Here is a 56644-nt window from a genome sequence, read left to right as displayed (position 1 = left end):
TGGCGCGCGCACTAAGCTACTCGGATCGTCCGCCCTGGACGCCTCCTCAGGGCCGTCGATCAGCGTCCCAGCAAAGGCCTGCGCCAGTGACGCAACGCTCATGGCCAGCGCACGATCAATGCGCTCGACAATCGCCGGTGTGGCGCGCACATAGACCCCGACATTTTGCGTGTCTACATGATCCAACAACTCCGCGATCACCAGTTCGCCGTAGCCTTCCTCAGCTGCCCGTGTGCCGATGGTCGATCGGAATCGCTTTGCGCCGATATGAATGGGATAGCCGGTGCGTTGCGATTTGGCTTTCAGTTGGCCCAAGGTGGCGACGACCCTGTAACCAAGTTGAGCCGACGTCGGATGGTATTCGTACCCAGGAATCGACTCTTCCAGCCATTCTGCTGGGAACAGCGGCGCGTCGCTCACATCCACCAGCAAGTCGGCAAACCGCGCCTTGACCTGGGTGACTTGTTTCATCACGAGCAGCCCTAGATCGGGGCTCAGCACGCGGTTCTTGAACTCATCTCTAGGGTCACTCGAACCAGTTTTGCCTCTGGGCATCCTCAAAACGTAAGTCAGCGTGCCGTCGCCCGCAGGCACTGGGGTGATGTCACACACTTTCAATGCCGCGTACTGTTTGGGCCGCTGACCCAATGCCATCAACAGCCAACACAGCACATAGTCATCCAGGCTGACAGCACACCGCCCATACGCATCGTTCAAGGCGGCTTGGATTGCTTCAAGTTCTAGTGCGGTAAGCGGCCCGGTACCGGGATCCATCGTGGCAATTGCTACACCTTTGGGGTTGCCTTTCAGCCGTAGCTGGCTCAGGAGCGCAACGGCCTCTTTTGTGACCCCGCCTTGCCCCAGTAGCACCCATTGCCGCAAGAACCCTGACAACTCCCCCAAGTACCATTCCCGTTCTGCGCCAACCGCTCCTTTGTAGTTGAGAAGATCAAGGTCGGTGATTTCGGATACCAAGCCCTTAGACACCCGATGCTTGAACTGGAACAGGGCACTGCTGAGGTAGAACATATTGCGCACATGGGAAATCGATAGATTTTCCGCGTACCAAAGCAACACCGCCTTGAATGCCGTCTTGAACGTTGGTGTCAGTTGGATTTGTTTGTCGAAGCGAAGCCGGATCCGTTCCGTCCCTTCTCGTATCTCCCAGAAGTCTCGTCGTGGGTAGAACACCCAGCCACCACGCGCCATAGCGGTCTCTGGAAGAGACTCAACGTATGATGGATCGCCCGCAGGAGCAGTGCTACTGCGCGTCGTCATGGCGTGGTTTCCCCATCTTCTCCTGCAGTTGCAGCGACGCTTCTCGCCCGTCTCGTTCGGTCTCACGGTAGGTGTAGCTCTCAGCCGAACCAGACGTCTCTGACCAGCCCATGACATGGGACCGCGCCTTCTTCTCCCGCTCCGAATTTAAGTGCCGTTCATCTGCAATCTTCGAGAAGTTGTAGTTGTAGGTGTGCCGGAACAAATGCGGAAAGATCTTGGGGAGATCAGGGCACTGGTTGCTCAGCCTGCTAAAGACCCCGTTCAATCCCCGCAAGGAGAGGGGCGCTCCACCATTGGCCACAAACAAGAACGCATGCTGCCGCGCTCGCGGGCAGCGACGTCGCTCCTCCAGAATGTATTGGCGCGTGCGTCGTGCCAGATCGTCGCTGAGCGGCAGCAAGCGAGCCAGGGTTTTGGCGTTCGGCTCGTGTGGCCGCGGGTCGTCAAGGTCATCCGCGCGCCGGGCAATCACCACTTGGTTCGTGCGGAAATCGATATCGGTGACACGTATGCCAAGGAGCTCGCCACGCCGTATGCCGAGCCCCATGAACCACCGAACGATCAGGTCGTTGCGCGCCCTGACGTGGCGGCCCTTCCATGGGTTCTCTTGCGAGTGCCTAGCGATCACCTGCCAAAGACGCTCTTGCGCCGCTTCGTCGAGAGCTTTACGCCGGTGAGCGCTGTTGCGTTTCTTGCCGCGTTTCTTATCGGTTGGGATCCGAGTGAGGAGTCCTTGGACGGTGAGATCCTTCGCCAGGCGCAGCGGCGCACACATCGGATGACTGGCGCCCAGGTGTCGAATACGCCGATCCGCCAGCCATCCAATGTATCGAGCAATGTAGCGTAGACGTGTGGCCGCATGGTGGCCGATGACGTGTGGAATCGCCTTGCTCGCCTTCGAGCTAGCCCGATAACGCTCAAGGGAGGAGGTCTTCATCCTGACCGGCTGGGACGGGCGTGCCTCCACTGGGCGCTCCACCTCCGTCATCGGAAGACGGCATAACCGAGCCAACGCGTCGATGTCACCCAACTCCAACAACCGCCCGTCCCGCATGTTCGCTAGGAGATCGATCTGGTGTTTGTCGCAAAACAGATGAAAGAGCATCAGCGCGCGCAGCACCTGCTCGATGGTGGCACTGGCCCGATTGCACATCCGGAATTCGGCCAGCGTAAAGACCGTCGGATCAAACAGTGGGGAGCCGGTCTGGCGGTCCACCAGCATCGGCAAGCGCTCGCCGGATGCAAAGAGAGGCTGCTTGATTGTGTAGCGCACCGTCATCGCTCCACTCCGCAGAAAAAGACCCCGCTCAATAGCAGGTGTGCGGCCCGAACACAGGCGGTCGGTCCACTGACCTGACGCCGCATGCCAGCGGCACGGCCCGCGCAGATGTGCTTGATAACCAACTCGTGGACCGATTGCTGCACGTCAACGCTAGGGCACTGAAAATTGGTCTGCCCCACAAGGGAGCACTTCAGCCAACTCCAATGCCTATGGGAAGGCACATCCAGCAACCCCGCCAAAGCACCACCGCCCTACGGGATTGTTTACACAATAGAAACTGCCCGGTTTACTGCAAGACCAACCCACCTCAAAAAAACGTAAACAACAAAAAAGCCTGCAACCCAAAGGGCTGCAGGCTCATTGTTTACACCGCTCTAAAAGTACCCGTCAGAACGGAATATCGTCGTCCATATCCTCAAACCCATTCGACGGTGCGGCTTGACGGCGTGCGCCGCCTTGATTGCCACCCTGGCTGCCACCGCCTTCACCGCCGCGGGAGTAACCACCGCCACCGCCCTGACCTTGGGCGCGGCCGCCGCCGTAACCACCTGCGCCGCCGCCTTCGCCGCCGCGCGAGTAGCCACCGCCGCCACCTTGGCCACCACCACCGCCCTCACCGCCGCGGCCGCCGAGCATCTGCATTTGGTCTGCGACGATTTCGGTGCTGTATTGCTTCTGGCCGTCCTTCTCCCATTGACGGGTCTTTAGCTTGCCCTCGATGTAGACCGACGAACCCTTCTTCAGGTATTCGCCGGCGATTTCAGCCAGGCGGCCGAAGAAGGCGATGCGGTGCCACTCGGTGGCTTCACGCATTTCGCCGCTGGCCTTGTCTTTGTAGCGGTCGGTGGTTGCCACGCGGATGTTCGTGACTGCGTCGCCGCTGGGCATGTAACGCGTTTCAGGATCGGCGCCGAGATTGCCGACGATGATGACTTTGTTGACGGACGCCATGATGAGTTTCCGAAGGTAATTGAAGTGATGCCGCCGCGAGGGGACTGACTAGGCCGGCTAGAAGTTTAGTGACGACGCAGCGCCGGCATCTGCATGGGGCTGGCAATTATAAGCCACGCAAGTGCGAGTCCCGCGCAAGTGAAAAAGACTGCGCTCTGTCCCGCGTGCAGCAGAATCCAGCCGCCGCCGGCACCGCCCGCAAACAGCCCCAGCGCCTGCGTGGTGTTGTACACGCCCATGGCCGCGCCCTTGCGCACGCCGGGCGCGTATTTCGACACCAGCGATGGCTGCGAGGCCTCCAGCACGTTGAAGCCCAGGAAGTACACCAGCAGCGCGATCGCCAGCGCAGCCAGGGTCGGATGCACCTCGCCCAGCGCCAGTTGGGCCACCATCACCAGGGCCACGGCCGACAGTAGTACCGCCTTCATCTTGCCGCGCTTCTCTGCCGCAATGATGGCCGGCACCATCAGCACGAACGACACGCCCATCACCGGCAGGTAGATCTTCCAGTGCGAATCAACGGGCAGACCGGCGGCTTCCAGCATGTGCGGCAGCACGACGAACAGCGCCGTCTGCGTGGCATGCAGCGCAAACACGCCAAAGTTCAGACGCAGCAGTTCGGGGTTGCGCAGCACTTCGCGGAACGGGGCTTTCACGTGTTCGGGCGGGCGCGGCGCATTGGGCACCACCCACAGCACCACGCCGATGGCGACCACAGCCAATACGCCAATCGCGAGGAACATGCCCGGCATGCCCACCCAGCGAAAGATGACCGGCGCGCTGACGATGGCCACGGCAAACGACACGCCAATGCTGCCGCCAATCATGGCCATGGCCTTGGTGCGATGTTCTTCACGCGTGAGGTCTGCCACGAACGCGATGACGGCGGAGGAGATCGCCCCGGCGCCCTGGATGGCGCGTCCGACGGCGATGCCCGCCACGCTGTGCGAGAACGCCGCCACGAGGCTGCCCACCGCAAAGATCACCAGCCCCGCCACGATGACGGGCTTGCGCCCGAAGCGGTCCGATAGCCAACCGTAGGGGATATAGAGCACTGCCTGGGTCAGGCCGTACACGCCGATGGCGAAGGCGACCAGTTGGGTGTTGTTACCGTCGGGCAGCGTTTTCGCGAACACCGCGAAGACCGGCATGATCATGAACAAACCCAACATGCGCAGCGCGAAGATGCCGGCCAGTGAAGCAGCCGCACGCAGCTCAAGGCCGGTCATGCGGCCGGAAGCGGAAGTCATCGGTGGGGAGTCGAAAACAGGGTGCGAAAACCGCCGCAACCATGCGGCGGAAAGGACACTTGAACAGCCTGGCGGGTTGCCCCATGTGAGCGCAGCTACCCGCAAAACCGAAGTTCGGTATATTAGCAGGCTTACCCTTTTTCACCCCCCTCCGCCCATTGCCGCACCCAGCTTGGCAGGCGGCTCGCGAGGCGAAAGCCGCACATGGACGAAATCAAGATTCGTGGGGCCCGTACCCACAACCTGAAGAACATCAACCTCGATCTGCCGCGCAATCAGCTGGTCGTGATCACCGGGCTCTCGGGGTCGGGCAAGTCGTCGCTCGCGTTCGACACGCTGTACGCGGAGGGGCAGCGGCGCTATGTGGAATCGCTGTCGGCGTATGCCCGGCAGTTCCTGCAGCTGATGGAAAAACCAGACGTCGACCTGATCGAAGGTCTATCGCCGGCCATCTCCATCGAACAGAAGGCAACGAGTCACAACCCGCGCTCGACGGTGGGCACTGTCACCGAGATCCACGACTACCTGCGTCTGTTGTACGCCCGCGCCGGCACGCCGTATTGCCCGGACCACGGCCAGCCGCTGGAAGCGCAAAGCGTGTCGCAAATGGTCGATGCCGTGCTGGCGCTGCCGGCCGACACCAAGCTGATGATCCTGGCGCCCGTGGTGGCCAACCGCAAGGGCGAGCATGTCGACCTGTTTGAAGCGATGCAGGCGCAGGGTTTCGTGCGCTTTCGCATCCGCTCGGGGGGCGGCACGGCGCACGAGGCGGAAGCCAAGGTCTACGAAGTCGACAACCTGCCCACGCTGAAGAAGAACGACAAGCACTCGATCGAGGTGGTGGTCGACCGCGTGAAGGTCAATCCGGAACTCAAGCAGCGTCTGGCCGAATCGTTCGAAACCGCGTTGCGCCTGGCCGACGGCCGCGCCATCGCGCTGGAAATGGACACGGGCAAGGAGCACGGTTTCAGCTCCAAGTTCGCCTGCCCGATCTGCTCGTATTCGCTGCAGGAGCTGGAGCCGCGGCTGTTCTCGTTCAACAACCCGATGGGCGCCTGCCCGCACTGCGACGGCCTGGGCCAGATCACCTTCTTCGATCCGAAGCGCGTGGTGGCTTTCCCCAACCTGTCGCTGGCGTCTGGCGCCATCAAGGGGTGGGACCGCCGCAACCAGTTCTACTTCCAGATGCTGCAAAGCCTGGCGGCGTTCTACGACGTCGACATCGATGTCGCGTTTGAAGAGCTGTCGGCCGAAATCCAACAGATCGTGCTGCACGGCTCGGGCAAGCAGCAGATCCCGTTCACGTACATCAACGAAAAAGGTCGAACCACCGTGCGCGAGCACGCGTTCGAGGGGATCATCCCCAATCTGGAACGGCGCTACAAAGAGACCGACTCCATCGCCGTGCGCGAAGAGCTGGCCAAGTACCAGAACAACCAGCAGTGCCCCGAATGCCACGGCACCCGCCTGCGCCGCGAGGCCCGTTTCGTCAAGATTGGCGAGGCCGATCAGGCGCGCGGCATCTACGAGATCAACGGCTGGCCGCTGCGCGACGCGCTCACGTATTTCCTGACGCTGAACATGCACGGCGCCAAGCGCGAGATCGCCGACAAGATCGTCAAGGAGATCAGCGCGCGCCTGAACTTCCTGAACAACGTCGGGCTGGATTACCTCTCGCTGGAGCGCAGCGCCGATACGCTGTCGGGCGGCGAGGCGCAGCGCATTCGACTCGCCTCGCAGATCGGCTCGGGGCTGACCGGGGTGATGTACGTGCTGGACGAGCCATCGATCGGCCTGCACCAGCGCGACAACGATCGCCTGATCGGCACGCTCAAGCACCTGCGCGACCTCGGCAACTCGGTGCTGGTGGTCGAGCACGATGAAGACATGATCCGCGCGTCGGATTACGTGGTCGACATCGGCCCCGGCGCTGGCGTGCACGGTGGCCAAATCATCGCGGAAGGCACGCCGCAGCAGATCGAGCAATCGCCCGCATCGCTCACGGGCGATTACCTCTCGGGCAAGCGCCGGATTGAAGTGCCGAAGCAGCGCACTGCGCCGGATGACGAACGCTGGCTGCGCATCATCAATGCCACGGGCAACAACCTCAAGAACGTGTCGGCGGAGATCCCCATCGGGCTGCTGACCTGCATCACGGGCGTGTCGGGTTCGGGCAAGTCGACGCTGATCAACGACACGCTGTATCACGCAGTGGCGCGCCATCTGTATGGCTCCACGCCGGAGCCCACGCCGCACGATCGCATCGATGGGCTCGAGCATTTCGACAAGGTCATCAACGTCGACCAGTCGCCAATCGGCCGCACACCGCGCTCCAACCCGGCCACGTACACGGGCCTCTTCACGCCCATCCGCGAGTTGTTTGCGGGCGTGCCGTCGGCCAAGGAGCGCGGGTACGACCCGGGCCGCTTCTCGTTCAACGTCAAGGGCGGCCGTTGCGAGGCCTGCCAGGGCGATGGCGTGCTCAAGGTCGAGATGCACTTCCTGCCCGACGTGTACGTCCCCTGCGACGTGTGCCACGGCAAGCGCTACAACCGCGAAACGCTCGAGGTGCTCTATAAGGGCAAGAACATCACCGAAGTGCTGGAGATGACGGTCGAGCAGGCACACGAGTTCTTCGCGCCCGTGCCGGTGGTGCGCCGCAAGCTGCAGACGCTGCTCGACGTGGGCCTCGGCTACATCCGCCTGGGGCAATCGGCGACGACGCTCTCGGGCGGCGAGGCGCAGCGCGTGAAGCTGTCGTTGGAGCTATCGAAGCGCGACACCGGCCGCACGCTCTACATCCTGGATGAACCGACCACCGGTCTGCACTTCCACGACATCGAGCTGCTGCTCAAGGTCATCTACAAGCTGCGCGACCACGGCAACACGATCGTCATCATCGAGCACAACCTCGACGTGATCAAAACGGCGGACTGGTTGATCGACCTCGGGCCGGAAGGCGGCGCCGGCGGCGGTCAGATCATCGCCAAGGGCACGCCGGAGGATGTGGCGAAGAGCAAGGCGAGCTTTACGGGCAAGTACCTGGCGCCGCTGCTTAAGCGCAAATAGGTCGTTCTGCTGAGCAGGGCGCACCGGTCATTCGATGCGCCCAACAACCCTGACTCCGTGGCTGCGCCCGCGCATGTTGTTGCCAGGGCGACAGCTATCCGAATCACTGAGCTAAGCGTTGGTAACGGCCGTTACTCTGACGGAACGATGCCATCTGGCGCCGGTGGTCCGCCGATGCGACGACGCGCGCACGGCGGATACGTCATCGTTCCATTTGCGTGCCTTACGTAGGCTGGGTAAGCCAAGTGCTGGTCGGGCAAGCGCGTTACACAAAGCCACCCGATGTAATTTGGGCTCCACCCTCGTTTGAAGTTTCCTCCGCGCTGAAGCACAAACGTATAGGTTTCCCCCTCCTCCACCTGCCTGAGCCCGCCTCCTTGGCTGTATCCGCTGACAGGTCTGTTGAAAACCACGCACTCCCCAGGACGCAGCAACATTGGCTTTCCCTCAGGCGCGAGTTCGAGCGCCCATTGACGCTTCTTCTCGCCGGTCCGCGGCAAACTCTCCACGACGTAAGCCTCCTGCAGCTCGATAGTCTCTGCATCTGTCAGAGGTAGACACGCGGCGGGGGCACCATCGACTTCCCGGATATCCACAGCATTGGGGAGGGATGAGGTTGCCGACGCACCGTCGAAACCCAACAAAGCCGTCAGCAAACCAGCAACAAGAATGAGCGATTTCATGGAGCCCCCTCCTTAGCCAGGAAGATGACTCTTGTCGAGTGGACTCTCGACAAATGGCTCCATCACATTGCGAAGAAGATCTGCATCTCCCCCTGGATTGAAAGCCATCTCTGAATTTCCGAAAACGCAAATCATGTAGTAGTCCGACATGATATTTCCCTGCTGCTCCATGTTGAAGTCAGCCAGCCGACTGTCTGGCTTCAAACGGTAGACGTACGCCGATGGCCCGCGGCTCGTCACCGTTAGTCCTTTCCATTTGACCGGGTATCCCATTTGATACTGCCAGACGTGCGCCCTTTCATGAATGAATAGCGCGCGCCATGCCGGGTCTATCGATGAAGAGGAAAAATTGTGCTGGTAAAGGTTCTTGGGGTAATACATCTCCCCATTGGGCGTGACCGCCGTATTTTTGTCCTGCATGCCCATGAACAGCCACCAGCCCCCGTGGTGGACCCAAACCTTGCTGTAATCAATCCCTCGCCCGAATACAGAACGGGCCATATTGATTTCACCCGTGGTCAGCGCCCGCTTCTCTCCTTCGGGGATGACGACATCGACGACGGATTCACCGACGCACGTGTCGTTGGTGGTAGCAATCATCTTGGTTTCAGATTTGACGTAGCAGCGCTCCACGGCTATGTGGCTAACCGACGTGTTGCAACACATACAGGCGTGTACAGAAGACGGTGGCGACAGCGTGATGGCCATGACGGTGGTGGGCTGCAACGTACCGAAACGCTCCGTACACCCCTCCCCGTCCGTCGTCCCCGAGAGTTTCGTGCCATCGCCCAGCGAAATGACATAGGGGAGGTAGCACGCGGGTTCTCCGCCTTGGCCAACAAGGCGCAGTTGCTCATCAAACGGGAACGCTTGCCCGCCACCATTCGGATAGCAGATCAAGCAAGTGTGGTCAGCGCACGCCAAGATGGGGCCTCCGTATGGGTCCACGCAACATGATTGCAATGGGAAGCCGCATATTGGGAAGCAAATCGACGACCGACTCAATCAGCCATTTCCGAATTCGCGTGTGAGGAGGATGGCCAGGAAGCGAGAGGCCACGTTACAGCTTGCGCGCAACCAGCCGGTGACCATACGCGCCATACCGTTGGTTCTTGCGGACGTGCCAAGCGCCGGGGACGAGATTTAGGCTTCCGCCGCCGAGGCAGCGCTCTCTTCCGGGTCCTTCATCCGGCTGCGATTCAACGCCCCCGCCTCATCCAGCACCGGATACGCCGCCGCGCAGAACAACGAATTCAGCCGCTTGAAATCGCTGATGATGTCCAGATGCAGCGAGCTGGTTTCGATGCTCTCGGCGGTCTGCGCGGACACACGCGTGAGGTGGCTGCGCGAATACCGTTTCTCCAGATCGCGGAAGTGCGCCTTTTCCAGCATCAGCTTCTGCGCGCTGCGCAGGTCGCCCGTCAAGAAAACCGACAGTGCGAGCTTGAGGTTGATGACGAGCCGCGCATGCATGTCTTCCAGCTCCTGCATGCCGGCCTCGGAAAACGCCAGCTTGTGCGCGATCTTCTTCTCGCGCACGTCCTGCAGCAGACGGTCAAGAATGTCGCCGGCATGCTCCAGGTTGATCGTGAGCGAAATGATGTCGGCCCAGCGCTTGCCTTCGCGCGCGTCCAGCGCCTCGTGGCTGAGCTGCGTGAGGTAGAGCTTGATGGCGGTGTACAGCGCATCGACCTCGTCGTCGATGGCGCGGGTGGACTGCAGCAGGCGCACGTCGTTGGTCTTGAGCACGCGCAGAGTGTTGTCGAGCATGTGTTCGACGCGATCGCCGATGCGCAGTACCTCGCGCGACGCATTGCCCAGCGCAAGGGTGGGCGTGGCAAGCGCGGACGGATCGAGATAGCGCGGCGCGACCAGATCATCGATATGCGCACCACCCGGCAGGATGCGCGCGCACAGCTTCGCCATCGATTCGGTCAACCCGATCAGCAGCGCCGCCAGCGCCACGTTGAACAGCACATGGAACGCCACCACCACGTGCTGCAGCGCCACGCCCGCGTGCGGCGCCAGTTCGGCCAGCTTACCCAGGAACGGCAGCACCAGTGCCGCGCCCAACATGCGCGAGAGCAGGTTGCCCAAGGTCGCTCGGCGTGCGGCCTGACTCGATGACGGCGTGGTCGCCAGCGCGGCGACGGCACTGCCGATGTTCGCGCCCAGCACAATCGCAAACGCCACCTTGACGGAGACGGCAGCGGATGTCGCCAGCGTCGCGCAAAACAGCACCACGGCCAGGCTCGAGTAGCACAGCAGCGTGAGCACCGCGCCGATCAGCATGTTCAGTCCGGTGTCCGACGAGATGGACCCAAGCAGCACGCGCAGCGCATTCGCCTCGACCATCGGGCTGGAGGCCACCGAGATCAACTCCAGCGCCATCATGATCAGCCCCAGGCCGATCAGCACGCGCCCGAAATGCCCGACCGGGCTGCCCTTGCGCGACAGGTGCAGGATCACGCCAAAGAAGATCAACAGCGGCGACAGCCACGACAAGTCCAGGGCAAACACCTGTGCCATCAGCGCCGTGCCCACATTGGCGCCCAGCAGAATCGCCAGCGCCGCCGACACGCTCATCAGCCCCTGTGCGACAAACGCCCCAACGATGGTGGCCGTGGCGTTACTGCTCTGCACCAGGCACGTCACGCCGATGCCGGCCAGCAGCGCGGAAAACCGGTTCGACACGCTGCGCGACAGCAGGCGGCGCAGGTCCGCGCCATACAAGCGCAGCATGCCGACCTTGACGGTCTGGGTGCCCCACACCAGCAGGGCCACACCGGAGAGGAGTTTGAGCAGCGTAATCATCGATTCTTGTGGCGCCTATTGCTTATTACTTAGTCAACGCCACGCGCAAACCCAACCCAATGAAGATGCAACCGCTCACGCGATCCAGCCACAGCGATGCGCGCGGCGTGCGGCGCATCCAGCCACCCAGCGCCGCCGCGCACCAGCCATACAAGCTGAACACCACAACGGTCTGCGCCATGAAGATGCCGCCCAGCAGCAGCATCTGCAACGCTGCATGGCCGGCCTGCGCATCCACGAATTGCGGCAGGAACACCACGAAGAACAGCGTCACCTTCGGGTTGAGCAGATTGGCGAAAACGCTCTGGCGGAACACCTGCCCCAGGTCTGGCGCCGCCTGAGCATCCGCCTGCTTCAGGCCCACGCCGCCCTTGCTGCGCAGCGCCTGGATACCAAGCCAGATCAGATAGGCCGCGCCCAGCCAGCGGATCGCCTGGAACGCCAGGGGCGACGACTGCAACACCGCCGCCAGCCCCAACGCCGCAAACGTCGTGTGGAACAGGCAGCCCGATGCAAATCCCGCTGCCGCTGCCAGGCCAGCTTTGCGGCCCTGGCTCGCGCCACGCGCAATCACCTGCAGGTTGTCCGGCCCAGGCATCACCGTAATGGCGATGGAGGCGAGCAGAAACAGCAACACATGGGGCATCGACGGCCTCCTGGCAGCGAAGAAAAGAAAAGAATGCGGAAGAAACGATGCTACCGCGCCCGGCAACACGCCGTCATACTTTTGTCACATGAGCGTATGCGGCGGCATCGCTTTAGGGCGTCAGTGTCCGTCGAAACGGCACACCGTAAAGAGCGGCAAGCCGCCTTCGATCAGCAGTTCCGAGCCGCCCAGTTCGGGCAGATCGACAATCGCCGCGCCCTCCACCACCGTCGCGCCCAGACGTTCGAGCAGGCGCTTGCCGGCCATCATCGTGCCGCCGGTGGCGATCAGGTCGTCGATCAGCAGAACGCGGTCGCCAGGCTTGCACGCATCGGCGTGGATCTCCACTGTCGCGCTGCCGTACTCGAGCATGTACTCCTCGGCCACCGTGTTGAACGGCAGCTTGCCCTTCTTGCGGATCGGCACGAAGCCCAGGTTCAGCTCATACGCCACGATCGAGCCGAGGATGAAGCCGCGCGCATCGATGCCCGCCACCAAGTTCAGCCCCTGCCCCATGTAGCGATGAATGAACACGTCCACCAGCACGCGCAGGCTCTTCGGGTCCTGCAGCAGCGGTGTGATGTCGCGAAACATCACACCGGCCTGCGGCCAGTCCGGCACCGTGCGGATACGGTCACGCAGATAGCGCGACACATCGCCGAGTTCGGTCGAGGCGGGAACGGACGACGGCGTCAGCAACGCAGCCTGATTGTGCGGGACTTGGCTCATGGCAAGAACGAAAAAACGGGGAAAACGTGGTCTGCGGTAATGGGCTACCACCCGGGCCGATGGGCACCGCACCACAATGGGCCGGTTGTTACCTCGGATTGCAACCATACAGGAGACACGGCGATGGCTAAGAAAATTCTGATGCTGGTAGGCGACTACGTGGAAGACTACGAAGTCATGGTCCCCTTCCAGGCGCTGCAGATGGTCGGCCACACGGTGCACGCCGTCTGCCCTGACAAGAAAGCCGGCGACTCGGTTGCCACGGCTGTCCACGATTTCGAGGGCGCGCAGACGTACTCCGAAAAGCCGGGCCACCGGTTCACCGTCAATGCGAGCTTTGCCGACATTGACCCTGCCGCCTATGACGCACTTGTCGTGCCCGGCGGCCGCGCGCCCGAATACCTGCGCCTGAATGCCCGCGTGCTCGACGTCGTGCGGCACTTCGCCAGCGCGGACAAGCCCATCGCGGCCATCTGCCATGGCGCGCAGTTGCTGTCGGCAGCGGGCGTGTTGGAGGGCAAGGCATGCTCGGCGTATCCGGCATGTGGCCCAGAAGTCACGGCGGCGGGCGGCACCTTCAAGGACACCCCCGTCGACCAGGCCCATACCGACGGCAAGCTCGTGACCGCGCCAGCGTGGCCGGCACATCCGGCGTGGCTCGCACAGTTTCTTGAAGTCCTGGGCACGCGGGTCCTACACTGATCCGGCTGCCCGCCGGTCGCCGTCCGGGGGCGCTTTCAGGAGAGCCCGGCCATGTGCGAAATCTTCATCCGCGCCAACCCTCACTCGTACGACAGCCTCGCGCGTTCGCTACGCCTGCACGGCGTGGCGACCAGCGTGCGGCTGGAGTGCCTGTTCTGGGAGGTGCTGGAGGAAATCGGCCAGCGCGACGGCCTGACGGTCAACCAGCTCATCAGCAAGCTCTATGACGAGCAGCTCGAGCGGCGCGGCGAGGTGGCGAACTTCGCCTCGTTCCTGCGCGTCTGCTGCCTGCGCTACCTGATGCTGCAGCAGGATGGCCGGATTCCGGCCGATACCCGCGTGTCGATCCGCTCCCTTGATGCCGCCACCGTGCTGGATGGCCTACCGCCCAGCATGGCCGACGCCCCGCCACCGCGCCGCTCCCGCGGGCCGCTGCTCGAAACGCTCGTCAAATAAGCGCTGACATCAACGCGGTGACAGCCGCTCCTCCGCCATCTGCAAGCTTTCGGGCGTACCGCGCAGCACGACGATATCGCCCTGCTCCAGCACCGTGTCCGGCTCGGGGTCGATGGCGCGAATGCCTTGCCGGCGGATCGCGGTGACTGAGGTCTTGAACGTTTCCAGCCCCATGGTGCCCAGCTTGCGGCCGATGGCCGGCGAGCCCTCCGACAGCGGAACCGAGTGCAGACGCACAGCCTCGCGCTCGAGCATGTCTTCTTCGTCGTCCTGGCCGTGGAAGTAGCCGCGCAGCAGGCTGTAGCGCGCGTCGCGCATTTCCTGTGCGCGGCGCACCACGCGGCGCAGCGGCACGCCCAGCAGCACCAGCGCATGCGACGCCAGCATCAGGCTCCCCTCAATGATTTCCGGGACGACCTCGGTGGCGCCCGCCTGCTGCAGCCGGTCCAGGTCTGCATCGTCAATCGTGCGCACGATCACGGGCAGCGTCGGCTCCAGCGCCTGCACGTGGTGCAGCACCTTCAGCGCAGACGCTGTATCGGCATACGTAATGGCGACCGCCGCCGCACGGTGGATACCCGCCGCCACCAGCGACTCGCGCCGCGCCGCATCGCCGTAGACCACGTGTTCACCCGCGGCTGCGGCATCGCGCACGCGGTCGGGGTCCAGGTCCAGCGCCATATAGCCGATGCCCTCCTGCTCCACCATGTGTGCCAGGTTCTGGCCGCTGCGCCCATAGCCGCAGATGATGACGTGGCGCTCGGTGGCGATGCTCTGCGCGGCGATCTTCGTCATCGCCAGCGATTGCATCAGCCAGTCCGTGCGCGACAGCCGCATGGCGATCACGTCGCTGTATTGAATCAGGAACGGCGCCAGCAGCATCGACAGCAGCATCGCCGCCAGAATCGCCTGGCCGAGCAGCGGGTCGATCAGGTGGAGCCCGTCGATCTGGTTGAGCAGCACGAAGCCGAATTCGCCGGCCTGCGCCAGCCCCAACGCAGTACGGATGGCCGCACCGCCGCCCGAGCCAAACGCGCGCGCCAGCAATGCAATCAGCACAAACTTGAACAGCACCGGCCCTGCCACCAGCGCCAGCACCAAGGCCCAGTGATCGACCACCACGCGGGGGTCCAGCAGCATGCCCACCGTCACGAAGAAGAGCCCCAGCAGCACGTCGCGGAACGGCTTGATGTCTTCTTCCACCTGCAGCTTGTAGGGCGTTTCCGACACCAGCATGCCGGCCAGGAACGCGCCCAGCGCCATCGACAGGCCCAGGCGTTCCGTGAGTGCCGCCATGCCCAGCGTCACCAGCAGCAGGTTCAGCATGAACAGCTCTTGCGAGCGCCGCGCCGCCACCAGGTGGAACCAGCGCGACAACAGCTTCTGCCCCAGGAACAGGATCAACACTAGCGCGATGGTGATCTTCAGCGCTGCGACCGACAGCGCCAGCATTAAGTCGCTCGGGTTCTTGCCCAGGGATGGCACCACGATCAGCAGCAGCACCACCGCCAGATCCTGGAACAGCAGCACGCTGATGATGTTGCGGCCGTGCTCGGTTTCCAGCTGCAGGCGCTCGGCCAGCATCTTCGAGACGATGGCCGTGGACGACATGGCCAGCGCACCGCCCAGCGCCAGCCCCGCCTGCCAAGACAGCGGATACCAGTGCGACAGCAGCAGCGACACTGGAATCGTCAGCAGCATGGTCAGCACCACCTGCGACGCGCCCAACCCCAACACCAGCCGCCGCATCGAACGCAGCTTGGAGAGGTTGAACTCCAGCCCGATCGAGAACATCAGGAACACCACCCCAAACTCGGCCAGATAGCGCGTCTGGGCGGAATCGGACTCCAACCCCGTCGCTTTCGGCCCGATCAGCACGCCCACCACCAGGTAGGCCAGCATCGGCGGCAGTTGCAGCATGCGGAACAGCACCACGCCGATCACGGCGGCGGCCAACAATACGAGGGCGAGTTCCAGCGGCGAATGCATGCGGCGCGAAAAACCAATCGAAAGGGGTTGGACAGGAGGGACAGCACCCGCGCATCAGGACGGTGCGTGCACAAACAAGCACGCAGGCGCTGCAAGACCGATGCCAGGATATAAACGAAGAACGCGATACGCGGGACGCCGCAGAGCAAAAAATGACGGCGTGGCGGCGGGAAGGAAAGGGGTTGGAAAGCCGAATGCCGCGGCGCAGCAAAACGGAGCGCCCGCACGCTCCGCAACTCCCCCGCAAGGCCAGCGCCCACGCATGCCAAACCTTGCCAAACAACGCGGTAGGCGGCCGGGGCCCTGTGTCAATCGTTGTTATACTTCGCCGCCATGATAGCGAATTTCAATCCGGATCGAGCACTGGCGCTGGCCCAGCAGACCTTCGACATCGAAGCGCAAGCCGTGCTCGGCCTCAAATCCCAGGTGTCCGCCGACTTTGCGCGCGCGGTCGAAATGGTGCTCAGCTGCACCGGCCGCGTGGTCGTGTCCGGCATGGGCAAATCAGGTCACATCGCGCGCAAGATTGCCGCCACGCTGGCCTCGACCGGCACGCCGGCCTTCTTCGTGCACCCCGCCGAAGCCAGCCACGGCGACCTCGGCATGGTCACGCGCGACGACGTCTTCATCGGCTTCTCCAATTCCGGCGAAGTGTCGGAGCTGAACGCCATCCTGCCGCTGGTCAAGCGGCTGGGCGCCAAGCTGATCGCCGTGACCGGCAACCCCGAGTCCTCGCTCGGCAAGCACGCCGACGTGGTGCTCAACTCGCACGTCGACGTCGAAGCCTGCCCGCTGAATCTCGCCCCCACCGCCAGCACCACCGCACAGATCGCGCTGGGTGACGCGCTGGCCGTGGCCGTGCTCGACGCACGCGGCTTCGGCGCAGAGGATTTTGCCCGCTCGCACCCGGGCGGCTCGCTCGGCCGCAAGCTGCTGACGCACGTACGCGACGTCATGCGCGCCGGCGATGCCATCCCGCGCGTAAACGAAGACACGCCGCTGTCGCAGGCGCTGATGGAAATCACCCGCAAGGGCATGGCCATGACCGCCGTGGTCGATGCCGATGGCCGCGCCGTGGGCGTCTTCACCGACGGTGACCTGCGCCGCCTGCTGGAAACCCCGCGCGACTGGCGCACCGTGCCGATGCATGAAGTCATGCATCGCAATCCGCGTTCGATTGGCCCAGATCAGCTCGCCGTGGAAGCCGTCGAAGTGATGGAAACGCACCGCATCAATCAGCTGCTGGTGGTCGATGCCGCCGGCCTGCTGGTGGGCGCGCTGCACATCCACGACCTGACGCGCGCCAAGGTCATCTGACCCGCCCACGCCGCTGATGACCACCCCGGCTGATCCTGTCCACAGCAACATCGACGCACGCTTTCCGCAGGCGATGGAACGCGCCGCGCGCGTGCGCCTGATGGTGTTCGACGTGGATGGCGTGCTGACTGACGGCCGCCTGCTGGTCGGCCCCGAAGGCGAGATCAGCAAGGCCTTCGACACGCTCGACGGCCACGGCATCAAGTTGCTGGCGCAGGCCGGCATCACGTCGGCCATCATCACCGGCCGACAATCCGAGATTGTGGCCTGGCGTGCCGGGGAACTCGGCATCGAGCATCTGTACCAAGGCGTAGCCGACAAGCGTGAGGCCTTCGCCCACCTGCTGGCCGCTACCGAACTGCAACCGACCGACGCGGGCTACATGGGCGACGACTGGCCCGATTTGCCGGTGATGGCGCTGGTAGGCTTTGCCGCCTGCCCCGCCCAGGCTCACGTGGAACTGCGGAACCGCGCCCACTACGTCGCCCAGGCAACAGGCGGCCGCGGTGCCGTGCGCGAAGTCGCCGACCTGATCCTCAAGGCGCAAGGCGCCTACGACGTCCTGCTCGCGCAAGTGCTGCAGCAGGCCCCGCAAACATTCTGATCACATGGCCAACGAACGCTCCCAACGCCTCGTTTCCTCCGTGCTGCAGATCATGCTGCGCGGGCTGCCGATCCTGCTGATGGCGATCGTCTGCGGCGTCACGTTCCTGCTCGTGCAGGTCAACACCCCGCAAACCGACGAAACCGCCACGCAGCCCAAGCGCCACGTCGCCGATTACACGATGGACGGGATCTCGGCCACCGCGCTGGACGAAACCGGCGCCACCAAATACCGCTTCACCGGCGTCCACATGAACCACTATGAGGACGACCTGACCTACGACGTCACCTTCCCGGCGCTGCGTGTGTATGCACCCGATCGGCCGCAGGTCACCGCGCGCGCCGATCTGGGCAAGATGAACGGCGATGGCACCATCATCGACCTGTACAACAACGCCAAGGTCATCCGCGCACAAGGGCCCGACGCCCGCCAGGACCCGCTGATGACGGCCGATTCGACCTACTTCCAGGTGCTGCTCAACGACGACGTCGTGCGCACCGACAAGCCCGTCGAGCTGCATCGCGGGCCGTCCGTCATGAACGCCAACGGCCTCGTCTTCAACAACGTGACGCGCCAAGTACAATTGCTGGGCAATGTGCGCGGCCGGATCGAAGGGCTGGGGGGCCCGAAGCCGTAGACTTCACCCCCACAGTTGAAAACGCCCATCGACCGCGCTCTTCTCTGACTTGATCTCCATGACTGATTCCCTCCGTGCTGCCGGCCTCGCCATCGTCGCTGCGCTGCTGCTTCCGGCCCTGCCCGCGCACGCCGAACGCTCCGACCGCGACAAGCCGCTCGTGCTCGAAGCCGACAACGCCAGCTACGACGATCTGAAGCAGGTCTACCACCTGACCGGCAACGTGGTGCTCACCAAGGGCACGATGGTGCTGCGCTCCGATGCCGCCGATCTGCGCACCGATCCGGAGGGCTACAACTACGCGGTGGCCACCTCCAAGCCCGGCAATCTGGCGTTCATCCGCCAGAAGCGCGACAACGTCGACGAGTACATCCAGGGCTGGGGCGAACGCATCGAATACGACGGCAAGCAAGAGATCTCCAAGCTGATCAGCCGCGCCCGCATGGAACGCCTGCAAGGCGCCACGCAACTCGACGAGATCCGCGGCGCCGTCATCACGTACGACGGCCAGAAGGAGTTCTACACCGCCTCGGGCGGCGCCGAGAACGCGACTTCTGCCAACCCTTCGGGCCGCGTGCGCGCTGTCCTGGCTCCGCGTACCAGCACGCCGGCCACGCCCGCTCCCAAGCCCTGATCCGTACCGCCTTTTTCGCTTCGCCTATGTCCGCCACCACCCTCGCCCCCAAAACCGCTGCGCCGCAGGCCACGACCTCCAGTACGCTGGTCGTTCGCCATCTGAAGAAGCGCTACGGCACGCGCACGGTGGTGAAGGACGTGTCGCTTGATGTGAAGAGCGGCGAGGTGGTCGGCCTGCTCGGGCCCAACGGCGCGGGCAAAACCACTTCGTTCTACATGATCGTCGGCCTGGTGGCGCTGGATGCTGGCGACATCGTGCTCGACGGCCAGCACATCAGCCGCCTGCCGATCCACCAGCGCGCGCGCATGGGGCTCTCGTATCTGCCGCAGGAAGCGTCGGTGTTCCGCAAGCTCAACGTGCAGGAAAACATCCGCGCCGTGCTCGAGTTGCAGGAGCAGGACGGCAAGAAGCTCACGCCCGCCGAAGTCAACCGCCGCCTCGATGCGCTGCTCGACGATCTGCAGATCGCTCACCTGCGCGACAACCCCGCGCTGTCGCTTTCGGGTGGCGAGCGCCGCCGCGTGGAAATTGCCCGCGCGCTGGCTTCGTCGCCGCGCTTCATCCTGCTCGATGAACCATTTGCCGGCGTGGACCCGATCGCCGTGGGCGAAATCCAGCGCATCGTCAGCTTCCTGAAAGACCGCAACATCGGCGTGCTCATCACCGATCACAACGTGCGCGAAACGCTGGGCATCTGCGATCACGCTTACATCATCAGCGAAGGCACTGTGCTGGCCGCTGGCCAGCCCGAGCAGATCATCGAAAACGAGGATGTGCGCAAGGTCTATCTGGGCGACAACTTCCGGATGTAAGTCACGCCGCACGCCTACGCCGTAAGGACGGTCGGAGGGGCGTGGTAAGGGCGCACCTTAAAGCAAAATCCGTTCCATCGACTGGCGGTTGGGCATAGAATAGGCCGCATGAAACAGTCGCTCCAGCTCCGTCTCTCTCAGCACCTGGCGCTCACGCCGCAGTTGCAGCAGTCCATCCGGCTGCTGCAGTTGTCGACCATCGAACTGCAGCAGGAAGTTGAGCAGGCACTGACCGAAAACCCGCTGCTGGAGCGGGAAAACGAGTGGCTCGACACCTCCGCGCGCATCGGCGCCGACGGCTCCGTCAACGCGTTGCAGAGCAACAGCGCCACCCCGCTGCCCACCGAATCGCCGCCGCCATCACCCAACGGGGCCGACGGCAGCAACGCCTCCGACAACAGCTACGAGAGCAACGACAGCAGCGCCGACTTCGACAGCGATTACGGCTCCGACCGCTCCGACTGGAGCCTCGACGATTTCGCCCGCAAGCCGCAATCCGACGAAGACGATCGCGCCCCGCTGCAATTGCGTGAAGCCGAGCCCTCGATGCGCGAGTTCCTCATGGAGCAACTCGCGCCGCTCAAGCTGTCGATGCGTGACAAGGGCCTTGTCATCTTCCTGATCGAATCGCTCGACGACGAAGGCTATCTCTCCGCCACACTCGACGAGATCCTCACCGACCTCCCCGCCGAACTCGAAGTCGAACTCGACGAGTTGCAGGCTGCGCTGCGCATGCTCCAGAGCTTTGATCCGGCCGGCATCGGCGCACGATCGGCGGCCGAATGCCTGACGCTGCAACTGCAGCGGCTCGACTCACCGGCGAAGGCGCTCGCGCTCATCATCGTCAATCAACATCTCGAGCTGCTGGCCGCACGCGACTACACGCGACTGAAGAAAGCGCTCTCCGTCGATGAGCCTGCACTGAAGGCCGCACATGAACTCATTCGTTCATTGGCACCATTCCCCGGTCATGCGTTTGGCCGCGCAGAAGCCGACTTCGTGGTGCCCGATGTCGTCGTGCGCAAAACGAGCGCGGGCTGGATGGCACAACTGAACCCCGACGTCATGCCGCGTCTGCGCATCAACGACATGTATGCGCAGATCCTGCGCAGCAGCCGCGGCGAATCGGGGGCCGCAAATCTGCAGCAGAAGCTGCAGGAAGCTCGCTGGCTGATCAAGAATATTCAACAGCGCTTCGACACGATCCTGCGCGTCTCGCAAGCCATTGTCGAACGTCAAAAGAGCTTTTTCACGCACGGTGAAATCGCCATGCGCCCCTTGGTTTTGCGGGAAATAGCTGATACGCTGGGTCTACACGAGTCCACGATCTCCCGTGTGACGACCAACAAGTACATGGCCACCCCAATGGGGACGTTTGAGCTGAAGTACTTCTTCGGCAGCCATGTATCGACGGAAACCGGCGGGGCCGCGTCATCCACTGCGATACGCGCGCTCATCAAGCAACTTGTAGGAGCCGAAGACCCGAAGAATCCTCTGTCCGATAGCAGAATTGCCGAGCTGTTAGGCGAACAAGGATTCGTGGTGGCCCGTCGGACGGTGGCCAAGTACCGCGAAGCCCTGAAGATCCCAGCAGTGAATCTGCGTAAGTCTTTATAGCCGCATCGCGGGCAGTTCCGGTGCGGCCCATCCGTGAGAAGGAGAACCGCTATGAACTTCAAACTCAGTGGACACCACCTGGACATCACGCCCGCGTTGCGTGAGTACGTGGAAACGAAACTGGAGCGTGTGATCAGGCACTTCGATCAGGTGATTGGCGTCAGCGTATTGCTATCGGTCGATAACCACAAGGAGAAGGATCGGCGTCAGTACGCGGAAATCAACCTGCACCTCAAGGGTAAAGACGTCTTCGTTGAATCACACCATGAAGATCTTTATGCGGCCATCGACCTACTCGTCGATAAGCTGGACAGGCAAGTGATCAAGTACAAGGACCGCGTGCAAAGCCACGACCGCAGCAGCGTGAAGCACGAGGCTTTCCAGGCCGTGCAGATGCAGCAATAGCCAACGGCACCACAAAAAACCGCGCCCTCGGATGGCGCGGTTTTTTTATGCCGTGGTGCATTCCTGACGATTCCGATTGCATCGGAATTAAGTCGGGCTAAAATCTGACCAAAGTATGAATGCTTGGCGTGGCGCGGATTTCGGCGCGGCGCCAGCTAAAACAGGGTCGATGCGCAGGCGTAACATGCCAGCACCGGCCATTTGCAGCCCTGGGGGATTCGCCTCTCTGCCCTGCGCGGTACGCCACTGGTGCGCCGCACAAAGCCGCGCGACGCGTGGTCTATAATGACCCGATTGTCCGCGCGCCAATTTGGTGCAGAAGGACGCCGCTCATTTCACGCATTACACATGAATCGCTTGGCCAAACTGCTGCCGCCCGGGAACATCACCCTCGACGTCAGCGTAACCAGCAAGAAGCGGGTATTTGAACAGGCTGGTCTGCTGTTCGAGAACAACCATGGCGTGGCGCGCGCCATTGTCACCGACAACCTGTTCGCACGCGAATCGCTTGGCTCAACGGGCCTGGGCGCCGGCGTGGCCATCCCGCACGGCCGCATCAAGGGGCTCAAGCAACCGCTGGCCGCGTTCATGCGGCTGTCCGAGCCGGTGCCGTTCGAGTCGCCTGACGGCAAGCCGGTTTCCCTGCTGATCTTCCTGCTGGTGCCAGAACAGGCCACCCAGCAGCATCTGGAAATCCTCTCAGAAATCGCCCAGCTACTGTCCGACCGCGAAATGCGGGAAGGCCTTGCCACCCTGCCGTCGCCCGAGGCGATTCACCAGCTACTGACCGACTGGCGGCCTTGAGCGCGGCGCAATCGGGGCTGCGCGCAACCGATTGCGAACGCTCCTCGCCCCAACGGCGCACCGTGCCCTGCTATGGAACTGACTGGCGTTACCGCCCAATCGATTTTTGACGACAACGCAGCCGATCTGAAGCTGTCGTGGGTCGCCGGCCTGGAGGGCGCGGACCGCGCATTCGACGTGGATTTCGCTAAAGAAGCGACATCTGCGGCTGACCTGGTCGGGCACTTGAACCTGATCCACCCGAACCGTATCCAGGTGCTCGGCAAACCCGAGATCACCTACTACCAGCGTCTGTCGGAAGAAAACCGCAAGCGCCAGATGGGCGAGCTGATCCTGCTGGAGCCGCCGTTCCTCGTGGTGGCCGACGGCGTGGACCCGCCGCCGGATCTGGAGCTGCGCTGCACGCGTTCGTCCACGCCGCTGTTCACGTCGCCGATTTCATCGGCGGCGGTGATTGATCATCTGCGGCTGTATCTGTCGCGCATCTCGGCGCCACGCGTGACGATGCATGGGGTGTTTCTCGACATCCTCGGCATGGGCGTGCTGATCATGGGCGATTCGGGCCTCGGCAAGAGCGAACTGGGGCTGGAGTTGATCTCGCGCGGCCACGGCCTGGTGGCCGATGACGCTGTCGACTTCGTGCGCCTGGGGCCGGATTTCATTGAGGGCCGCTGCCCGCCGCTGCTGCAGAACCTGCTGGAAGTGCGCGGCCTGGGCCTGCTCGACATCAAGACAATCTTCGGTGAGACGGCGGTGCGCCGGAAGATGAAGATCAAGCTGATCGTGCAACTGGTGCGCCGCAATGACGGTGAGTTTGAACGCCTGCCGCTCGACTCGCAGTACCTCGACGTGCTCGGCTTGCCGATCCACATGGTGAAGATCCAAGTGGCCGCCGGCCGCAACTTGGCCGTGCTGGTGGAGGCCGCCGTGCGCAACACCATCCTGCGCCTGCGCGGCATCGACACGCTGCGTGACTTCATGGACCGCCAACGCGCCGCCATGCTGGCGGAAGCGGCATCGCACTCTCCGCAGGGGCGTTTGCTTTAACAAAGCTGCTACAAAGTTTCGCGATCTGCCGGGTTTTACCCTAGTTTTCGTGGCGAAACGTCAACCCGGCATGCGGCATCACCGTTGTGGAGGGGAATGCGCCGGGCACACTCGCGGCGCCGTTCATCGCGAGCGCGGTGACACATTCGCCCGCTCTTCTGTCGGTACCCAAGGAGAAACCACGATGAAACAACTGATTGCCGCTTGCGCCCTGGCGCTCCCGTTCCTCGCCGGCCAGGCTTTCGCCCAGAGCAGCGCACCGGCCGCCGCTCCGGCAGCACCGGCAGCTGCGCCCGCCGCCAAGAATTCGCAGCAAGACAAGATGAAGCAATGCAACATGGACGCCGCCGGCAAGAAGGGCGACGAACGCAAGGCGTTCATGAAGGGCTGCCTGTCGGACAAGCCGGCGGCCGCTGCCAAGCCGATGACCCAACAGGAAAAGATGGCCTCCTGCTCCAAGGCCAACAAGGGCAAGAAGGGCGACGAGTACAAGAACGCCCAGAAAGCGTGCCTCTCGAAGGGCTGAGCCTCCGCTTGGCTTGACGCAGAAAGGCGGCCACACCGGCCGCCTTTTTTGTTGGTCGCTGGTTTGCCACAGAGGAATGCTATCCTCGCGTCATGCGCATTACTCTCATCACCGGCATGTCGGGTTCGGGGAAGTCAGTCGCCCTGAACGTGCTCGAAGACGCAGGCTACTACTGCGTGGACAACCTGCCTGCGCAGTTCATCCCCGAACTGGCGCGCTATCTGGCAGACCAGGGCTATACGCATCTGGGCGTCGCCACCGATATCCGCAGCCGAGAGTCGCTGCGCAAGGTGCCGGAGACCATCACCACGCTGCGCAAGGAACACGACGTGCGCATGCTGTTCCTGACGGCGAGCACCAACGCCCTGGTGCAGCGCTATTCAGAAACACGGCGCCGTCACCCGTTGTCGATCCGCAATGGCCGGCCCGATGTGACCGGCTCGCCCGCCAGCGCCAAGGACGCCGACACGTCCCTCATCGAAGCCATCGAGATGGAGCGCGAACTGCTCAGCCCGCTGGCTGACCCGGCGCACCGCATCGACACCAGCACGCTGCGCACCAACGCCCTGCGCGCATACATCAAGGAATTCATCAGCGACGAGCCGCACGACATCACGTTGATGTTCGAATCGTTCGGCTTCAAGCACGGCGTGCCCACGGACGCCGACCTCGTCTTCGACGTGCGCTCGCTGCCCAACCCGTACTACGACACGCAACTGCGCCCGCTCACCGGCCGCGACCAGCCCGTCATCGACTTCCTGCAAAGCCAGCCCATGGTGCTGGCGATGGCAGAAGATATCCGCGCCTACGTGGAAAAGTGGCTGCCGAGTTTCATCGCCGACAACCGTAGCTACCTGACCGTCGCGATCGGCTGCACGGGGGGCCAGCATCGTTCCGTGTATATCGCGGAACGGCTTGCCACGTACTTCCGCGCGCATGGTAATGTGTTAGTCCGCCACCGCGAATTGGCCGTAGACGGCTGAGCCGCGCGGCGTCACGCGAAGGTCTTGCCGCCGTCTGCCCAAGCCCGTCCATGCAAGAAGACATCGCTCTCTCGCCTTTCTCACCGCTGCCGCCGCTGCCAACCGAGCTGCCGCTGTTTCCGCTGCACACGGTGCTGTTTCCAGGCGGACTGCTCCCACTGCGTATTTTCGAAGCCCGCTACATGGACATGGTCCGCACCTGCTTGCGTGACCAGACTCCCTTTGGCGTCTGCCTGATCGAACGCGGCAATGAAGTCGCCACGGCTGAAACCTCAACGGTGCCAGTCGATGTCGGTTGTATCGCCCACATCGTCGAATGCGACATGGAGCAGCTTGGACTGCTGATGATCAAGGTGCGCGGCACGCAGCGCTTCAAAGTGCTGTCGTTCGACACCACGCCCGATGGCCTGATGCGCGGCACGGTCGAGCCCATCGGCGCCGACGTGGAAGACTGCAAGAGCGAACTGTTCGACGATTGTGTGAACGCCCTGCGCCGCATCGTAGCCACGCTGGGCGCGCGCGAAGACGGGAACGTGCCGATGGCCGAGCCGTATGATTGGAACAGCCCGAGCTGGGTCGCCAACAGGTTGTGCGAACTGCTGCCGGTACCGCTCAAGGCCAAGCAGAAGCTGATGGAACTGATGGATGCGGGCATGCGCATCGAAATCGTCCATCGGTACATGAAGCAGCACCACATCCTGTGATGCTGCGTCGGCCGCGCTAGATCAAGCTCGGCTGCACCAATGTCTCCAGCGCCAACTTCACCGGCGCGGGCAATCCCACGGAATTGAGTTGCGCGAGCGGCAGCCAGCGCCAGTCGTCGCCAAGCGCGGCCGTGGCGGTGATCTCTGCGCGCAGGAGATGCATATGCAGGCGGAAGTGCGTGAAGGTATGCGTAAGCGCACCGGCCATTTCCACCGCGGAGACAGCGCCGTACGCCTGCGCGGCCCGGCGCACGACATCGACGTCCAACGGATGCGCGTCAATCGCATCGTCCATCTCCCCCACCAGCGGCAGCGACCACAACCCGCCCCAGATGCCACGCTGCGGACGACGCTGCAGCAGCACCGTGTCGCTGTGCAGCGCGATGATGAGCGTGGCGGCGCGTTCGGGCGTCGCCTTGCGCGGACGCGGCACTGGCAACTCCATCACGCGATCGGTACTACGCGCTTCGCATAGCGATTCGAGCGGACAAGCGCGCTCACCCGTCAGGCATGCGGGCTTGCCGCGCGTGCAGACGGTCGCGCCCAGGTCCATCAAACCCTGCGTGTAGGGTTGGATACCGTCGGCAGGGGGCAGGACGGCCTCTGCGATACGCCACAGGGTGTCTTCCACACGCTTGTCGCCGGGAAAGCCGTCGACGCCGAACGCGCGCGCAAACACGCGCTTGACGTTGCCATCCAGGATGGCAGCACGCACGCCGTATGAGAACGCCGCGATGGCCGCAGCGGTCGAGCGGCCGATGCCCGGCAGCGAGGCCAACACCTCGGGATCTCGCGGGAAGACGCCACCATGCTCCGCCACCACGATCTGTGCGCAGCGATGCAGATTGCGCGCACGCGTGTAGTAGCCAAGGCCGGCCCACGCGGCCATCACGTCATCTGCGGGCGCAGCAGCCAGCGCTTGCACCGTCGGGAATCGTTCGATGAAGCGCGCGTAGTAACCGAGCACCGCGCTCACCTGCGTCTGCTGCAGCATGATCTCGGAGAGCCACGTGCGATACGCATCGCCGGTGTTCTGCCACGGCAGATGGTGACGCCCGTGACGCTGCTGCCAGGCGATCACGCGCACGGCGAAGTCGTCAGGAAGCGAGGGCAAAACGGGAGCGGCTTGAGGGGGGCGGCGCGTGCGGCGTGGGGTGGCGGTCATGCGTGTGATGAAGAAGCGGCGCGCGGGAACCGCACGCTGGCGGCGATCCTACCAGAACGAAAAAGGCGCCCGCAGGCGCCTTTCAATGCGTGACGATGGGCGTCAGGCGGCAGCAGAGTGCTGCTCCAGAATCATCCCGGCTGAAAGGATGCGATCGGTGTACGTCGCAATCACGCCGCTGCGCTCATCCAGCGTGTTGAGCAGCGCCTCAAGCTCGGCGATGCGCGCTTCCAGCGTATCGGTCGCCTCGTGGATGCGCTCGATCGAATCGACACGCTTGCGAAGCTGCTTCTGGTGATCGCGCACCTGTGCTTCGAGCGGCGTCATGACCGACTTCAGCCAGATCTCGATATCGCGGTTCATGTCCTGGAAGGTATCCAGCACGCGGCTGGCCACCGTCGAGAACGCGCCGTGCACGAGCTGCGGCTTCGGACGCGTCAGGAAGCTGAACGCGCCAAAGTGGTTGTGCGCGAGCATCAGCGTCTCTTTCAGATCGGCGTCGTAGCGCGTGCCCAGGAAGCGCAGCGGCGGCGACAGCGTAAAGCCGTGCTCCGCGTTGAACTTCTTGTACATGCCATCGACCATCTGGTGCAGTTGGTCGATGCGGTTGGCCGCGTCGCGCACCAGGCCGGTCAGGTGGCCGAACAGTTTGTCCATGTCGTCACGCAGGCCGCGCGAGAACACGCGCTCCTTCATCTTTTCGCGCGCTTCACGCATGGTCGAGCGGATCTGCTTGAGCTGCACGCTCTTGATGATCTCCGCGCTGTGGCGGCCGAACACCGTGCGCAGCGCCTGGAACTTGGCGATGCTCTGCTCGAACTCTTCCTTCTCGCCCTGCACACGCATCAGCATGTGCTTGACCATCGTGTGGTTCTTGCCGCGCAGGCCGCGTAGCTCGAACAGCTGTTCGACGATGTCGCGGCGGCGCATCTGCAGCAGTTGCTGCGCACCGGCGGCCATGTCCTTGACCGCCAGTTGCACTTGCTCGGTGACGATCTCGCGACGCTGCGGGATCAGCTGATCCGACAGCACCGACTCCAGTTCCGGCAGACGGCTCTTGGCCAGCAGTTCGTCGTCATGGCTGACCTTGGCCAGCAAGCCCTTCTGCGCCGACACCGGATACACGCGCTCGACATCGATATCGAGCACCTGCGCCGTGGTCATGATCTGGCGGCTGACTTCGTTCTCGACTTCCTGCTCGGTCTTGAGCGGATCCCACAGGCCGTCGACCTTGTTGAGCACGGCGATGCAGCCCTTGCGCTGACCACCGCCCACGTGCGAGCGCCACAGCTCCAGATCGCTCTTGGTCACACCAGCATCGGCCGCCAGCACGAACACGACGACGTGCGCATCCGGAATCAAACGCAGCGTCAGTTCCGGCTCGGTACCGATCGCGTTCAGGCCCGGCGTATCCAGGATCACCAGACCCTGCTTGAGCATCGGATGCGGGAAATTGATGATCGCGTGGCGCCACTTCGACACTTCCACCGTACCGGCAGCATCCACCGAGAACGCGGCGTCCGGATCGGCGTCGTTGTACAGGCCAAGCTGCTCGGCCTCTTCCTTGGGCACGCGCACGGTTTCCACCACGTGGCGGAACGCTTCCAGCATGCCCTCGGGGGACGAGGGATCGAGCGGCACCGACAGCCAGTGGCTGCCGGCATCACGGAAGTCAGCCGTCGACGCATCGTGCAGACGCGTCTCGATCGGCAGCAGGCGGATCGACGGCGGATAGCTTTCGTCGTACATCAGCTCGGTCGGACACATCGTGGTCCGGCCCGCCGACGACGGCAGGATGCGGCGACCAAAATCCGCAAAGAAGATCGCGTTGATCAGCTCGCTCTTGCCGCGCGAAAACTCGGCAATGAAGGCGACCTTCAGCTTGTCGCTACGCAGAACCCCACGGATGCGCTGTGCGCGCATGTCGGCCTGGGCGTCGTACAGCTCCTGCGCCTGCAGCCAATCCTGGAATTCCCCCACCGACTGCAGTACCGAAGCGCGCCAGGCGCTGTACTGCTCGAACTGTGTGCTCAGTGTGTTGTTCATCGTTCTGTCTTATTGTGTGCGCGCACCCGAAATGCAACCGCGCACCCTCCCGCCATCACTACAGCCGTGGGCATACGCCCCATTACGGCACAGAAAGGCACAAATTTAGATGGAACGATACAGGGAACCGCCCGAATCCGGTGGAACTTTCCGCTGGCGCGCGAGGGGCGGCGCGGCAAGTGTTGCGGGATGCCATCGGCGGCTGGACACCCCACTTCGAAAATCTTGCGAAATGACGCACAAAGCGCTCCAGCAGGCACTGCGGCGGGGGTGCTCGGGCAGCCGCCTCAGCGCTGGCAGGTCGGGCAGTAGAAGGTCGAGCGCTGGCCTTGCACGATCTGGCGGATCGGCGTGCCGCACACGCGGCATGGCAGGCCCGCGCGGTCGTACACGAAGGCCTCGAGCTGGAAGTAACCGCTCTGCCCGTCTGAGCCCACAAAGTCGCGCAGCGTGCTGCCGCCCCGGGCAATGGCGTCGGCCAGCGTGGCACGGACGGCTTCGGCCAGCGCCGCGTAGCGAGGGCGGCTGATGCGGCCTGCCGCCGTGGTCGGCCGAATCCCGGCGCGAAACAAGCTCTCCGAGCAGTAGATGTTGCCCACGCCCACCACGATGTCGCCCGCCAATAGGGCCGATTTGATCGCAACGCGACGCCCACGGGTTCTGGCGAACATCCAGTCGCCATCGAACCGCGCGTCGAATGGTTCAATGCCGAGGTTGCGCAGCAGTGGGTGCTCCGCCAGGCCCCCTTCGTCGCCGGGGTGCCATAGGACAGCGCCGAAGCGACGCGGATCGCGATACCGCAATGTGATCGGCACACCGGTTGCGTCCGCCAGTTCAATGTCGACGTGGTCATGCGGCCCCGGCGTCACCGGTGTCTCCAGCACGCGCAGGGTGCCCGTCATGCCTAGGTGGATCAGCAGCCAGCCGCCGCTCGCGCCCGTCACGCCGGGCCCGTCCGCATCGGGCATGCATTCGACCAAGAGATATTTGCCCCGGCGCAGCAGGCGCGTCACGGTCAGACCGGCGAGCAGGTCAGGCAATGCCGGGTCAATCGGCCACCGCAAGCCATGATGGCGCACCACGGCGCGCACGATGCGTCGCCCCGTGATATGCGGTAACAGGCCCAAGCGGGTGACTTCTACCTCCGGCAACTCAGGCATCGAACCTCCGTCGCATGTGATGCTCCAATCTTCTTGACCAATGCGGCCGATTGTAGCGGTCAGGCTACAATGCCCCGAACCCTCATCCGGAGCCTCGCAACCATGCCTCACGCCTTCTCCCGTTCGCCCGCGACGCAACGCCCGCGGCGAGTCCCACGCAGCCGAGCGATCCTGCTCGCCTCGCTGGTTGCGGGAGGCTTGGCGAGCGTGCCGGCATGGGCAACGCAGTCCGCCACGCGGTTCGCCCATAGCGCAGCCGCCCCGCTCATCGCCCAGGCGACACCGGAAGGCGGCAACAACCGCGCAGCCGTCCAGCTGGAACGCTCGCGGCCGCGCACCGGGCTGTTGAATTCCGAGCGCACGGACCTGCCGCATGTCCCGCTGGATGCGGACATCATGTATCGCGTGCTGGCGTCGGAAGTGTCGCTGCAGCGTGGCATGGTCGAGCCGGCCTATCGAACGTATCTCGACCTGGCGCAGGACACCCGCGACCCGCGCTTCGCCCAGCGCGCCACCGAAATCGCCTTCCTGACCCGCTCTCCTTCGCAAGCGTTGACTGCGACGCGGCTATGGGTCGAGCTTTCGCCGACATCCATGCCCGCGCGCCAGGTGCAGCAGCTCCTGCTGGTGGCCACCGGCAAATGGGCGGAAGTCGAGCCGATGCTGCAAGCGCAGTTGAACAAGGTGTCGCCCGGCCAGCGCGCCGACGCCATCCTGCAGTTGCAGCAGCAGATGTCCAAGAGCAGCGACCCAGCTGGCGCCGTGACTGCGCTGCAGCACATCGCCGCGCACGACATGCAGCGCCCCGAAACGCACCTGGCGCTAGCACGCGCCAAGGTCGTCGCCAAGGACGTCCCGGGTGCGCTGACGGAACTGGATACCGCGCTCAAGCTGCGCCCCGGCTACGAAGACGCCGCCATCCTTGCCGCCGAACTCCGCGCGGATAGCGACCCGGATGGCGCCATCGCCGGCCTGCGCACCTTCCTGAAGGCCGCGCCGGCCTCGATCGACGGCCACCTCGCGCTGGCCCGCATGTACCTGGTGCGCGATCAGCAGGACAAGGCCCGCACCGAGTTCGAGGCCGTCAAGAAAATCGCGCCCAACGACGCGCGCATTACGCTGGCGCTGGGCCTGCTGAACCTGCAGCAGCGCCAGTACGACACCGCCGAGCGCTATCTGAAGGAATACGTGGCCGCCACGGCCAAATCGCCCACGCTGAGCCCCGAGCCGGGCTATCAGGGTCTCGCCCAACTGGCCGAAGAGAAACGCGACTACGCCGGCGCGCTCGCCTGGGTCGACAAGATCACCGGATCGGCCAACGGCGACGGCGATGGTCAGACCGCACTCGCCGCCGGTATCAAACGTGGGCAATTGCTCGGCAAGCTGCGCCGCATCGACGAAGCCCAGCAGACGTTCGATGAACTCGTTGCCGATTCGGAAGACATCCCCGACGGCCCGCGCCGCCAAGCGTTGATGGACGGCATCCGCCAGGCCGAGATCGGCATGCTGATGGACGCGAAGGCCTACGGCCGCGCCCGCGCCCGCGTCAACGAGTTCCTGCAGAGCGACCCGGACAACGTCGAATACTCGTACCAGTTGGCAATGCTCGAAGAGCACGACGGCCACTACGACAACATGGAAACGCTGCTGCGCAAGGTGATCGACCTGCGCCCCGGCCAAGCCATTGGCTACAACGCGCTTGGCTACTCGCTGGCCGATCGCAATGTGCGCCTGCAGGAAGCGCAGGAGTTGCTGGAGAAGGCTGTCTCGCTGGCGCCGGAAGACCCCTATATCGCCGATAGCCTGGGCTGGGTGAAGTACCGCCGCGGCGATCTGCCGGCCGCCACCGACATCCTGCGCAAAGCCTGGACCGCTGCCCCGCAAGCCGAGATCGGCGCGCACCTGGGCGAAGTCCTGTGGCAATCGGGCAAGCAGGACGATGCACGCAAGATCTGGACGGAAGCCGTCAAGCTCGACGTCAACGACAACACCCTGCGTGACACGCTGCGCCGCTTCGGCCAGCCGATTCCCGACGCCCCGACGAGCGCGAACTGATGGGCGTGCGGTTCTCCAACGCGCTTGGCGCGGTAATGCTGGGCGCGAGTTGCATGTTGTTTGCCGGCTGCGCGAGCGTGCGACCGGCCAATGACCTCTTCGCTGGCGTGCAAGACGGCGACACGACAGTCACGCGCTATCAAGGCCGCTTTTCCGCTCGTTACACGCAAGGCAACGCCGAGCAAAGCGTGGTGGGCAGCTTCCTCTGGCGCGAGCGCGGCACCGATGTGCAACTGGAATTGATGTCGCCGCTGGGCCAGACGATGGCGGTGGTCAGCCAGAACCAACAAGGCGCCACGCTCGAGTTGCCCAACCAGCCACCACGGCGCGCCCCCGAAGTCGACACGCTGATGCAGGACGCGCTCGGTTTCTCGCTACCGGTTTCCGGCCTGCGCGATTGGCTGCGCGCCCGCCCCGCGGCTGGCACGCCAGCCCATGTAGCACGTGACGCGCAATCGCGCCCCGAAACCATCGAGCAGAACGGCTGGACCGTGCACTACGTCGCCTGGACGGACGACGCCTCCACCGATGCGCGCATCCGCCGGCTCGACCTGGATCGCCCGCAAGGCGCGAATGGACCGCTCTCTGTGCGGCTCGTACTGGACCAGTAACAGCGTCATCGTTTCACCATGACTTCCGCACCGACCGAGCTGCGTGATTGCCCCGCGCCCGCCAAGCTCAACCTCTTTCTACACGTGGTCGGCCGCCGCCCCGACGGCTATCACCTGCTGCAAACGGTCTTCCAGTTGATCGATTGGTGCGACACGCTGCATTTCACGCGCCGCACTGACGGTCGCCTCGTGCGCACCACCGACATCCCCGGCGTACCGGCCGATGACGACCTCATCATCCGCGCCGCACGCCTGCTGCAAACCGAGACCGGCTGCACCTACGGCGCCGACATCGCCATCGAGAAGCGGCTGCCGATGGGCGGCGGCATCGGCGGTGGCTCGTCGGACGCGGCCACCACGCTGCTCGCGCTCAACCGCCTGTGGGGCCTCGACCTGCCGCGCACGACGTTGATGGCGCTCGGTCTCAAACTCGGTGCCGACGTGCCCTTCTTCATCTTCGGCCAGAACGCGTTCGCCGAAGGCATCGGCGAGCAACTCACGCCGGTCACCGTGCCGCCGGCCGCGTTCGTGGTGATCCATCCTCGCGTGCATGTGCCCACCCCCGAAATTTTTTGCGATGAAGGGTTGACACGCGATACGCCACTCACCATAATTACGGACTTTCCTGACCAACAAATTGTCTTCGCTTACGGTCGCAACGATCTGCAAGCGGTGGCGGAAAGGAAATACGGCGAAATCGCCCGAGCTCTTGTCTGGCTGCGTCAGTTCAGCCCTCTGGCAAGAATGACCGGGTCCGGTGCCTGCGTGTTCGCTCCGTTCGATAACGTTGAGCATGCACAAGCGGTGGCGGATCAGGTGCCTTCCGAATGGGAAGGTCGGTGTGCGGCAGGTCTGGCGCATCACCCACTCGCGAGTTTTGCTGTGTAAGGTTTGCAGTTATTGCTTCTGCAATGGAAGCAGTAACCAATCGGTTGTGTAGGGGCGTCGCCAAGCTGGTTAAGGCACCGGATTTTGATTCCGGCATGCGTAGGTTCGAATCCTTCCGCCCCTGCCATTTTCTTCCTCATGTTCCCAGCAATAGCCCGGTTGGCGCTTCAGCCAGCCGGCGCGTCTGAAGTCAAAACAGGTGCCCCGATGAGCAGCGAAGGCTTGATGGTTTTTACCGGCAACGCCAATCCCAAACTCGCAGAAGCTGTCGTCAAGCACCTAGGCATTCCGCTGGGCAAGGCCCTCGTCGGCCGCTTCTCCGATGGTGAAGTCCAAGTCGAGATTCAGGAAAACGTGCGCGGCAAGCACGTGTTTATCCTGCAATCGACCTGCGCCCCGACCAACGACAACCTGATGGAACTGATGGTGATGGTCGATGCGCTCAAGCGTGCATCCGCCCGCCGCATCACGGCTGCCATCCCCTACTTCGGCTATGCCCGCCAGGATCGCCGCCCGCGTTCGGCGCGTGTGGCCATCACGGCCAAGGTCGTGGCCAACATGCTGGAAGTCGCCGGCGTCGAGCGCGTGCTGACGATGGACCTCCACGCAGACCAAATCCAAGGCTTCTTCGATATCCCGGTCGACAACATCTACGCGTCGCCCGTCCTGCTCGAAGACCTGCGCAAGAAGAACTACAGCGACCTGCTGGTCGTGTCGCCGGACGTTGGCGGTGTGGTGCGCGCGCGCGCGCTCGCCAAGCAGCTCAACACCGATCTGGCGATCATCGACAAGCGCCGCCCCAAGGCCAACGTGGCCGAGGTGATGAACATCATCGGTGAAGTCGAAGGCCGCAACTGCGTGATCATGGACGACATGATTGATACCGGCGGCACGCTGTGCAAGGCAGCCCAGGTGCTCAAGGAGCGCGGTGCCAAGCAAGTGTTCTCGTATTGCACGCACCCGGTGCTGTCGGGTGGCGCGGCCGCTCGCATTGCCGATTCGATGCTGGACGAAGTGGTCGTGACCGACACCATCCCGCTGCGCGAAGACGCCATCAAGTGCGGCAAGATTCGCCAGCTCTCGACGGCGCCGCTGCTGGCCGAGACCTTTACCCGCATCGTGCGTGGCGACTCCATCATGTCGCTGTTTGCTGAATAATTCAGCAGTCGCACGAGCTCTGTTATAATTCAAGGCTTTACTGCAGAAAACGTCGATTCGACGACACTTCTGCGGTGTTTGCGGGGCGCAATGTTGCGCCCCATTCACCAGACGGCTTGGTCGCGAGTCGTCTTTTTCGTTTGGAGCAATCATGAAAGTTGTCGCTTTCGAGCGTAGCGTTCAGGGCACTGGTGCGAGCCGCCGCCTGCGCAATGCCGGCAAGACCCCGGCCATCATTTACGGTGGCGGTGCTGAGCCGAAGCTGATCGAACTCGATCACAACGCGCTGTACCACGCGCTGAAGAAGGAAGCCTTCCACTCGTCGATCCTCGACATCGAAGTGGCTGGCAAGGTGGAAAAGGCGCTGCTGCGTGATTTCCAACTGCACCCGTTCAAGCAACTGGTTCTGCACGTTGATTTCCAACGCGTGTCGGCCAAGGAAAAGATCCACGTCAAGGTGCCGCTGCACTTCCTGAACCAGGAAACCGCACCGGGCGTGAAGCTGGGCCACGGTATCGTGAACCACATCCTGAACGACGTGGAAGTGTCGTGCCTGCCGGCCGACCTGCCGGAGTTCATCGAAGTGGACCTGGGTGCTCTGGAAATCGGCCAGACCCTGCACATCGCTGACCTGAAGCTGCCGAAGGGCGTGTCCATCCTCACCCACGGTGGCGATGAGAACCCGGCGGTTGCCAACATCAGCGTGCCGGCTGGCGAGAAGTCCGCTGCTGCTGAAGAAGGCGCTGCCGCTGCTGGCGAAGAGAAGCCGGCCGCCTAAGTTGCCGCACCGTCGCACCTTCGGGTGCGACACGAAAAAGCCCGCCGAGCTGGTCTCGCCGGGCTTTTTTTCTACCTGCGTTTCCCCCGAGGCCGCCTTGCCTGCACGTCGAGGAAAGCGGCTATGCTTGTAGGATCAAGGGGCGCTTCCTGCACCTCATCCTGGTATTTCATCGCATGATCAAACTCATCGTCGGGCTCGGCAATCCGGGCGCCGAATATGCTGCGACCCGGCATAACGCCGGCTTCTGGCTGATCGACCAACTTGCCCGCATCGGCAACGTAACGTTACGTAACGAGACGCGCTTTCACGGCTATGCCGCCCGCGCCAACCTTTGGGGCAACGAAGTGTGGCTGCTGCAGCCGCAGACTTTCATGAACCGTTCCGGCCTGGCTACCGTAGCGCTGGCGCGCTTCTACAAGGTGATGCCGGATGAGATCCTGGTCGTGCACGACGAATTGGACTTGCCGCCCGGCGCGGTCAAGCTCAAGCTCGGTGGCGGTTCGGGTGGCCACAATGGTCTGAAGGACATTGCCGCGCATCTGACCACGCAACAGTTCTGGCGCCTGCGACTGGGCATCGGTCACCCGCGCAATCTGTTGCCGCCGGGTACGGCGCCATCCGGCCAGCACGACGTTGCCAACTTCGTGCTCAAAGCGCCCCGCAAGGAAGAACAAGAACTCATCGACCGCGCCATCGATCACAGCCTCGACGCGCTGCCCGAGCTGATTGCCGGCAACGCTGAGAAAGCCATGATGCGCCTGCACACGACTCGCTGAGCCGCCCACACCAGCAAGGACACCGCCATGACGCCGTTCATCTCCCTCACCTTTCGCGCCGCCGCGCTGGCGGGTCTGGTGTTCGGCCTATCGGCAACGACGCCCGCGCAAGCACAGGTTTATCGCTGCAACGAGCACGGCCAGACGACTTACTCGGACCACCCCTGCGGCACGCGCGCGACGTCGGTGCCTCTGATCGACAACACGCCAAGCGCGGCTGACCAGAAAGCCGCGCTCGACCGCGCCAGCACCGAGGCGGCGCAAGTCCACGAGATGGAAACCACGCGTCGCAAGGCACAAGCCGCAGAAGACGCGCGCCAAGCACAGATTGCCGCGCAAGCCGCCGAGCAGGCGCGCCGCGAGCAGCAGCGGAAGGTCGTGGTTGCGCAGGAAGGCGTGCGTTACTGTCATCGCGTGTACATCGGCCCTGCGCCCTACCCGCAGCCCTATCCGACACCGATGCCGGTGATTACCCAGCCGCCCGCCCCGCCTGCCGGCGCGCTGCGTCAGCCCAGCAATGGCCCGAAGCCATTCGCGCAGGCACCGGCTGCACCCACGCCCATCGTGCCGCGCCCGCCGCGTCCGCATTACCCGCACTACCGTATCGTCTGTGAGCCGGGTTACGTGTATGAGGGTCCGGAAGACCTGCTACCGATCCAGTAAACGGAACAGCACGCACCAATGAAAAAGAGACGGCCTCGGCCGTCTCTTTTTGTTGGCTCACGCCGCGCGTGGCGGGGAAGTGAGCTTGATGTACTTCTGCATCAACTGCTCGTGCGTTTCCTCGTGGGCCGGGTCCTTGGGGATGCACTCCACCGGGCAGACCTGTTGGCACTGAGGCTCATCAAAGTGGCCGACGCATTCGGTACATTTGCCCGGGTCGATCACGTAGATCTCCGGGCCCATCGAAATGGCGTTGTTCGGGCACTCGGGCTCGCACACGTCGCAATTGATGCACTCATCGGTGATGATGAGCGCCATGATGCCTTCCTTGAAATGACCGGCGGGCTGGTCGTAACGAATGCCCGCCAAAACGTCATTTTATTCCGATTTGCCCGACCCTTCCGCCTTGCCGGTCTTTTCCTTGAGCCACTTCTCGACCGACGGGAACACGAACTTGCTGACGTCGCCACCCAGGACGGCGATTTCACGCACAAACGTGCCCGAAATGAACTGGTACTGGTCCGACGGCGTGAGGAACATGGTTTCCACGTCCGGCAGCAGGTAGCGGTTCATGCCGGCCATCTGGAACTCGTATTCGAAGTCCGACACGGCACGCAGGCCCCGCACGATCACGCGCGCGCCGTTCTTGCGCACGAAATCCTTCAGCAGGCCGGAAAACCCTTCGACTCGCACGTTCGGATAGTGGCCGAGCACTTCACGGGCGATCTCGATGCGCTCTTCCAGCGCGAAGAACGGCCGCTTGTTCGGGCTCTGCGCCACCCCGACGATCAGCTCGTCGAAGATGTTGGATGCACGCCGCACGAGGTCTTCGTGACCGCGCGTGAATGGATCGAAAGTGCCGGGATAAACCGCGATCACCATGGTTCCTCCACCAAGGGGAAAAGAGCGTCCGTCGTGCGCGGCGTGGGACATGGCCGCGCCATTGTGCATTTGGACACCGTTGCGTTGTCGAGCGCGGCTGGTCCCGAGCCTGCCGCCTGCAGGTGCCGCCCGATGCTCATGCACCGTTGCGAGCGGCGTAGTTTAACCGTTTTTGCGGAGCAGCAAATGTGCGTGCACCGCGCCGGCGCGCAGATGCTTGTGCAGCACCAAATCGGTGGGCAGCGCAATACCGGCGATGGGCGCGTCGCTAGGTGAATCAGCACTCACATCCACCAGCGGCTGCGCTGCTTCAAGGTAGATCACCCCACCCGGTTTGACGACACGGGCCGCGGCATCCAATGCGCGCAAGGTCCAATCCTGCGAAAACGGCGGGTCGATGAACACCGCATCGAGCGCAGCATCGGGCTGGCGGGCCAACCACGCAAACGCGTCGCCGGAAACAATGTCGACCATGCTGGCGCTCAGCTTGTCGCGCACAGCATGCAATGCGCGCACGGCGGGGGCGTGGTTCTCGATGAGCGTCACATGCGCTGCACCGCGCGAAGCGGCCTCAAAGCCGAGCGCGCCGGTGCCGGCGAAGATGTCAGCGCAGCGCCAGCCGGTCAGGTCCTGGCCGAGCCAGTTGAATACGGTTTCGCGGACGCGGTCGCTGGTCGGGCGCAGGCCATCGGCGTCGACCACCGGCAGCGGCGTGCGCTTGTATTGCCCGCCGATGATGCGCACCTGCTGCGGTGCGCGCACATGCGACGTGGCGGTCTTGGCCTTGGGGCCTTTGGAACTGGAGGGTCGAGGTGCCATGGGCGCGATTGTAGTGCCACCGCAAAGAAAAACCGGCGGAGATACCGCCGGTTTTTTCGGTTGAAGCCGAGAGAACGTCAGTTCGCGGCGGCTTTCTCCGGGCCACCCACCACGATCGTCGCCATGGTCTGCGGTTGCAGCACGCGCTGGAACGCCGTGCGCACCTGGTCGCGCGTCACCGCCGCGACGCGCTGCGTCCACGTATCCAGGTAGTCGAGCGGCAGGTTGTACCAGGCGATGTTGGCGACGTTGTCCAGCAGCTTGCGGTTGCTGTCCAGGCGCAGCGGGAAACCGTTAACGAGGTTGTCCTTGGCGGCCTTCAACTCCACGTCGGTCGGGCCATCGGCCACAAACTTGGCGACGGTATCGCGCACCACGGTCAGGGCTTGCTCGGTCTGGTCCTTGCGTGTCTGCAGCGCCAGCTCGAATGGGCCGGGCTGCGCGGCGGGCGCGAAGTAGCTACCGATGCTGTAAGTCAGGCCGCGCTTCTCGCGCACCTCGTTGGTCAGGCGCGCGCTGAAGCCGCCGCCGCCCAGCACATAGTTGCCGACCAGCAGTGCGAAGTAGTCCTTGTCGCCGCGCGCAATGCCGGGCTGGCCAATGATGATGCTGGCCTGCTGCGCCGGGTGCGGAATGCGGATCGTCTCCGCCTTCGCCAGCGGCATTTTCACGTCGGGCAATGCCGGCGGCGTCGCCCCATCTGCCGGCAGGCCGCGCGTGATCTGCTCGGCGATGGCCTCGGCTTCTTGGCGGCTGATCGCGCCGATGAGCGTCACCACCGCGCGCTTGGCCGTGTAGTTGGCTTGGTAGTAGCGGACGATGTCGTCGCGCGTGATGCTCTCCACCGTTTCCGGCGAGGCCGTCTGACCGTACGGATGCGTGCCGTAGATGGCCGTACCGAACGCGCGCTCAGCCAGCACAGCGGGCTTGGTCAGCGATTCACGGATGGCTGCGACCAGGCGCTGCTTGTCACGCGCGAGCACGGCATCGGGAAAGGTCGGCGCCGAGACGATCTGCGTCATCAGTGCGATGGCCGGGCCGCGTTCAACTGGGTCGGACAGCGTACGCAGGCGCAAGCTCGTGCGGTCTCCACCTGCACCGCCGCCAAAGCTTGCGCCCACGTCAGCGAACGCATCGGCAATCGCCGCTTCATCGCGTGCCGGAGCGTTGCCCTGCGCAGCGATGCCCTTGTCGAGCATGCCGGCCGTCAGCGATGCCAGGCCGACCTTGGCCGCCGGCTCATAGCGCGAGCCGGCGTCCACGTCGAGGTTGATGTCGAGCATCGGGATCGACGGGCTCGGCACAAAGTACACGCGCGCGCCGGTCGGCGCCGTCCAGTGCTCGATGGGCAGCGCGGCCAGCGCGCCTTGCGCCGCCGCTGCAACAATGGCGACCAGCGCCGTCTTCAGAGTGATAGACATGGCGCGCATCAACGCAGCCCTCCTTCATCGCGCATACCGGGAACGGGCTTGCGCGCCGGTTTGTTGGGGTCGATCGGTTGCGGCAGCAGCGTGGCCACGACGAGGTTGTCTTCGCTGAAGTACGTCTGTGCCGCATGCTGGATTTGCGCAGACGTGACGGCCTTGATCTTCTCCAGCTGGCGGTCGATGGAGCGCCACGGCAGGCCACTCATCTCGTTCATGCCGATCTCCATGCCCTGACCGAACACCGAGTCGCGCTTGTAGATCTGCCCGGCCACGACTTGCGCTTTGACGCGCTTCAACTCGGCATCGGTCACGCCCTCTTTGGCAATGCGCTCGATCTGCGCGCGCAGGGCCTGCTCGATCTCGGCAGTGGTGTGGCCATCGGTGGGCGTGCCATCCAACAGGAAGATCGACGGGCCACGATTCAAGCCGTCGTAGCCGGCGTTGACGTCATCCGCGATGCGCTTGTCACCTTTGACGAGCAGGTTGGGCAGGCGCGCATTGTCGTAGCCATCCAGCACGGCCGACAGGACTTCGAGCGCGTACGGATCGACATCCTTCTCCACATCCCGCAGCGGCGGCGTCTTGTACGCCAGCACCACGTATGGGTTCTCTGCGGGCGCCTTCACCCAGATGCGCTTCACGCCGATCTGCTTGGGTTCTTCCTGCGCATAGCGGCGCGGCAGATCGTGCGGCTTGAGCTTGCCGTAGGTGCGCTGCGCGAGGCGGAACACCTCGTCGGGGTTCACATCGCCCGCGACGATCACGGTGACGTTGTTGGGCGTGTACCAGGCGTGGTACCAGTTTTGCGCGTCCTGCACTGTCATCGTGTCGAGATCGCCCGGCCAGCCGATGGTCGGGTTGCGATAGGGCGCGGCATTGAACAGCGTGGCCAGCATCTGCTCGTAGACGGTCGAACGGGCGGAGTCGTCGATGCGCATGCGGCGCTCTTCCTTCACCACGTTCATCTCCGGCTTGAACTCCTTGTCGGTGAGCTGGAGATTGGCCATGCGATCGGCTTCGAGCCCCATCACATCGGCCAGGTGCGACTTCTCGATCTGCTGGAAGTACATCGTGAAGTCACGCGTGGTCATGGCGTTTTCACGGCCGCCCAGCGCAGCCACGCGGCGCGAGAACTCGCCGGGGCCCACAGCCTTCGTGCCCTTGAACATCATGTGCTCGAGCATGTGGGCGACACCGGTGGTGCCATTGTGCTCATCGATGCTGCCCGCTCGATACCACACCATGTGGGCCACGGTAGGCGCGCGGTGGTCCTCTTTGACGATCAGGCGCAGGCCGTTGGGCAACTTGTATTCGTGTGTATCGGATTGGCTGGCACCCACCTTGGCGCCCGTGGCAGTGGCTGCTGCACGAGCGGGAGAACCCGCCAGTTCCTGTGCCCCGACCGAGCCGGCTAACAGGCCCGCCGCCAGGGCCATCGCGGCCAGTTGCCAAGCCCGTGACCGAGCCCGATTTGAAACAATTCGCATGGAAGAGCGCATAAGGGCCGTCTGATAAAATTCGACGCTTGATTCTAACGGCGAAATAGACTGCCTTTTACGATGTTTAGTTTCTGGAAGAAGCGCAAGGCAGAGCCGCAACCGGCCGCCGAACCCACGCCCGCAGCCGCGCCCGAGGCCGCTCAACCACCCGCACCGGCTCCGGTTGTTCCCACGCCTGCCGTGGCAGAAGAGGCCCCTGCCGCGGCGCCCCCCCCCGACACCAGCGCGACCACGCCACCCGTAGCAGAAGAAGCCCGCCCAGGCTGGCTGTCACGTTTGGGATTTGGCGGGGGCACCAGCCCCGAACCCATCGTCCCCCAAGCGCCAACGCCTACCCCGGTTGCGCCCGAGGCTGCCACACCGACGCCAGCGGAAGCGTCGACTCCGGCACCCGCCCCTGCACCCACCCCCGCCATCGCACCGCCCGCGTCGGTTGCCGTGCCGGACGCCCCTGCTGAAGCCACCCCGCTCGACATGCAGGCCGGCGACATCGAAACCGTGCCGACGCCGCCCGTCATCGAACAAGCCCGCAAGGGCTGGATGTCGCGCCTGCGCTCGGGGCTATCGAAGACGAGCAAGAACCTCACCACGCTCTTCGTTGGCGTGAAGGTGGACGAAGCGCTGTTCGAAGAGCTCGAAACCGCGCTGCTGATGGCCGATGCCGGCGTCAACGCCACCGAATACCTGCTGGGCGAACTGCGCCGCCGCATCAAGGCCGAGCGCATCGAAACCGCCGAAGGCGTGAGAATCGCCCTGCGCGACCTGCTGGTCGAACTGCTGCACCCGCTGGAAAAAACCATGGTGCTGGGCCGCGAGCAGCCGATGGTGATCATGATTGCGGGCGTGAACGGTGCCGGCAAAACGACGAGCATCGGCAAGCTTTGCAAGCACTTCCAGACCTACGGGCAATCCGTACTGCTGGCCGCGGGCGACACGTTCCGCGCCGCTGCGCGCGAGCAGCTCGTCATCTGGGGCCAGCGTAACAACGTGACGGTGGTGGCGCAGGAATCCGGCGACCCGGCGGCCGTCATCTTCGACGCCGTGAACGCAGCGCGCGCTCGTGGCATCGACATCGTCATGGCCGACACCGCCGGCCGCCTGCCCACGCAACTGCACCTGATGGAGGAACTCAAGAAGGTGCGCCGCGTGACCGCCAAGGCCATGGCCACGGCGCCGCATGAAACGCTGCTGGTAATCGACGGCAACACCGGGCAGAACGCCCTGGCGCAAGTGAAGGCGTTTGACGAAGCGCTCGGCCTCACCGGCCTGATCGTTACCAAGCTGGATGGCACCGCCAAGGGCGGCATCCTGGCTGCGATTGCGCGGCAGCGGCCGGTGCCGGTGTACTTCATTGGCGTCGGTGAGCAGGTGGAAGATTTGCAGCCGTTTTCCGCGCGGGAATTTGCGGATGCGCTGCTGGGCTAAATCCCTTTCCATCTGCGGCGAGCAGCACGATGCCGTGGCTGCTCGCCCAGACGCCTTCTTGCAGCCCCTCCGCACACAAACGACACGCATCAGTAACACCTCAAAGTCTCAGCATCCACCTCGCGCAGGTGGGTTTTCAACCGATATTGAGTCAGGCTTGAACAATCCAGCGAGCTTTGAGGCAGAGAGGTCTGCAAGCAAAACGATGTTGCAGGAGCTGCGGGAGACGCAAGCTGGGACGACCATGAAAAATAGATTAGATTCCATTCAGCATTTGAGAGGAATTGCCGCGTTACTGGTAGTTGGTTTTCACGCGGCATATACGACTCAATCTCACGGATGGCCTCAGATATATAGCCAATTGCTGCTCGACTGGGCAAGGCTGGGCGTGGATATTTTCTTCGTGATTTCTGGCGCGATCATGGTCATCACAGCCAATGATCGCCCAGCGGGGCGGCAAAGCGCGGTGTTGTTTATGACGACACGGCTAGCGAGAATCGTTCCTCTTTACTGGATTTTGACCTCTGCCGAGCTTGTTATGCAGGTTTATGCAGCAAGGCATCGAGGCGAAAACTTCGACTACGCGCACGCTCTAGCCTCTTACCTGTTTTTCCCGTCCATCAACCGTAATAGCGGATCAAATCTTCCTGTTCTCGCACCCGGCTGGACGCTGGAATATGAACTCTGGTTCTACGCGATTTTTTCGCTGTCCCTGCTCTCGCCAAAAAAATGGCGCGTGCCTATCGTCGCCACGTTCTTTATTGCGAGTTCGCTGCTGAACTTGATCGTTGAAGATGCAACGATTATTGGGACATACACCAGCCCACTATTGATGGAGTTTGTATTTGGCTGCGCGATTGGCCTAGCGTATCAAAGCGGCGTAAAGCTGCATAGCATGCTTGCTTTTTTGATGCTATCGATCGGACTATGCCTCCTGCTTTTCACACTTAACATCAACATAACAGACACAAATCGCTTCATTTTTTGGGGAATCCCATCCGCACTGATTGTTTCCGGTGCAATATTCTTGGAGCGCGCCGACATATGGCGGAGAGTCACCCCTCTTAAAACACTTGGCGACAGCTCCTATTCGCTATACCTGAGCCATGCGATCTTGCAGCACATACTGATCACGTTAGCCATGAAACTAGACCCAAATCACAAAATAGTGGGCGACGTACTGTGGATGTTTTTTGTAGCAAGCTCAGTGATTGTAGGTTATCTGTGCTACCGACTCATTGAGGCGCCAATCCATCAATGGCTGCGTACTAGACTGATCGACGCTCGCCCAGCCATGACGGCAAAGCAAACGCTGGGCGGCGCCTGATGTCTTCCTATCTCACCCATTGCCAAACATCGTCGATGCGCTGAATACCTCGCGCTGACCGCCAATGCCCGAAGTAATCGCGCTCACCGCCCGGCACTTGCCGGGCGTTTTCATTCTTGCAATGATGAACGGTGGACTAAGCCATCACCGAAGCATCACCCCGCATCCGGCTGCGCCGCAGGCGCCGCCCGCTGAAACGCCTCCTGCGCCATGCAGTGCTCAAAAATGCGCGCCAGCGTCGGGTAATCCTCCACCGCCACATCAAACCGCTTGCCGTTGAACACCTGCGGCACGAGGCACACGTCCGCCAGCGTCGGCGTGTCGCCCACGCAGTAGGCACCGGTCAGCGGCGATGCCGACAGCCGCGTCTCCAGCGCCGCAAACCCCAGTTTCACCCAATGGCGATACCAGTCGTTGCGCGCTTCCTCTTCCACGTTGAACGTGTGCTTCAGGTACTTGAGCACGCGCGGGTTGTTGAGCGGATGGATCTCACACGCAATCGCCAGCGCAATCGCGCGGATGTGCGCGCGGTTGCTGGGCGAGCCCGGCAGCAGCGTGGGCTCGGGGTGCGTTTCTTCCAGGTACTCGACAATCGCCAAAGACTGGTTCAGCACGTCGGTGCCATCGCACAGCACGGGCACGAGCGCATCGGGGTTCAGCTTGACGAAGTCGGGCGCCAGTTGCTCGCCCTTGAGCAGGTGGACCGGCGCGTAGTCATACGGTAGGCCCTTGATCTCCAGCGCGATGCGCACACGGAACGACGCCGAGCTGCGGAAGTAGTTGTAAAGCTTGATCGACATGGCTTGCGGCTCTCTGCTCAGATGACCTTCACGTGCAGTTCGCCCACACCTTCGATCTTGCCAACCATCAGGTCACCGACCACCACGGGGCCAACACCTTCGGGCGTGCCGGTATAGATCAGATCGCCGGGGCGCAGCTCGAACAGGCGCGACAGATACGCAATGGTTTCCGGCACCAACCAGATCAGGTCCGACAGATCCCCGCGCTGATGTTCCTTGCCGTTGACCGATAGCGTGATCGCGCCCTTGTCCGGATGGCCGACATCCTTCACGGGGATGATCGGGCCAATCGGTGCCGAGCCATCGAACGCCTTGCCGGTTTCCCACGGGCGGCCGCCCTTCTTGGCGGCGTTCTGCAGGTCACGGCGCGTCATGTCCAGGCCGATGGCGTAGCCGTAGATATGCTTGGCTGCGGACTCCACAGCGATGTCGCGCCCGCCCGTGCCGATGGCGACCACGAGTTCGATCTCGTAGTGGCAATCCTTCGTCTCGGTGGGGTAGACGAACTGGCCGGTCTCGCCGTCGGGGATGTAGCGCACGGCATCGGCCGGCTTGCAGAAGAAGAACGGCGGCTCGCGGTCGGGGTCGGAACCCATCTCGCGGGCATGGGCGGCGTAGTTGCGGCCGACGCAGTACACGCGGCGCACCGGAAACTGGCCTTGCCCGCCACGCACGGGAATGCCGTTGACGGCGGGCGGGGTGACGACAAATTCGGTCATGCAGGTCTCCTGGAAATTCGCTTGAATAAACAGACGGGGACACGGCCACCGCCCCCCCCGGCGACCGAGCTGCGAGCATACACCCGCACCGGCCCGGCGCGGTTCTTGCAAGCGTAGCGTGCACCCTGCCCCACTTTGCACCATGCAAACGAAACCGCCTGCGCCATCTGCCTCGCCCGCCGCGCCCCACTCGGCCGCGCCGATGCGCGTGCTGCTGGTGCGTGATCCGTTGGACGCCGAGCAGATCAACCTGGAGCTGATCCGTGCGGGCTTGGCCGAGGCCGGCTTCATCGACGTGGGCCTGGCCGACGCCGACCTCACCCTGCCCGACCGCATTGCGCAGGCGCAGCCCGACATGGTGATCGTTGCGTCGGAATCCGCCGCGCGGGACACCATCGAGCACGTCTGCGTGGCCACCCAGCACGCGCCGCGCCCCATCGTGCTGTTCACCGACAACGACGATGCGGCGCGCATCAAATCAGCGTTCGCGGCGGGCATCACGGCCTACATCGTCGATGGCATCAAACCTACGCGCGTCAAGGCCGTGCTGGACGTCGCCTACGCCCGCTTCGAGCACGAGCGCGAACTGCGCGCCGAACTCGACACCGCCAAGACCCAGTTGGCCGAGCGCAAGGTGCTCGAGCGTGCCAAGGGCCTGCTAATGAAGCAGATGAGCCTGTCGGAAGACGAGGCCTTCAAGCGCCTGCGCAAGATGGCGATGGACCGCAATATCAAGCTCGTCGAAGCCGCCCAGCGTGTGATTGACGTGATGGCCACGTGATGGCCGGTTAAGGCCGCCGCGCACCGCCCAGTTTTGGTGCGCCGCACAAGTCCGGCGCCGGAAACGCACCAGCCTCGCGCCACACCCCACCTGCGGCGCTCACACACATCTCAAGACGGTTTGGCCGTTCCTGCCCTTGATGGCGCTTTGAATTTTCGTAAGCGGGCGGAAGAAAGGCGGGGAACTGTTTGAGCGAAGCGAGTTTTCCCCGCCTCCGCCCGGTTACGCAAATTCAAGGAGTCTTTCGCCATCTCGGGCGCGCCTTTCTTTGCCTACTTTCTTTGGCAAGACAAAGAAAGTAGGTCAGCCCCGGCAGGGGATGAAACAAGAGATGCACCAACACCGCTGGCATACCCCTTGCAAGTGTCGCTGCGAGCCGATGCCAACGTGGGTATCGGCACGAGACAACGGCGTCTCGATGCACGGCAAACCGCGCTCCCCGTCATGGAGGGACGTGGCCGCGCGTCGGGACGCCTTTTTCTTTCCTTGGAGCCATGGATGGCCGCGCCAGACAAGACTGACCCCGTCGTCAACCCGATCAATCCGAAGCGCCGCAGCGTCATCAAGGCTGCGGCAACCATTGCAGGAGGGAGTGCCGTGGCGTTGATCGATCCGCTGGTGCGTGCTGGTGCCTGGGCTGCCGGCTCCGATGCGCCCGAGAAGACCGAGCTGAAGGTCGGTTTCATCCCGCTGACCGACTGCGCGTCGGTGGTGATGGCCTCCACGCTGGGCATCGACAAGAAGTACGGCATCAAGATCACGCCGTCGAAGGAAGCCTCCTGGGCCGGCGTGCGCGACAAGCTGGTCTCGGGCGACTTGGATGCGGCGCACGTGCTGTATGGGTTGATCTACGGCGTGCAACTCGGCATCGGTGGGCCGAAGAAAGACATGGCCGTGCTGATGACGCTCAACAACAACGGCCAGGCGATCACGCTGTCGTCCAAGCTCAAGGAAGCGGGCGTCAAAGACGGCGCATCGCTCAAGGCCGTGATGGCCAGGGACAAACGCGAGTACGTGTTTGCGCAGACCTTCCCGACCGGCACGCACGCGATGTGGCTGTACTACTGGCTGGCCGCGCATGGCATCCATCCGCTGCAGGACGCGAAGGCCATCACCGTACCGCCGCCGCAGATGGTCGCCAACATGCGCGTGGGCAACATGGATGGCTACTGCGTGGGCGAGCCGTGGGGCGCTCGCGCGATTGCCGACAACATCGGCTTTACCGCAGAGACCACGCAGGCCATCTGGAAGGACCACCCAGAGAAGGTGCTCGGCACCACGGCGGAGTTCGTGCAGAAGTATCCGAACACCGCACGTGCGTTGACCGCTTCGGTGCTGGAGGCGGGCAAGTTCATCGATGCCTCAGCGTCGAACCGCCGCAAGACGGCCGAGACCATTGCGGCCAAGTCCTACGTCAATACCGACATGGACATCATTCTCGACCGCATGTTGGGCCGCTACACGAATGGTCTGGGCAAGACGTGGGACGACCCGGACCCGATGCGCTTCTATCACGACGGCGCGGTCAACTTTCCGTACCTGTCGGATGGCATGTGGTTCCTCACGCAACAGAAGCGCTGGGGTCTGTTGAAGACGCATCCGGATTACGCGGCGGTCGCCAAGCAGGTCAACCGCATCGACATCTTCAAGCAGGCCGCGGCCGCCACGGGCACACCGCTGCCCAAGAACGACATGCGTACGGCCAAGCTGATCGATGGCGTGGTGTGGGATGCGAAGAACCCCGCTGCGTATGCGGACGGTTTCAAGATCAAAGCCTGATGCTTTTACCGTCCTCTCCGACCCTCTGATTGCGGTCCCTCACATCGATGGAGCCCGACATGAACACGCTCGTCAAACCGTTGTCCGGCGTGCAGCCTGACGCCGCTGCCCCCACACGTCGCATCGCATTGCGCGACTGGTTTGTCGCAGCCGTCGTGCGCGGCTTTCCGCCCGTGCTGGGCCTGGTGATCTTCGTGCTGGCGTGGCAGGGCATCGCCACGGCCATCCCTGCACTGCCCACACCGGCGGTGACGTGGAAGGCCGCCGTCACCCTCTTCGCCGATCCGTTCTATCGCAATGGGCCGAACGATCAGGGCGTGGGCTGGAATGTGCTGGCCTCACTCGCTCGGGTGGGCGCGGGCTTTGGCATGGCGGCGGTCATCGGCATTCCGGCGGGCTTCCTGATCGGGCGCTTTGCGTTTCTGAATGCGATGGCCTCGCCCATCATCAGCCTGCTGCGGCCGGTGTCGCCGCTGGCGTGGCTGCCGATCGGGCTGCTGCTGTTCAAGTCGGCCAACCCGGCGGCCATCTGGGCGATCTTCATCTGCTCGATCTGGCCGATGGTCATCAACACCGCCGTGGGTGTGACGCGCGTGCCGCAGGATTACCTGAACGTGGCGCGGGTGCTGAACCTGTCGGAGTGGAAGGTGTTCACGCGCGTGCTGTTTCCGGCGGTGCTGCCGTACATGCTGACGGGCGTGCGGCTGTCCATCGGCACCGCGTGGCTGGTGATCGTGGCGGCAGAGATGCTCACGGGCGGTGTCGGCATCGGATTCTGGCTGTGGGATGAGTGGAACAACCTGAAGGTTGAGCACATCGTCATCGCCATCTTTGTGATTGGCGTGGTGGGCTTGCTGCTGGAGCACGCGCTGCTGGCGATCGCGCGGCGGTTCTCGTACGACGCGGTTTGAGGGGGGCGACCATGAGCGAAAAATTCCTGCGCATTGAAAACGTCGGGCAGACGTTCAAGACCAAGAAGGGTGCGTTCGTTGCCCTGCGCGATATCGACCTGACCGTCGCGCGTGGTGAGTGCATTGCGTTGATTGGGCACTCGGGCTGCGGTAAATCGACGTTGCTGAACCTGATTGCCGGGCTGACGCGGCCGACCACGGGTGGATTGATCCTGGCGGAGCGTGAGATTGCGGGGCCGGGGCCGGATCGGGCGGTGGTGTTTCAGAACCATTCGCTGCTGCCGTGGCTCACGTGCTTTGACAACGTGTATCTCGCCGTCGAGCGCGTCTTCGGCAAGACGGAGCCGCGCGCGCAGTTGCGTGAGCGCACGCATGCTGCGCTGGCACTGGTGGGGCTCACGCATGCCGAGCAGAAGCATCCGCATGAGATTTCTGGGGGGATGAAGCAGCGAGTGGGGATTGCGCGGGCGCTTTCCATGGAGCCGAAGGTGCTGCTGATGGATGAGCCGTTTGGGGCGTTGGATGCGCTGACGCGGGCGCATTTGCAGGATGAGCTGCTGAAGATCGTGGCGGCCACGGGCAGTACCGTTGTGATGGTCACCCATGATGTGGATGAGGCGGTGCTGCTGGCGGATCGCATCGTCATGATGACGAATGGGCCGGCGGCGACGATTGGTGAAGTGTTGACGGTGGATTTGCCGCGGCCGCGGGATCGGATGGCGTTGGCGGAGGATTCGACTTATCACGCCTGTCGGACGGCGGTTTTGGATTTCTTGTATCGGAAGCAGCGGCATCCGGTGGCTGAAGCGGCTTGATTGTTTTTGTTTTGATGTTGGTGGTTGGCCTCCCTTTCGTCCCCTGCCGGGGCCGACTCACTTTCTTTGTCTTGCCAAAGAAAGTAAGCAAAGAAAGGCGCGCCCGAGATGGCGACCCATCCCTTGAATTTCCGTAACCGGGCGGAGATGGGGAAAACTCGCTTCGCTCAGACAGTTCCCCATCTTTTTTCCGCCCGCTTACGAAAATTCAAGGCGCCATCAAGGGCAGGTACGGCAACGGCCAAACCGTCGCGGTTTTGGCGGCGCCGCTGCTGTCGCCCTCTTCTGCTACAAATGCTGTGCGAATCCGCTCTTGTGCTTCTTTGAAGCCCGGGCGGCTTACTTTGCACACCGGGAGATCGATGGCGTGAATACCGACGCGTTTTTCAACAAGGTCCGGACCTATGCAGACATCTCGGAAGAGGCGGAGCGGGCTTGGGCTGCTCTACTGCAACCTCGGCAGTACCGGAAAGACGAGTCGTTTGTCATTGCGGGGGAGGTGCCGACCCGGTTCGCCTTTGTCCTTGAGGGCCTGTTCTTCCAGCACTGTGTGGGCCCGGAAGGTGACATGGTCATCAAGTACTTTTTTCCGGAGGGCCGGATTGCGGCTTCCGTCAGTGCGACGCTGCAGGGCAAACCCAGCCCATCCACGATCACGGCCATCGAAGACTCCAGCGTCTTGGAGTACGACTTCGCTGCGTTCCGAGCGTTGACGATCCGGTTTCCCGATATCGCAGCCTTCTACATGCGCTACATGGAGCGCCACTGGATCATCGAAAAGGAGCCGATTGAGGTCGGCTTTCGCCGCGACAACGCGATGCAGCGCTATCGCGACTTCATCAGCAGGGAACCCGAGTTGCACCGGCGCCTGAGGCAGCATCACATCGCTGCGTGGCTGGGCATCACCCCGGAAAGCCTGAGCCGCCTGCGAAAGGCCATTGCCCTGGGTGTGGGATAAGCAGCACTGCGGTTTGCGTCTTACCAATAGTCAATGCGCCACCGCGCGCGAGGCCCGTATCGTTGCGCCAGGCAAGCGCGGTGCTTGTCACCAACCGAGGAGACCTGTCATGACCACGTCGATCTTTGTGAACCTTCCGGTCGCAAACCTGCAGAAGTCCAAAGCGTTCTATGAAGCCCTGGGCTTCAAGAACAACCCGCAATTCACCGATGACACTGCCGCCTGCATGGTGTGGAGCGACACCATCTTCGTGATGCTGCTCACGCACGCCAAGTGGCAAACCTTCACCACCCGCCCCCTCCCGGCAAAGGGCACCAGCGAAGTGATGCTAGCCCTGACGTGCGACAGCAAAGACGCCGTAGACCGGATGAACGACGCCGCCGCCAAGTTCGGCGGCACCGCCGACATCAACCCCAAACAGGACCTGGGATTCATGTACAACCGCGCCCTAGCCGACCTAGACGATCACATCTGGGAAGCCGTGTGGATGGACCCCGCAGCCATGAGCTCGTAACACCCAGCAGGCGCCGCGGCGACAACAGACGCAGCGCCACGGGCACACCACCGCCGGTTTGGCCGTTGCCGTTCCTGCCCTAGATGGCGCCTTGAATTTCTGTTGCAGGGAGGAAAAAGAAGGGAGGCCTGTTTGAGCGCAGCGAGTTTGCCTCCCTTCCCTCCCTGCGACAGAAATTCAAGGAGGCTTTCGCCATCTCGGGCGCGCATTTCTTTGGTTACTTTCTTTGGGCAAGACCAAAGAAAGTGACTCAGCCCCGGCAAGGGATGAAACAAGGGATGGACCACCAAGAAAAAAACAAAGCAAAACCTCAACATGGCGCCACCGCAATCCGCAGCGCTATGATCCTCACCACGCCATCCAAACCGCACCAACCCCATGCCCGCTCCCCCCATCCTCCCCGACAACGCCGCTGAGGAAGCCCTCGCAAACGGCCCCTTCCCCGCCGCCCGCTTCATCAAAGAAATCGGCCGCGGCGCAGACGGCGCCCGCGCATTGGTCAAGCACGACGCGCGCGCGTTGTTCACCGCCATGCTGGAGGGCCGCATCGCCGACGTGCAGTTGGGCGCCATCCTCATGGCCTACCGCATCAAGGGCGAAACCCCGGAAGAGCTCGACGGCATGCTGGAAGCCACCCACGCGCACTGCCGCCCGCTGCCGGCGCCGGATACACCGGAGCACGCGCTGCCCGTGGTGATCCCCAGCTACAACGGCGCCCGCCGCCAACCCAATCTGGTGCCGCTGCTGGCCAAGCTGCTGGCGCGTGAAGGCGTGCCGGTGCTGGTCCACGGCATCCGCCGCTTCGACGGCCGCATCACCACGGCCGCGCTGTTCGAGGCGCTCGGCTGGCCCATCTGCGAACACATGGACGAAGCGCGCGAGCGCCTGGAAAACGATCGGCTCGCCTATGTGCCGATCGACGTGCTCTCGCCCGAGCTGACAGCGCTGCTCGACAAGCGCGAGATCGTCGGCCTGCGCAACTCCGCACACACGGTGGTGAAGATGCTGCAGCCCATCGGCGGCCACGCACCGCACGAGGCATTGCGGCTGGTCAGCTACACGCACCCGGAATACCGCGACACGCTCACCGATTACTTCCTGCGCCATCCGGCCAACGTGCTGCTGGCACGCGGCACCGAAGGCGAGGCGGTGGCCGATGCACGCCGTGGCAGCGCAGTGGAGTGGCTGCACGACGGCATGCACGAAACGGTGATCGAGGCGGTGGAAGGGTCGAGCGAGGCGCCGCCCGAATTGCCGGCGGGCACCGATGTGGCCGCAACGGCGCGGTGGATTGTTGCAGTGCTCGACGGCACGCAGCCGGTGCCAGAGCCGATCGCCAAGCAGGTCCGCGCGATCGTGCGGTGTGCAAAACCGGCACGACCTGCCTGATCGATCCGTCTTACTTGGGCGGCAGCGGGATGCGCTCCGTCTCGCCGGGCACGTGGGCGAAGGCGTCGGCCTCCCAGCGCTGCTTGGCGTCTTCAATGTCGGCCTTGTCGCTGGCAACGAAGTTCCAGTAGATGTGGCGGTGGCCGTCGGTCGGATCGCCGCCCAGCAGCATCACGCGTGACGACACCTGCGCAGTGAGCGTCACGTCGCCGCCCGGCTCCAGCACGGCGAGGTGGTGCGGATCAAGCGCCTCGCCGTCGATCGTGACGGCGCCTTCGACGAGATACAGGCCGCGGTCTGCATGCTCAGGCGGAATCACCAGCGACGCACCGGCCGCCAGTTCCAATGCCACGTACAGCGTGCGCGAATTCACCTTCACGGGCGATGTCAGCCCGAATGCATCGCCGGCAATCACCACCCCCTGCACGCCGGGACATTCGAGCTTGGGCAGCGTGCTGGCGGCGTGGTGAGCAAAGCTGGCGGCCACCTTTTCCTGATCCTTCGGCAATGCCACCCACGTCTGGATGCCATGCAGGCGGGCGCCCTTCTCACGCGCTTCGGGCGATGAGCGCTCGGAATGCGCGATGCCGTTGCCGGCGGTCATCCAGTTCACGTCGCCCGGGACGATGGTCTGCACGCTGCCAAGGCTGTCGCGGTGGACCATGCTGCCTTCGAACAAGTACGTGACGGTGGCCAGCCCGATGTGCGGGTGCGGGCGCACGTCGATGCCTTCGCCGGGCGCGAAGTCCACCGGCCCCATGTGATCAAAGAAGATGAACGGGCCCACCGTCTGGCGCGCAGCCGAGGGCAGCACGCGCTTGACCGAGAAGCCGCCGAGGTCACGCACGTGCGGGCCGATGATGTGCTGGATGGACGTCATGTTGAGGCTCTCCCTGGCTCAGGCGCGTTCGGCAAGTTCGGTGTCGACGCTGATCTCGACCTCGGTCATCAGCTTGTGGATGGGGCACTTGCCGGCCACGCGCAGCAGGTCGGCGCGCTGTTCGTCGGTCAGGTCGCCGTGCAGGGTTAGCACGGTGCGCAGCTTGTAGCGGCCCTGGCGCTCCTGGGTGTTGTCGTGCTCCACCGCCACGTCGATGGAGTCGAGCGGGTATTTGCGCTGGCGGGCGTAGAGCGTCACGGTGAGCGCCTTGCAGCTCGCCAGGGCAGCATCGAAGTAGGCATGGGGGTCAGGCGCGCTGCCCTCCCCCGTCGGCTTGGGCACGTCGGCGTAGGTCACGCCTTCAGGAAAGGTGACCCTGTGGCGAAACAGGCCCTCCGTGTCCTTGCTGACGACGATGGTCATAGCGGCTCCTCAACAGTTTTTACGATGTCCGGGCAGTGTAGCCAACTTGCGTGACGACACAGCGGGTGCTGCGTACGTCGCTTAGGCGGGCGCATCGATCACCGCACATTGCAGACATGGGCCCCAACCTTCCGGGTTTCCCTGAAAAGGCTCAAGCAGCGCGGTTTTTCGCCGATCTTCCGGGTGGGACACGTTCGTCCCGGACGGCCCCACAGACACATCCACTACATGGTTTCTCGCCGCCCGCTTGCCGCCGTTGCTGGTGGCATCGGTTTGCTTCTCACGCTCTTCGGGCTGACCGTCATGGTCGGCTGGCTGCTGCATTGGCCCTGGGCGGTGATGTTTGGCGGCGATCGGCTGGTGATCGTGTTCGCCACGGGGCTGCATCTGACGTTGCTGGGCACGGGGCTGATCGCGCTGGTGGTCGGCACGCTGCGGCCTGAGGCGCGATGGGCGGATCAGATAGCGCGCCTGGCGGGCGGCATGGTCGCAGCGCTGTGTGGGCTGCGCCTGGTGGAAGCCGCCACCGGTTGGCCCGTCGCGCTGGACTTTCCCAATGTGCACCTCTGGCTGGAGCACGGCTGGCGGAGCGGCTGGATTGGGGCCATCCACCCGAGCCACGCGCTGGCCCTGGCGGCTGCCGGCGTGGCGCTGGCCCTCGTACCGGCACTGCAGCAGCCACGGCGTGCGCAGTGGTTGTGGGCCCTGCTCGGTGCCGCAGTGCTGCTGTGCGTGGGCGATCTGCTCGGTCGCGCCATGGCGCTCGAATACCTGTACCCCGGCTGGTTGAAGTGGCGGGCGTCCGACGTGGCCGCCATCTGCACGCTGCTGGCGCTGGCGGGCGTGGTCTGTGCAGCCATGACCCGGCACCCGGGCCTGTTGCGCATCCGGTTGTCGCCTGAAGACACCATCGTGTGGATCAGCAGCGGCTGCGTGGTGCTGGCCGGTGTGTGTGCCACCGTGACCGCGTTCATCATCCAGGTGGACAGCGCCAGCACAACGTTCGGCACCACGCGGGCCCGCGCCCTGTCGAGCTACGCCGAAGAGTTCGACCAGGTGCTGGCCATGCGCGCGGAAAACCCGCGCATGATCGCCGCCGTCATCCGCATCCAAGAGGCTGTGCGCCACCCCGCCGACAACGGCGCGCGGCTGCGCGGCGCCAGTGCGCTGGAGGCCTTTCGCGAGCAAGGCTATTCGTATCTGCAACTGCGCACGCTCGATGGCGTAAGCGTGGTCAGCCTCGGCACGCAGGCGGCACACCCCGAACTGGCCATCGCACTGCACGCCGGCTTGGCGCCCGAGCGCATCACGCTGCAATGGGTACACGGCTTTGCGATGCGCACCGAGACCCCGATACTGGCCGATGGCGTGCAGGTCGGTTGGCTCATCACCGAACAACCGCTCGCGCACATGACGGCCCGCTACGTCAACGTGCACGGCGAGGGCGTGACGGAAACGCTGGCCATGTCCGGCTGGGATGCGCGCGGGCGCGCCATGTCGTTTCCACAGCGCTTTGACGCCTACGTCTTTGAGCTGCCCGCGCTGATGGCCGGCAACCAGCCGCTGCCGTCACGCCTGGCACTGGCAGGACACGCCGGCTTTGGCCAGTGGCAAGACATCCACGGCATGCCGACGTCATTCGGCTATACGCCCATCGGCCACACCGGTCTGGCGCTGATCAGCAAGATCGCCAGCGCCGAGTTGTATGCCCCCATGCGCACGCAGTTCGAACGGCTCGTAGCGCTCATGCTGTGCCTGATGGTTGGCAGCGTGCTGGCGATCCGGCTGACGGTACGGCCGTTTGCCAACCGGCTGGCCGCCTCCGAACGCGCGCTGCGCACCGCCAATGAAAGCCTGGAGCGCCGGCGTGATGCCCTGCGCGCCAGCCGCGAACAACTGCGCCTGGTGGCCGACAACGTGCCCGCGCAACTCAGCTATGTCGACCCGGACGGCATCATCCGCTTTGCCAGCCGCACGCTGCTGGAAGCCTTCGGCTGCACCGAAGACGACATGCTCGACCGCCCCGTGCGCGACATCTACAGCCCCGA

Annotated in this window: 54 protein-coding genes and 1 tRNA gene (2 of these 55 running past the window's edge); 33 read left to right on the top strand and 22 right to left on the bottom strand. The window is 63.6% G+C overall.

From position 1 onward, the window contains the following. The 4 genes from ACS7SF_RS12240 to ACS7SF_RS12225 form a co-directional block, all read right to left on the bottom strand. A protein-coding gene (locus tag ACS7SF_RS12240) for a site-specific integrase (protein WP_439890035.1) crosses the window boundary here: on the bottom strand, positions 1-1278 show its 5' portion. Its footprint begins 276 nt before the window's first position; the window shows 1278 of its 1554 coding nt (coding positions 1-1278); it begins with the start codon at positions 1276-1278; its stop codon lies off the left edge, out of view. Next, positions 1262-2560, bottom strand: coding sequence for a tyrosine-type recombinase/integrase (locus ACS7SF_RS12235; protein ID WP_439890034.1), 1299 nt, complete (start codon positions 2558-2560; stop codon positions 1262-1264). The genes ACS7SF_RS12240 and ACS7SF_RS12235 overlap by 17 nt, the downstream gene beginning before the upstream one ends. Positions 2561-2950: 390 nt before the next feature. Further along, positions 2951-3514 (bottom strand): single-stranded DNA-binding protein, encoded by a 564-nt coding sequence (locus tag ACS7SF_RS12230; RefSeq protein ID WP_439890033.1) that lies wholly within the window; start codon positions 3512-3514, stop codon positions 2951-2953. 65 nt (positions 3515-3579) lie between these two features. Beyond that, positions 3580-4743: an MFS transporter gene (locus ACS7SF_RS12225; RefSeq protein WP_439892749.1), complete on the bottom strand. Its 1164-nt coding sequence runs from the start codon at positions 4741-4743 to the stop codon at positions 3580-3582. Positions 4744-4968: 225 nt separating this feature from the next. Between ACS7SF_RS12225 and uvrA the strand changes: the two genes are divergently transcribed. Further along, positions 4969-7833: an excinuclease ABC subunit UvrA gene (gene uvrA / locus ACS7SF_RS12220; protein WP_439890032.1), complete on the top strand. Its 2865-nt coding sequence runs from the start codon at positions 4969-4971 to the stop codon at positions 7831-7833. A gap of 131 nt (positions 7834-7964) precedes the next feature. On the opposite strand, the gene ACS7SF_RS12215 is transcribed toward uvrA, so the two are convergent. The 5 genes from ACS7SF_RS12215 to ACS7SF_RS12195 form a co-directional block, all read right to left on the bottom strand. Further along, positions 7965-8516: a hypothetical protein gene (locus tag ACS7SF_RS12215; RefSeq protein WP_439890031.1), complete on the bottom strand. Its 552-nt coding sequence runs from the start codon at positions 8514-8516 to the stop codon at positions 7965-7967. 12 nt (positions 8517-8528) lie between these two features. Further along, positions 8529-9416, bottom strand: a complete 888-nt coding sequence (locus ACS7SF_RS12210) for a hypothetical protein (RefSeq protein WP_439890030.1) — start codon at positions 9414-9416, stop codon at positions 8529-8531. 243 nt (positions 9417-9659) lie between these two features. Beyond that, positions 9660-11330, bottom strand: coding sequence for a Na/Pi cotransporter family protein (locus tag ACS7SF_RS12205; protein WP_439890029.1), 1671 nt, complete (start codon positions 11328-11330; stop codon positions 9660-9662). 25 nt (positions 11331-11355) lie between these two features. Further along, entirely contained in the window at positions 11356-11976 is a 621-nt protein-coding gene (locus ACS7SF_RS12200) for a LysE family translocator (RefSeq protein ID WP_439890028.1), read from the bottom strand. 120 nt (positions 11977-12096) lie between these two features. Beyond that, positions 12097-12705 (bottom strand): adenine phosphoribosyltransferase, encoded by a 609-nt coding sequence (locus ACS7SF_RS12195; RefSeq protein WP_439890027.1) that lies wholly within the window; start codon positions 12703-12705, stop codon positions 12097-12099. Positions 12706-12828: 123 nt separating this feature from the next. Between ACS7SF_RS12195 and ACS7SF_RS12190 the strand changes: the two genes are divergently transcribed. After that, positions 12829-13407: a DJ-1/PfpI family protein gene (locus ACS7SF_RS12190; protein WP_439890026.1), complete on the top strand. Its 579-nt coding sequence runs from the start codon at positions 12829-12831 to the stop codon at positions 13405-13407. A 51-nt stretch (positions 13408-13458) separates the two neighbouring features. Next, positions 13459-13863 (top strand): ribbon-helix-helix domain-containing protein, encoded by a 405-nt coding sequence (locus ACS7SF_RS12185; RefSeq protein WP_439890025.1) that lies wholly within the window; start codon positions 13459-13461, stop codon positions 13861-13863. A gap of 9 nt (positions 13864-13872) precedes the next feature. Here ACS7SF_RS12185 and ACS7SF_RS12180 read toward each other — a convergent pair whose 3' ends face one another. After that, positions 13873-15852, bottom strand: a complete 1980-nt coding sequence (locus tag ACS7SF_RS12180; RefSeq protein WP_439890024.1) for a cation:proton antiporter domain-containing protein — start codon at positions 15850-15852, stop codon at positions 13873-13875. Positions 15853-16185: 333 nt separating this feature from the next. Here ACS7SF_RS12180 and ACS7SF_RS12175 point away from each other — a divergent pair, with 333 nt between their 5' ends. The 12 genes from ACS7SF_RS12175 (at position 16186) to ACS7SF_RS12120 (ending at position 25945) form a co-directional block, all read left to right on the top strand. Next, positions 16186-17169, top strand: coding sequence for a KpsF/GutQ family sugar-phosphate isomerase (locus tag ACS7SF_RS12175; RefSeq protein ID WP_439890023.1), 984 nt, complete (start codon positions 16186-16188; stop codon positions 17167-17169). 16 nt (positions 17170-17185) lie between these two features. Then, the gene (locus tag ACS7SF_RS12170; protein ID WP_439890022.1) at positions 17186-17773 is read left to right on the top strand and encodes a KdsC family phosphatase; all 588 of its coding nucleotides are present in this window, start codon (positions 17186-17188) and stop codon (positions 17771-17773) included. A gap of 4 nt (positions 17774-17777) precedes the next feature. Continuing rightward, positions 17778-18410, top strand: a complete 633-nt coding sequence (gene lptC / locus ACS7SF_RS12165) for an LPS export ABC transporter periplasmic protein LptC (protein ID WP_439890021.1) — start codon at positions 17778-17780, stop codon at positions 18408-18410. 58 nt (positions 18411-18468) lie between these two features. Beyond that, positions 18469-19044 carry a lipopolysaccharide transport periplasmic protein LptA gene (lptA, locus tag ACS7SF_RS12160; RefSeq protein WP_439890020.1) on the top strand — a complete coding sequence of 192 codons (576 nt, stop codon included), beginning with the start codon at positions 18469-18471 and terminating at the stop codon, positions 19042-19044. A 26-nt stretch (positions 19045-19070) separates the two neighbouring features. After that, positions 19071-19859: an LPS export ABC transporter ATP-binding protein gene (gene lptB, locus ACS7SF_RS12155; protein WP_439890019.1), complete on the top strand. Its 789-nt coding sequence runs from the start codon at positions 19071-19073 to the stop codon at positions 19857-19859. Between the two features lie 108 nt (positions 19860-19967). Continuing rightward, positions 19968-21476: an RNA polymerase factor sigma-54 gene (locus ACS7SF_RS12150; protein WP_439890018.1), complete on the top strand. Its 1509-nt coding sequence runs from the start codon at positions 19968-19970 to the stop codon at positions 21474-21476. Positions 21477-21527: 51 nt separating this feature from the next. Then, the gene (gene hpf, locus ACS7SF_RS12145; protein ID WP_426396832.1) at positions 21528-21881 is read left to right on the top strand and encodes a ribosome hibernation-promoting factor, HPF/YfiA family; all 354 of its coding nucleotides are present in this window, start codon (positions 21528-21530) and stop codon (positions 21879-21881) included. A gap of 348 nt (positions 21882-22229) precedes the next feature. Continuing rightward, positions 22230-22685 carry a PTS IIA-like nitrogen regulatory protein PtsN gene (ptsN, locus tag ACS7SF_RS12140; protein WP_439890017.1) on the top strand — a complete coding sequence of 152 codons (456 nt, stop codon included), beginning with the start codon at positions 22230-22232 and terminating at the stop codon, positions 22683-22685. 72 nt (positions 22686-22757) lie between these two features. Beyond that, a complete protein-coding gene (gene hprK, locus ACS7SF_RS12135) occupies positions 22758-23732 on the top strand; it encodes an HPr(Ser) kinase/phosphatase (RefSeq protein ID WP_366174061.1) in 975 nt (324 codons plus the stop codon). Between the two features lie 184 nt (positions 23733-23916). Further along, positions 23917-24258: a PsiF family protein gene (locus ACS7SF_RS12130; RefSeq protein ID WP_439890016.1), complete on the top strand. Its 342-nt coding sequence runs from the start codon at positions 23917-23919 to the stop codon at positions 24256-24258. Positions 24259-24350: 92 nt separating this feature from the next. Beyond that, positions 24351-25241 carry an RNase adapter RapZ gene (gene rapZ, locus ACS7SF_RS12125; protein WP_426396827.1) on the top strand — a complete coding sequence of 297 codons (891 nt, stop codon included), beginning with the start codon at positions 24351-24353 and terminating at the stop codon, positions 25239-25241. A gap of 50 nt (positions 25242-25291) precedes the next feature. Then, positions 25292-25945 (top strand): LON peptidase substrate-binding domain-containing protein, encoded by a 654-nt coding sequence (locus ACS7SF_RS12120; protein ID WP_439890015.1) that lies wholly within the window; start codon positions 25292-25294, stop codon positions 25943-25945. Between the two features lie 16 nt (positions 25946-25961). Here ACS7SF_RS12120 and mutY read toward each other — a convergent pair whose 3' ends face one another. From mutY to mutM, 3 genes are all read right to left on the bottom strand, one after another. Next, positions 25962-27110: an A/G-specific adenine glycosylase gene (gene mutY / locus ACS7SF_RS12115; protein ID WP_439890014.1), complete on the bottom strand. Its 1149-nt coding sequence runs from the start codon at positions 27108-27110 to the stop codon at positions 25962-25964. Between the two features lie 102 nt (positions 27111-27212). Next, a complete protein-coding gene (locus ACS7SF_RS12110) occupies positions 27213-29156 on the bottom strand; it encodes a dynamin family protein (RefSeq protein ID WP_439890013.1) in 1944 nt (647 codons plus the stop codon). A 287-nt stretch (positions 29157-29443) separates the two neighbouring features. Then, positions 29444-30316 (bottom strand): bifunctional DNA-formamidopyrimidine glycosylase/DNA-(apurinic or apyrimidinic site) lyase, encoded by an 873-nt coding sequence (gene mutM, locus ACS7SF_RS12105; protein WP_439890012.1) that lies wholly within the window; start codon positions 30314-30316, stop codon positions 29444-29446. Between the two features lie 102 nt (positions 30317-30418). Between mutM and ACS7SF_RS12100 the strand changes: the two genes are divergently transcribed. From ACS7SF_RS12100 to ACS7SF_RS12065, 8 genes are all read left to right on the top strand, one after another. Then, complete coding sequence (locus tag ACS7SF_RS12100; RefSeq protein WP_439890011.1) at positions 30419-32371, top strand: tetratricopeptide repeat protein; 1953 nt, start codon at positions 30419-30421, stop codon at positions 32369-32371. Continuing rightward, positions 32371-32982 (top strand): lipoprotein insertase outer membrane protein LolB, encoded by a 612-nt coding sequence (gene lolB / locus ACS7SF_RS12095; RefSeq protein ID WP_439890010.1) that lies wholly within the window; start codon positions 32371-32373, stop codon positions 32980-32982. The genes ACS7SF_RS12100 and lolB overlap by 1 nt, the downstream gene beginning before the upstream one ends. A gap of 18 nt (positions 32983-33000) precedes the next feature. After that, complete coding sequence (gene ispE / locus ACS7SF_RS12090) at positions 33001-33870, top strand: 4-(cytidine 5'-diphospho)-2-C-methyl-D-erythritol kinase (protein ID WP_439890009.1); 870 nt, start codon at positions 33001-33003, stop codon at positions 33868-33870. A gap of 50 nt (positions 33871-33920) precedes the next feature. Further along, a tRNA-Gln gene (locus ACS7SF_RS12085) sits at positions 33921-33997 on the top strand. 80 nt (positions 33998-34077) lie between these two features. Beyond that, a complete protein-coding gene (locus tag ACS7SF_RS12080; RefSeq protein WP_426396814.1) occupies positions 34078-35028 on the top strand; it encodes a ribose-phosphate pyrophosphokinase in 951 nt (316 codons plus the stop codon). A 151-nt stretch (positions 35029-35179) separates the two neighbouring features. Next, on the top strand, positions 35180-35806 hold the full coding sequence (locus ACS7SF_RS12075) for a 50S ribosomal protein L25/general stress protein Ctc (RefSeq protein ID WP_439890008.1): 627 nt from the start codon (positions 35180-35182) through the stop codon (positions 35804-35806). A 176-nt stretch (positions 35807-35982) separates the two neighbouring features. Next, positions 35983-36585, top strand: a complete 603-nt coding sequence (pth, locus tag ACS7SF_RS12070) for an aminoacyl-tRNA hydrolase (protein ID WP_439890007.1) — start codon at positions 35983-35985, stop codon at positions 36583-36585. A 27-nt stretch (positions 36586-36612) separates the two neighbouring features. Further along, positions 36613-37248 (top strand): DUF4124 domain-containing protein, encoded by a 636-nt coding sequence (locus ACS7SF_RS12065; RefSeq protein ID WP_439890006.1) that lies wholly within the window; start codon positions 36613-36615, stop codon positions 37246-37248. Positions 37249-37305: 57 nt separating this feature from the next. On the opposite strand, the gene ACS7SF_RS12060 is transcribed toward ACS7SF_RS12065, so the two are convergent. The 5 genes from ACS7SF_RS12060 to ACS7SF_RS12040 all read right to left on the bottom strand — a co-directional run bounded on the left by ACS7SF_RS12060 (position 37306) and on the right by ACS7SF_RS12040 (position 41875). Next, positions 37306-37566, bottom strand: a complete 261-nt coding sequence (locus ACS7SF_RS12060) for a YfhL family 4Fe-4S dicluster ferredoxin (protein WP_426396807.1) — start codon at positions 37564-37566, stop codon at positions 37306-37308. Between the two features lie 60 nt (positions 37567-37626). After that, positions 37627-38130, bottom strand: coding sequence for a pantetheine-phosphate adenylyltransferase (gene coaD, locus ACS7SF_RS12055; RefSeq protein WP_439890005.1), 504 nt, complete (start codon positions 38128-38130; stop codon positions 37627-37629). A 162-nt stretch (positions 38131-38292) separates the two neighbouring features. Beyond that, positions 38293-38949, bottom strand: coding sequence for a 16S rRNA (guanine(966)-N(2))-methyltransferase RsmD (gene rsmD, locus ACS7SF_RS12050; protein ID WP_439890004.1), 657 nt, complete (start codon positions 38947-38949; stop codon positions 38293-38295). Between the two features lie 77 nt (positions 38950-39026). Continuing rightward, the gene (locus ACS7SF_RS12045) at positions 39027-40379 is read right to left on the bottom strand and encodes a M16 family metallopeptidase (RefSeq protein WP_439890003.1); all 1353 of its coding nucleotides are present in this window, start codon (positions 40377-40379) and stop codon (positions 39027-39029) included. Further along, positions 40379-41875, bottom strand: coding sequence for a M16 family metallopeptidase (locus tag ACS7SF_RS12040; RefSeq protein ID WP_439890002.1), 1497 nt, complete (start codon positions 41873-41875; stop codon positions 40379-40381). Before ACS7SF_RS12040 ends, ACS7SF_RS12045 begins: the two co-directional genes overlap by 1 nt. Positions 41876-42349: 474 nt before the next feature. On the opposite strand from ACS7SF_RS12040, the gene ftsY reads away from it, so the two are divergent. Together ftsY and ACS7SF_RS12030 are read left to right on the top strand one after the other, a co-directional pair. Further along, entirely contained in the window at positions 42350-43300 is a 951-nt protein-coding gene (ftsY, locus tag ACS7SF_RS12035; RefSeq protein WP_439892748.1) for a signal recognition particle-docking protein FtsY, read from the top strand. Positions 43301-43457: 157 nt separating this feature from the next. Then, on the top strand, positions 43458-44627 hold the full coding sequence (locus ACS7SF_RS12030; protein ID WP_439890001.1) for an acyltransferase family protein: 1170 nt from the start codon (positions 43458-43460) through the stop codon (positions 44625-44627). Positions 44628-44782: 155 nt separating this feature from the next. On the opposite strand, the gene maiA is transcribed toward ACS7SF_RS12030, so the two are convergent. Continuing rightward, on the bottom strand, positions 44783-45427 hold the full coding sequence (gene maiA / locus ACS7SF_RS12025; protein WP_439890000.1) for a maleylacetoacetate isomerase: 645 nt from the start codon (positions 45425-45427) through the stop codon (positions 44783-44785). A gap of 17 nt (positions 45428-45444) precedes the next feature. After that, positions 45445-46146, bottom strand: coding sequence for a fumarylacetoacetate hydrolase family protein (locus ACS7SF_RS12020; protein WP_439889999.1), 702 nt, complete (start codon positions 46144-46146; stop codon positions 45445-45447). 142 nt (positions 46147-46288) lie between these two features. Between ACS7SF_RS12020 and ACS7SF_RS12015 the strand changes: the two genes are divergently transcribed. The 7 genes from ACS7SF_RS12015 (at position 46289) to ybiB (ending at position 53293) form a co-directional block, all read left to right on the top strand. Further along, positions 46289-46927 (top strand): ANTAR domain-containing response regulator, encoded by a 639-nt coding sequence (locus ACS7SF_RS12015; RefSeq protein ID WP_439889998.1) that lies wholly within the window; start codon positions 46289-46291, stop codon positions 46925-46927. Between the two features lie 498 nt (positions 46928-47425). Then, complete coding sequence (locus ACS7SF_RS12010; protein ID WP_439889997.1) at positions 47426-48706, top strand: CmpA/NrtA family ABC transporter substrate-binding protein; 1281 nt, start codon at positions 47426-47428, stop codon at positions 48704-48706. Between the two features lie 59 nt (positions 48707-48765). Beyond that, on the top strand, positions 48766-49617 hold the full coding sequence (gene ntrB / locus ACS7SF_RS12005) for a nitrate ABC transporter permease (protein ID WP_439889996.1): 852 nt from the start codon (positions 48766-48768) through the stop codon (positions 49615-49617). Between the two features lie 11 nt (positions 49618-49628). After that, positions 49629-50432 carry an ABC transporter ATP-binding protein gene (locus ACS7SF_RS12000; protein WP_439889995.1) on the top strand — a complete coding sequence of 268 codons (804 nt, stop codon included), beginning with the start codon at positions 49629-49631 and terminating at the stop codon, positions 50430-50432. Positions 50433-50799: 367 nt separating this feature from the next. After that, the gene (locus ACS7SF_RS11995; RefSeq protein ID WP_439889994.1) at positions 50800-51390 is read left to right on the top strand and encodes a Crp/Fnr family transcriptional regulator; all 591 of its coding nucleotides are present in this window, start codon (positions 50800-50802) and stop codon (positions 51388-51390) included. 109 nt (positions 51391-51499) lie between these two features. Beyond that, positions 51500-51904, top strand: coding sequence for a VOC family protein (locus ACS7SF_RS11990; RefSeq protein ID WP_439889993.1), 405 nt, complete (start codon positions 51500-51502; stop codon positions 51902-51904). 378 nt (positions 51905-52282) lie between these two features. Next, the gene (ybiB, locus tag ACS7SF_RS11985; protein ID WP_439889992.1) at positions 52283-53293 is read left to right on the top strand and encodes a DNA-binding protein YbiB; all 1011 of its coding nucleotides are present in this window, start codon (positions 52283-52285) and stop codon (positions 53291-53293) included. 10 nt (positions 53294-53303) lie between these two features. Here ybiB and ACS7SF_RS11980 read toward each other — a convergent pair whose 3' ends face one another. Together ACS7SF_RS11980 and ACS7SF_RS11975 are read right to left on the bottom strand one after the other, a co-directional pair. Next, positions 53304-54173, bottom strand: coding sequence for a pirin family protein (locus ACS7SF_RS11980; RefSeq protein ID WP_439889991.1), 870 nt, complete (start codon positions 54171-54173; stop codon positions 53304-53306). An 18-nt stretch (positions 54174-54191) separates the two neighbouring features. Then, positions 54192-54596, bottom strand: coding sequence for an OsmC family protein (locus tag ACS7SF_RS11975; RefSeq protein ID WP_439889990.1), 405 nt, complete (start codon positions 54594-54596; stop codon positions 54192-54194). 228 nt (positions 54597-54824) lie between these two features. Between ACS7SF_RS11975 and ACS7SF_RS11970 the strand changes: the two genes are divergently transcribed. Next, positions 54825-56644, top strand: the 5' portion of a protein-coding gene (locus ACS7SF_RS11970; RefSeq protein WP_439889989.1) for a diguanylate cyclase domain-containing protein. Its footprint extends 1105 nt past the window's final position; 1820 of the gene's 2925 nt are visible here — the first part of the coding sequence; the start codon lies at positions 54825-54827; the stop codon falls past the right edge of the window.

The organism is Ralstonia sp. 25C, assembly GCF_051904805.1.
Taxonomy (GTDB): domain Bacteria; phylum Pseudomonadota; class Gammaproteobacteria; order Burkholderiales; family Burkholderiaceae; genus Ralstonia.
The sequence above is the reverse complement of the archived record's forward strand: the minus strand, read 5'-3'. Positions and strand labels throughout refer to the sequence as shown.

Excerpts from the sequence above, each read along its gene's own strand:
- ACS7SF_RS12205 (WP_439890029.1), bottom strand. The coding sequence starts at position 11,330 with ATGATTACGCTGCTCAAACTCCTCTCCGGTGTGGCCCTGCTGGTGTGG.
- lptB (WP_439890019.1), top strand. The coding sequence starts at position 19,071 with ATGTCCGCCACCACCCTCGCCCCCAAAACCGCTGCGCCGCAGGCCACG.
- ACS7SF_RS12190 (WP_439890026.1), top strand. The coding sequence starts at position 12,829 with ATGGCTAAGAAAATTCTGATGCTGGTAGGCGACTACGTGGAAGACTAC.
- ACS7SF_RS11975 (WP_439889990.1), bottom strand. The coding sequence starts at position 54,596 with ATGACCATCGTCGTCAGCAAGGACACGGAGGGCCTGTTTCGCCACAGG.
- ACS7SF_RS12015 (WP_439889998.1), top strand. The coding sequence starts at position 46,289 with ATGCAAACGAAACCGCCTGCGCCATCTGCCTCGCCCGCCGCGCCCCAC.
- ACS7SF_RS12130 (WP_439890016.1), top strand. The coding sequence starts at position 23,917 with ATGAAACAACTGATTGCCGCTTGCGCCCTGGCGCTCCCGTTCCTCGCC.
- rsmD (WP_439890004.1), bottom strand. The coding sequence starts at position 38,949 with ATGGCACCTCGACCCTCCAGTTCCAAAGGCCCCAAGGCCAAGACCGCC.
- ptsN (WP_439890017.1), top strand. The coding sequence starts at position 22,230 with ATGAATCGCTTGGCCAAACTGCTGCCGCCCGGGAACATCACCCTCGAC.
- maiA (WP_439890000.1), bottom strand. The coding sequence starts at position 45,427 with ATGTCGATCAAGCTTTACAACTACTTCCGCAGCTCGGCGTCGTTCCGT.
- ACS7SF_RS12170 (WP_439890022.1), top strand. The coding sequence starts at position 17,186 with ATGACCACCCCGGCTGATCCTGTCCACAGCAACATCGACGCACGCTTT.
- ACS7SF_RS12065 (WP_439890006.1), top strand. The coding sequence starts at position 36,613 with ATGACGCCGTTCATCTCCCTCACCTTTCGCGCCGCCGCGCTGGCGGGT.
- lptA (WP_439890020.1), top strand. The coding sequence starts at position 18,469 with ATGACTGATTCCCTCCGTGCTGCCGGCCTCGCCATCGTCGCTGCGCTG.
- uvrA (WP_439890032.1), top strand. The coding sequence starts at position 4,969 with ATGGACGAAATCAAGATTCGTGGGGCCCGTACCCACAACCTGAAGAAC.
- ntrB (WP_439889996.1), top strand. The coding sequence starts at position 48,766 with ATGAACACGCTCGTCAAACCGTTGTCCGGCGTGCAGCCTGACGCCGCT.
- lptC (WP_439890021.1), top strand. The coding sequence starts at position 17,778 with ATGGCCAACGAACGCTCCCAACGCCTCGTTTCCTCCGTGCTGCAGATC.
- ACS7SF_RS11990 (WP_439889993.1), top strand. The coding sequence starts at position 51,500 with ATGACCACGTCGATCTTTGTGAACCTTCCGGTCGCAAACCTGCAGAAG.
- ACS7SF_RS12215 (WP_439890031.1), bottom strand. The coding sequence starts at position 8,516 with ATGAAATCGCTCATTCTTGTTGCTGGTTTGCTGACGGCTTTGTTGGGT.
- ACS7SF_RS12195 (WP_439890027.1), bottom strand. The coding sequence starts at position 12,705 with ATGAGCCAAGTCCCGCACAATCAGGCTGCGTTGCTGACGCCGTCGTCC.
- hpf (WP_426396832.1), top strand. The coding sequence starts at position 21,528 with ATGAACTTCAAACTCAGTGGACACCACCTGGACATCACGCCCGCGTTG.
- ACS7SF_RS12230 (WP_439890033.1), bottom strand. The coding sequence starts at position 3,514 with ATGGCGTCCGTCAACAAAGTCATCATCGTCGGCAATCTCGGCGCCGAT.
- ACS7SF_RS12075 (WP_439890008.1), top strand. The coding sequence starts at position 35,180 with ATGAAAGTTGTCGCTTTCGAGCGTAGCGTTCAGGGCACTGGTGCGAGC.
- ACS7SF_RS12010 (WP_439889997.1), top strand. The coding sequence starts at position 47,426 with ATGGCCGCGCCAGACAAGACTGACCCCGTCGTCAACCCGATCAATCCG.
- ACS7SF_RS12080 (WP_426396814.1), top strand. The coding sequence starts at position 34,078 with ATGAGCAGCGAAGGCTTGATGGTTTTTACCGGCAACGCCAATCCCAAA.
- hprK (WP_366174061.1), top strand. The coding sequence starts at position 22,758 with ATGGAACTGACTGGCGTTACCGCCCAATCGATTTTTGACGACAACGCA.
- ACS7SF_RS12000 (WP_439889995.1), top strand. The coding sequence starts at position 49,629 with ATGAGCGAAAAATTCCTGCGCATTGAAAACGTCGGGCAGACGTTCAAG.
- mutY (WP_439890014.1), bottom strand. The coding sequence starts at position 27,110 with ATGACCGCCACCCCACGCCGCACGCGCCGCCCCCCTCAAGCCGCTCCC.
- ACS7SF_RS12045 (WP_439890003.1), bottom strand. The coding sequence starts at position 40,379 with ATGCGCGCCATGTCTATCACTCTGAAGACGGCGCTGGTCGCCATTGTT.
- lolB (WP_439890010.1), top strand. The coding sequence starts at position 32,371 with ATGGGCGTGCGGTTCTCCAACGCGCTTGGCGCGGTAATGCTGGGCGCG.
- ACS7SF_RS12235 (WP_439890034.1), bottom strand. The coding sequence starts at position 2,560 with ATGACGGTGCGCTACACAATCAAGCAGCCTCTCTTTGCATCCGGCGAG.
- ACS7SF_RS12060 (WP_426396807.1), bottom strand. The coding sequence starts at position 37,566 with ATGGCGCTCATCATCACCGATGAGTGCATCAATTGCGACGTGTGCGAG.
- ACS7SF_RS12110 (WP_439890013.1), bottom strand. The coding sequence starts at position 29,156 with ATGAACAACACACTGAGCACACAGTTCGAGCAGTACAGCGCCTGGCGC.
- ACS7SF_RS12040 (WP_439890002.1), bottom strand. The coding sequence starts at position 41,875 with ATGCGCTCTTCCATGCGAATTGTTTCAAATCGGGCTCGGTCACGGGCT.
- ACS7SF_RS12100 (WP_439890011.1), top strand. The coding sequence starts at position 30,419 with ATGCCTCACGCCTTCTCCCGTTCGCCCGCGACGCAACGCCCGCGGCGA.
- ACS7SF_RS12185 (WP_439890025.1), top strand. The coding sequence starts at position 13,459 with ATGTGCGAAATCTTCATCCGCGCCAACCCTCACTCGTACGACAGCCTC.
- ACS7SF_RS11980 (WP_439889991.1), bottom strand. The coding sequence starts at position 54,173 with ATGACGTCCATCCAGCACATCATCGGCCCGCACGTGCGTGACCTCGGC.
- ACS7SF_RS12200 (WP_439890028.1), bottom strand. The coding sequence starts at position 11,976 with ATGCCCCATGTGTTGCTGTTTCTGCTCGCCTCCATCGCCATTACGGTG.
- mutM (WP_439890012.1), bottom strand. The coding sequence starts at position 30,316 with ATGCCTGAGTTGCCGGAGGTAGAAGTCACCCGCTTGGGCCTGTTACCG.
- pth (WP_439890007.1), top strand. The coding sequence starts at position 35,983 with ATGATCAAACTCATCGTCGGGCTCGGCAATCCGGGCGCCGAATATGCT.
- ACS7SF_RS12020 (WP_439889999.1), bottom strand. The coding sequence starts at position 46,146 with ATGACCGAATTTGTCGTCACCCCGCCCGCCGTCAACGGCATTCCCGTG.
- ybiB (WP_439889992.1), top strand. The coding sequence starts at position 52,283 with ATGCCCGCTCCCCCCATCCTCCCCGACAACGCCGCTGAGGAAGCCCTC.
- ACS7SF_RS12120 (WP_439890015.1), top strand. The coding sequence starts at position 25,292 with ATGCAAGAAGACATCGCTCTCTCGCCTTTCTCACCGCTGCCGCCGCTG.
- coaD (WP_439890005.1), bottom strand. The coding sequence starts at position 38,130 with ATGGTGATCGCGGTTTATCCCGGCACTTTCGATCCATTCACGCGCGGT.
- ACS7SF_RS12180 (WP_439890024.1), bottom strand. The coding sequence starts at position 15,852 with ATGCATTCGCCGCTGGAACTCGCCCTCGTATTGTTGGCCGCCGCCGTG.
- rapZ (WP_426396827.1), top strand. The coding sequence starts at position 24,351 with ATGCGCATTACTCTCATCACCGGCATGTCGGGTTCGGGGAAGTCAGTC.
- ACS7SF_RS12150 (WP_439890018.1), top strand. The coding sequence starts at position 19,968 with ATGAAACAGTCGCTCCAGCTCCGTCTCTCTCAGCACCTGGCGCTCACG.
- ACS7SF_RS12225 (WP_439892749.1), bottom strand. The coding sequence starts at position 4,743 with ATGACCGGCCTTGAGCTGCGTGCGGCTGCTTCACTGGCCGGCATCTTC.
- ACS7SF_RS12175 (WP_439890023.1), top strand. The coding sequence starts at position 16,186 with ATGATAGCGAATTTCAATCCGGATCGAGCACTGGCGCTGGCCCAGCAG.
- ispE (WP_439890009.1), top strand. The coding sequence starts at position 33,001 with ATGACTTCCGCACCGACCGAGCTGCGTGATTGCCCCGCGCCCGCCAAG.
- ftsY (WP_439892748.1), top strand. The coding sequence starts at position 42,350 with ATGCAGGCCGGCGACATCGAAACCGTGCCGACGCCGCCCGTCATCGAA.